Source organism: Pseudomonas sp. P867, from assembly GCF_019891455.1.
Classification (GTDB): domain Bacteria; phylum Pseudomonadota; class Gammaproteobacteria; order Pseudomonadales; family Pseudomonadaceae; genus Aquipseudomonas; species Aquipseudomonas synxantha_A.
This window is the reverse complement of record NZ_JAFLXB010000003.1, coordinates 399,071-453,986: the sequence shown is the minus strand read 5'-3', so window position 1 is coordinate 453,986 and position 54,916 is coordinate 399,071. Positions and strand designations below refer to the sequence as shown.

Annotated in this window: 61 protein-coding genes (2 of these 61 cut by a window edge); 30 read left to right on the top strand and 31 right to left on the bottom strand. The window is 58.9% G+C overall.

What is annotated here, in order from left to right; translation table 11 throughout:
• The 3 genes from J1G33_RS08510 to J1G33_RS08500 all read right to left on the bottom strand — a co-directional run.
• On the bottom strand, positions 1-1,211 hold the 5' portion of the coding sequence (locus J1G33_RS08510; protein WP_223017921.1) for a CocE/NonD family hydrolase. The gene continues 619 nt to the left of window position 1, outside the view; only the first 1,211 of its 1,830 coding nucleotides appear in the window; it begins with the start codon at positions 1,209-1,211; its stop codon lies beyond the left edge, outside the window.
• Positions 1,212-1,230: 19 nt separating this feature from the next.
• A complete protein-coding gene (locus J1G33_RS08505) occupies positions 1,231-2,658 on the bottom strand; it encodes an AbgT family transporter (protein WP_032879527.1) in 1,428 nt (475 codons plus the stop codon).
• 107 nt (positions 2,659-2,765) lie between these two features.
• Positions 2,766-3,662 (bottom strand): LysR family transcriptional regulator, encoded by an 897-nt coding sequence (locus J1G33_RS08500; protein ID WP_198845094.1) that lies wholly within the window; start codon positions 3,660-3,662, stop codon positions 2,766-2,768.
• A gap of 210 nt (positions 3,663-3,872) precedes the next feature.
• Here J1G33_RS08500 and J1G33_RS08495 point away from each other — a divergent pair, with 210 nt between their 5' ends.
• Entirely contained in the window at positions 3,873-5,069 is a 1,197-nt protein-coding gene (locus tag J1G33_RS08495) for an OprD family porin (protein ID WP_223017943.1), read from the top strand.
• Positions 5,070-5,173: 104 nt separating this feature from the next.
• Positions 5,174-5,791, top strand: a complete 618-nt coding sequence (locus J1G33_RS08490) for an FKBP-type peptidyl-prolyl cis-trans isomerase (protein ID WP_014719893.1) — start codon at positions 5,174-5,176, stop codon at positions 5,789-5,791.
• Positions 5,792-5,851: 60 nt separating this feature from the next.
• Here the strand turns inward: J1G33_RS08490 and J1G33_RS08485 are convergent, their stop codons facing one another.
• The 3 genes from J1G33_RS08485 to J1G33_RS08475 all read right to left on the bottom strand — a co-directional run bounded on the left by J1G33_RS08485 (position 5,852) and on the right by J1G33_RS08475 (position 7,760).
• The gene (locus J1G33_RS08485) at positions 5,852-6,109 is read right to left on the bottom strand and encodes a hypothetical protein (RefSeq protein ID WP_005791321.1); all 258 of its coding nucleotides are present in this window, start codon (positions 6,107-6,109) and stop codon (positions 5,852-5,854) included.
• A gap of 159 nt (positions 6,110-6,268) precedes the next feature.
• Positions 6,269-6,610 carry a zinc ribbon domain-containing protein YjdM gene (locus J1G33_RS08480; RefSeq protein WP_005791320.1) on the bottom strand — a complete coding sequence of 114 codons (342 nt, stop codon included), beginning with the start codon at positions 6,608-6,610 and terminating at the stop codon, positions 6,269-6,271.
• Positions 6,611-6,791: 181 nt separating this feature from the next.
• Entirely contained in the window at positions 6,792-7,760 is a 969-nt protein-coding gene (locus J1G33_RS08475) for a polyprenyl synthetase family protein (protein WP_005791318.1), read from the bottom strand.
• Between the two features lie 239 nt (positions 7,761-7,999).
• Between J1G33_RS08475 and rplU the strand changes: the two genes are divergently transcribed.
• The 7 genes from rplU (at position 8,000) to J1G33_RS08440 (ending at position 13,638) form a co-directional block, all read left to right on the top strand.
• Positions 8,000-8,314: a 50S ribosomal protein L21 gene (gene rplU / locus J1G33_RS08470; RefSeq protein WP_007950961.1), complete on the top strand. Its 315-nt coding sequence runs from the start codon at positions 8,000-8,002 to the stop codon at positions 8,312-8,314.
• Positions 8,315-8,348: 34 nt separating this feature from the next.
• Positions 8,349-8,606, top strand: coding sequence for a 50S ribosomal protein L27 (rpmA, locus tag J1G33_RS08465; RefSeq protein WP_003176049.1), 258 nt, complete (start codon positions 8,349-8,351; stop codon positions 8,604-8,606).
• Positions 8,607-8,798: 192 nt separating this feature from the next.
• On the top strand, positions 8,799-10,022 hold the full coding sequence (gene cgtA / locus J1G33_RS08460) for an Obg family GTPase CgtA (protein WP_032879532.1): 1,224 nt from the start codon (positions 8,799-8,801) through the stop codon (positions 10,020-10,022).
• A 109-nt stretch (positions 10,023-10,131) separates the two neighbouring features.
• Positions 10,132-11,250: a glutamate 5-kinase gene (gene proB / locus J1G33_RS08455; RefSeq protein ID WP_005791305.1), complete on the top strand. Its 1,119-nt coding sequence runs from the start codon at positions 10,132-10,134 to the stop codon at positions 11,248-11,250.
• Between the two features lie 16 nt (positions 11,251-11,266).
• A complete protein-coding gene (locus J1G33_RS08450; RefSeq protein ID WP_032879534.1) occupies positions 11,267-11,731 on the top strand; it encodes a CreA family protein in 465 nt (154 codons plus the stop codon).
• Between the two features lie 101 nt (positions 11,732-11,832).
• Complete coding sequence (locus J1G33_RS08445) at positions 11,833-12,315, top strand: glutathione peroxidase (RefSeq protein WP_032879536.1); 483 nt, start codon at positions 11,833-11,835, stop codon at positions 12,313-12,315.
• Between the two features lie 219 nt (positions 12,316-12,534).
• Positions 12,535-13,638, top strand: a complete 1,104-nt coding sequence (locus J1G33_RS08440) for an NADH:flavin oxidoreductase (protein ID WP_032879538.1) — start codon at positions 12,535-12,537, stop codon at positions 13,636-13,638.
• A gap of 49 nt (positions 13,639-13,687) precedes the next feature.
• Here the strand turns inward: J1G33_RS08440 and J1G33_RS08435 are convergent, their stop codons facing one another.
• The 3 genes from J1G33_RS08435 to cysZ all read right to left on the bottom strand — a co-directional run bounded on the left by J1G33_RS08435 (position 13,688) and on the right by cysZ (position 16,554).
• Positions 13,688-13,867: a hypothetical protein gene (locus tag J1G33_RS08435; RefSeq protein ID WP_032879540.1), complete on the bottom strand. Its 180-nt coding sequence runs from the start codon at positions 13,865-13,867 to the stop codon at positions 13,688-13,690.
• Positions 13,868-14,556: 689 nt separating this feature from the next.
• Positions 14,557-15,735: a glycosyltransferase family 1 protein gene (locus tag J1G33_RS08430; RefSeq protein WP_032879541.1), complete on the bottom strand. Its 1,179-nt coding sequence runs from the start codon at positions 15,733-15,735 to the stop codon at positions 14,557-14,559.
• Between the two features lie 54 nt (positions 15,736-15,789).
• On the bottom strand, positions 15,790-16,554 hold the full coding sequence (cysZ, locus tag J1G33_RS08425) for a sulfate transporter CysZ (RefSeq protein ID WP_078822280.1): 765 nt from the start codon (positions 16,552-16,554) through the stop codon (positions 15,790-15,792).
• 294 nt (positions 16,555-16,848) lie between these two features.
• Here cysZ and trxB point away from each other — a divergent pair, with 294 nt between their 5' ends.
• Entirely contained in the window at positions 16,849-17,811 is a 963-nt protein-coding gene (gene trxB, locus J1G33_RS08420; RefSeq protein WP_003194076.1) for a thioredoxin-disulfide reductase, read from the top strand.
• A 123-nt stretch (positions 17,812-17,934) separates the two neighbouring features.
• Here the strand turns inward: trxB and J1G33_RS08415 are convergent, their stop codons facing one another.
• Genes J1G33_RS08415 through J1G33_RS08390 form a run of 6 tightly spaced genes read right to left on the bottom strand, consistent with a single transcriptional unit; the run spans position 17,935 to position 20,859 of the window.
• A complete protein-coding gene (locus J1G33_RS08415) occupies positions 17,935-18,276 on the bottom strand; it encodes a HopJ type III effector protein (RefSeq protein WP_148852675.1) in 342 nt (113 codons plus the stop codon).
• Positions 18,269-18,565, bottom strand: a complete 297-nt coding sequence (locus tag J1G33_RS08410) for a DUF1244 domain-containing protein (RefSeq protein ID WP_032879544.1) — start codon at positions 18,563-18,565, stop codon at positions 18,269-18,271. Before J1G33_RS08410 ends, J1G33_RS08415 begins: the two co-directional genes overlap by 8 nt.
• 15 nt (positions 18,566-18,580) lie before the next feature.
• A complete protein-coding gene (gene folX / locus J1G33_RS08405) occupies positions 18,581-18,952 on the bottom strand; it encodes a dihydroneopterin triphosphate 2'-epimerase (RefSeq protein WP_032857710.1) in 372 nt (123 codons plus the stop codon).
• 2 nt (positions 18,953-18,954) lie between these two features.
• Positions 18,955-19,515 (bottom strand): GTP cyclohydrolase I FolE, encoded by a 561-nt coding sequence (gene folE / locus J1G33_RS08400; protein ID WP_005791285.1) that lies wholly within the window; start codon positions 19,513-19,515, stop codon positions 18,955-18,957.
• 20 nt (positions 19,516-19,535) lie between these two features.
• Entirely contained in the window at positions 19,536-20,243 is a 708-nt protein-coding gene (folM, locus tag J1G33_RS08395; RefSeq protein WP_223017942.1) for a dihydromonapterin reductase, read from the bottom strand.
• 58 nt (positions 20,244-20,301) lie between these two features.
• Positions 20,302-20,859, bottom strand: coding sequence for an antibiotic biosynthesis monooxygenase (locus tag J1G33_RS08390; protein WP_032879547.1), 558 nt, complete (start codon positions 20,857-20,859; stop codon positions 20,302-20,304).
• Positions 20,860-21,071: 212 nt separating this feature from the next.
• On the opposite strand from J1G33_RS08390, the gene J1G33_RS08385 reads away from it, so the two are divergent.
• On the top strand, positions 21,072-22,028 hold the full coding sequence (locus tag J1G33_RS08385; RefSeq protein ID WP_032879548.1) for a MerR family transcriptional regulator: 957 nt from the start codon (positions 21,072-21,074) through the stop codon (positions 22,026-22,028).
• 2 nt (positions 22,029-22,030) lie between these two features.
• Here J1G33_RS08385 and J1G33_RS08380 read toward each other — a convergent pair whose 3' ends face one another.
• Both J1G33_RS08380 and J1G33_RS08375 read right to left on the bottom strand, forming a co-directional pair.
• A complete protein-coding gene (locus J1G33_RS08380; protein ID WP_032879549.1) occupies positions 22,031-22,636 on the bottom strand; it encodes a hypothetical protein in 606 nt (201 codons plus the stop codon).
• A 58-nt stretch (positions 22,637-22,694) separates the two neighbouring features.
• Positions 22,695-23,162, bottom strand: a complete 468-nt coding sequence (locus tag J1G33_RS08375) for a PAS domain-containing protein (protein ID WP_032879550.1) — start codon at positions 23,160-23,162, stop codon at positions 22,695-22,697.
• Between the two features lie 129 nt (positions 23,163-23,291).
• Between J1G33_RS08375 and J1G33_RS08370 the strand changes: the two genes are divergently transcribed.
• The 4 genes from J1G33_RS08370 to J1G33_RS08355 all read left to right on the top strand — a co-directional run bounded on the left by J1G33_RS08370 (position 23,292) and on the right by J1G33_RS08355 (position 26,619).
• Positions 23,292-23,747, top strand: coding sequence for a flavodoxin (locus tag J1G33_RS08370; protein ID WP_032879551.1), 456 nt, complete (start codon positions 23,292-23,294; stop codon positions 23,745-23,747).
• A gap of 145 nt (positions 23,748-23,892) precedes the next feature.
• Positions 23,893-24,675: a class II aldolase/adducin family protein gene (locus J1G33_RS08365; RefSeq protein ID WP_005791271.1), complete on the top strand. Its 783-nt coding sequence runs from the start codon at positions 23,893-23,895 to the stop codon at positions 24,673-24,675.
• The gene (locus J1G33_RS08360; RefSeq protein WP_032879552.1) at positions 24,675-25,577 is read left to right on the top strand and encodes an alpha/beta hydrolase; all 903 of its coding nucleotides are present in this window, start codon (positions 24,675-24,677) and stop codon (positions 25,575-25,577) included. The genes J1G33_RS08365 and J1G33_RS08360 overlap by 1 nt, the downstream gene beginning before the upstream one ends.
• Before the next feature lie 130 nt (positions 25,578-25,707).
• The gene (locus tag J1G33_RS08355; RefSeq protein ID WP_032879553.1) at positions 25,708-26,619 is read left to right on the top strand and encodes an SDR family oxidoreductase; all 912 of its coding nucleotides are present in this window, start codon (positions 25,708-25,710) and stop codon (positions 26,617-26,619) included.
• Positions 26,620-27,022: 403 nt separating this feature from the next.
• On the opposite strand, the gene J1G33_RS08350 is transcribed toward J1G33_RS08355, so the two are convergent.
• Positions 27,023-27,898: an AraC family transcriptional regulator gene (locus tag J1G33_RS08350; RefSeq protein WP_223017920.1), complete on the bottom strand. Its 876-nt coding sequence runs from the start codon at positions 27,896-27,898 to the stop codon at positions 27,023-27,025.
• 136 nt (positions 27,899-28,034) lie between these two features.
• Between J1G33_RS08350 and J1G33_RS08345 the strand changes: the two genes are divergently transcribed.
• Positions 28,035-28,937, top strand: coding sequence for a DMT family transporter (locus J1G33_RS08345; RefSeq protein ID WP_032879555.1), 903 nt, complete (start codon positions 28,035-28,037; stop codon positions 28,935-28,937).
• A 14-nt stretch (positions 28,938-28,951) separates the two neighbouring features.
• Here the strand turns inward: J1G33_RS08345 and norR are convergent, their stop codons facing one another.
• Positions 28,952-30,496: a nitric oxide reductase transcriptional regulator NorR gene (gene norR, locus J1G33_RS08340; protein WP_148852672.1), complete on the bottom strand. Its 1,545-nt coding sequence runs from the start codon at positions 30,494-30,496 to the stop codon at positions 28,952-28,954.
• Positions 30,497-30,643: 147 nt separating this feature from the next.
• Here norR and hmpA point away from each other — a divergent pair, with 147 nt between their 5' ends.
• From hmpA to queC, 8 genes are all read left to right on the top strand, one after another.
• On the top strand, positions 30,644-31,825 hold the full coding sequence (gene hmpA, locus J1G33_RS08335) for an NO-inducible flavohemoprotein (RefSeq protein ID WP_223017919.1): 1,182 nt from the start codon (positions 30,644-30,646) through the stop codon (positions 31,823-31,825).
• Between the two features lie 221 nt (positions 31,826-32,046).
• The gene (locus tag J1G33_RS08330) at positions 32,047-32,553 is read left to right on the top strand and encodes a disulfide bond formation protein B (protein ID WP_032879561.1); all 507 of its coding nucleotides are present in this window, start codon (positions 32,047-32,049) and stop codon (positions 32,551-32,553) included.
• A 792-nt stretch (positions 32,554-33,345) separates the two neighbouring features.
• Positions 33,346-34,287, top strand: coding sequence for a ubiquinol oxidase subunit II (cyoA, locus tag J1G33_RS08325; RefSeq protein ID WP_005791256.1), 942 nt, complete (start codon positions 33,346-33,348; stop codon positions 34,285-34,287).
• Positions 34,288-34,290: 3 nt separating this feature from the next.
• On the top strand, positions 34,291-36,309 hold the full coding sequence (cyoB, locus tag J1G33_RS08320) for a cytochrome o ubiquinol oxidase subunit I (protein ID WP_005791254.1): 2,019 nt from the start codon (positions 34,291-34,293) through the stop codon (positions 36,307-36,309).
• A 3-nt stretch (positions 36,310-36,312) separates the two neighbouring features.
• Positions 36,313-36,939 (top strand): cytochrome o ubiquinol oxidase subunit III, encoded by a 627-nt coding sequence (locus tag J1G33_RS08315; RefSeq protein WP_005791252.1) that lies wholly within the window; start codon positions 36,313-36,315, stop codon positions 36,937-36,939.
• Positions 36,939-37,274 carry a cytochrome o ubiquinol oxidase subunit IV gene (gene cyoD, locus J1G33_RS08310; RefSeq protein ID WP_003194051.1) on the top strand — a complete coding sequence of 112 codons (336 nt, stop codon included), beginning with the start codon at positions 36,939-36,941 and terminating at the stop codon, positions 37,272-37,274. Before J1G33_RS08315 ends, cyoD begins: the two co-directional genes overlap by 1 nt.
• Positions 37,275-37,285: 11 nt before the next feature.
• Positions 37,286-38,173, top strand: coding sequence for a heme o synthase (cyoE, locus tag J1G33_RS08305; RefSeq protein WP_005791249.1), 888 nt, complete (start codon positions 37,286-37,288; stop codon positions 38,171-38,173).
• Between the two features lie 167 nt (positions 38,174-38,340).
• A complete protein-coding gene (gene queC, locus J1G33_RS08300; protein ID WP_032879562.1) occupies positions 38,341-39,039 on the top strand; it encodes a 7-cyano-7-deazaguanine synthase QueC in 699 nt (232 codons plus the stop codon).
• 141 nt (positions 39,040-39,180) lie between these two features.
• On the opposite strand, the gene J1G33_RS08295 is transcribed toward queC, so the two are convergent.
• On the bottom strand, positions 39,181-40,059 hold the full coding sequence (locus J1G33_RS08295) for a queuosine precursor transporter (protein ID WP_032879563.1): 879 nt from the start codon (positions 40,057-40,059) through the stop codon (positions 39,181-39,183).
• Positions 40,046-40,651: a helix-turn-helix transcriptional regulator gene (locus J1G33_RS08290; protein ID WP_005791243.1), complete on the bottom strand. Its 606-nt coding sequence runs from the start codon at positions 40,649-40,651 to the stop codon at positions 40,046-40,048. Before J1G33_RS08290 ends, J1G33_RS08295 begins: the two co-directional genes overlap by 14 nt.
• Before the next feature lie 211 nt (positions 40,652-40,862).
• Here J1G33_RS08290 and J1G33_RS08285 point away from each other — a divergent pair, with 211 nt between their 5' ends.
• Entirely contained in the window at positions 40,863-41,957 is a 1,095-nt protein-coding gene (locus J1G33_RS08285) for a pyridoxal phosphate-dependent aminotransferase (RefSeq protein WP_032879564.1), read from the top strand.
• A gap of 102 nt (positions 41,958-42,059) precedes the next feature.
• Here J1G33_RS08285 and J1G33_RS08280 read toward each other — a convergent pair whose 3' ends face one another.
• The 8 genes from J1G33_RS08280 to J1G33_RS08245 form a co-directional block, all read right to left on the bottom strand.
• Positions 42,060-42,776, bottom strand: coding sequence for a hypothetical protein (locus J1G33_RS08280; protein ID WP_032879566.1), 717 nt, complete (start codon positions 42,774-42,776; stop codon positions 42,060-42,062).
• A gap of 94 nt (positions 42,777-42,870) precedes the next feature.
• Complete coding sequence (locus tag J1G33_RS08275) at positions 42,871-44,124, bottom strand: aspartate aminotransferase family protein (protein WP_032879569.1); 1,254 nt, start codon at positions 44,122-44,124, stop codon at positions 42,871-42,873.
• A 114-nt stretch (positions 44,125-44,238) separates the two neighbouring features.
• Positions 44,239-45,252, bottom strand: coding sequence for a diguanylate cyclase (locus J1G33_RS08270; protein ID WP_032879571.1), 1,014 nt, complete (start codon positions 45,250-45,252; stop codon positions 44,239-44,241).
• 409 nt (positions 45,253-45,661) lie between these two features.
• Entirely contained in the window at positions 45,662-47,563 is a 1,902-nt protein-coding gene (locus tag J1G33_RS08265; RefSeq protein ID WP_032879572.1) for an alkaline phosphatase D family protein, read from the bottom strand.
• A gap of 126 nt (positions 47,564-47,689) precedes the next feature.
• Positions 47,690-47,875, bottom strand: a complete 186-nt coding sequence (locus J1G33_RS08260; protein ID WP_146097887.1) for a hypothetical protein — start codon at positions 47,873-47,875, stop codon at positions 47,690-47,692.
• Positions 47,876-48,016: 141 nt separating this feature from the next.
• On the bottom strand, positions 48,017-50,245 hold the full coding sequence (locus tag J1G33_RS08255; protein WP_032879573.1) for an ATP-binding protein: 2,229 nt from the start codon (positions 50,243-50,245) through the stop codon (positions 48,017-48,019).
• Positions 50,242-50,856 (bottom strand): biliverdin-producing heme oxygenase, encoded by a 615-nt coding sequence (locus J1G33_RS08250; protein WP_032879575.1) that lies wholly within the window; start codon positions 50,854-50,856, stop codon positions 50,242-50,244. Before J1G33_RS08250 ends, J1G33_RS08255 begins: the two co-directional genes overlap by 4 nt.
• Before the next feature lie 194 nt (positions 50,857-51,050).
• Positions 51,051-51,431, bottom strand: coding sequence for a response regulator (locus J1G33_RS08245; protein ID WP_032879577.1), 381 nt, complete (start codon positions 51,429-51,431; stop codon positions 51,051-51,053).
• A 180-nt stretch (positions 51,432-51,611) separates the two neighbouring features.
• Here J1G33_RS08245 and J1G33_RS08240 point away from each other — a divergent pair, with 180 nt between their 5' ends.
• Both J1G33_RS08240 and J1G33_RS08235 read left to right on the top strand, forming a co-directional pair.
• Positions 51,612-52,043 (top strand): VOC family protein, encoded by a 432-nt coding sequence (locus tag J1G33_RS08240; protein ID WP_032879580.1) that lies wholly within the window; start codon positions 51,612-51,614, stop codon positions 52,041-52,043.
• 30 nt (positions 52,044-52,073) lie between these two features.
• On the top strand, positions 52,074-52,448 hold the full coding sequence (locus tag J1G33_RS08235; protein ID WP_216092077.1) for a cytochrome c family protein: 375 nt from the start codon (positions 52,074-52,076) through the stop codon (positions 52,446-52,448).
• 146 nt (positions 52,449-52,594) lie between these two features.
• Here the strand turns inward: J1G33_RS08235 and J1G33_RS08230 are convergent, their stop codons facing one another.
• Complete coding sequence (locus J1G33_RS08230) at positions 52,595-52,879, bottom strand: barstar family protein (RefSeq protein ID WP_032879585.1); 285 nt, start codon at positions 52,877-52,879, stop codon at positions 52,595-52,597.
• 227 nt (positions 52,880-53,106) lie between these two features.
• On the opposite strand from J1G33_RS08230, the gene J1G33_RS08225 reads away from it, so the two are divergent.
• Together J1G33_RS08225 and J1G33_RS08220 are read left to right on the top strand one after the other, a co-directional pair.
• Entirely contained in the window at positions 53,107-53,619 is a 513-nt protein-coding gene (locus J1G33_RS08225) for a T6SS effector amidase Tae4 family protein (RefSeq protein ID WP_032879586.1), read from the top strand.
• Entirely contained in the window at positions 53,616-53,849 is a 234-nt protein-coding gene (locus J1G33_RS08220) for a hypothetical protein (protein ID WP_032879588.1), read from the top strand. Before J1G33_RS08225 ends, J1G33_RS08220 begins: the two co-directional genes overlap by 4 nt.
• A 145-nt stretch (positions 53,850-53,994) precedes the next feature.
• On the opposite strand, the gene J1G33_RS08215 is transcribed toward J1G33_RS08220, so the two are convergent.
• Positions 53,995-54,366, bottom strand: coding sequence for a PH domain-containing protein (locus J1G33_RS08215; RefSeq protein ID WP_032879590.1), 372 nt, complete (start codon positions 54,364-54,366; stop codon positions 53,995-53,997).
• Positions 54,367-54,522: 156 nt separating this feature from the next.
• Here J1G33_RS08215 and J1G33_RS08210 point away from each other — a divergent pair, with 156 nt between their 5' ends.
• A protein-coding gene (locus tag J1G33_RS08210; protein ID WP_032879592.1) for a LysE family translocator crosses the window boundary here: on the top strand, positions 54,523-54,916 show its 5' portion. The gene runs 242 nt beyond the window's last position; only the first 394 of its 636 coding nucleotides appear in the window; the start codon lies at positions 54,523-54,525; its stop codon lies beyond the right edge, outside the window.

Below are 54,916 nucleotides of genomic sequence, written 5' to 3'. Positions count from 1 at the left end.
CGGTAACTCAAGTGGGCGTCAGCCTCGACAGGTGCCGTGTGGCTCAACTGCCTGTGTGCATTCAGATAGAGGGTCAGTGTTTGGCTGCCGGGCAGCGGCCATTGCGTGGTGTGCAGCCAGCGGCCGCCATGGTGCAGGCGTCCGTTTTCGTCGCGGTTACCGCTGCCGCCCCCCATCAGAAACACCTGTACGCTGGTCGTTGTGGTTCGCGGCGACGGCTTGAGGGATTGCTCGAACCAGGCCAGTCGGCAACTGAGCCAATCCTGATCGACCTGGCCGTCAAAGGCGGCTTGCGGGCCGAATTCCACATCGCCGCTGTGGCTGATATTACGGTCGCCGTGCAGCCACGGGCCCATCACCAGTCGTTGGCTGGCCGTACCTTGGAGTGTGAAGGCGCGGTAATTGGCCAGGGTCGAACTGACGTAGGCGTCGTACCAACTGGACATGAACAGCACCGGGATATCGGGCAGTTGTGCGTAGTGACCTTCGGCATAGAGGCCAGACTTTTGCCAATACTCACCGAAGGTGCCCTGAGCCCATTGCTCCAACACATAGGCTTCGTATTCCGGCACATGGCGCAGGGGCGATTGCCCGGGTTGCCATGGCATACGCGTGAACCACTGATAAATATCTTCCTGTTCCAGCGCTTCACGAACCAACGGGTCGGCCAGGGCAGCAGGGCTTTCCTTGGCCTGGCGAAAGGCCCAGGTGGCCTGCTTGAGTTCGAAGGCGCCGCCCTGGCGAATCCCGCAATGGTAGGCGTTGGCGAAGCCGCCGCTGTCGAGCACCATGCTGCTCAGGCCCGGCGGGTGCAGGCAAGCCATCGCCAGTTGTGTGTGGGCAGCATAAGACAAGCCCATACTGCCGATCTTGCCGTTGCACCAGGGCTGTTGGATGATCCAGGCCAGGGTGTCGAAACCGTCTTCGCCCTCGGCGGTGTATTTGGTGAATGTGCCTTCGGAGGCGTAGCGTCCACGGCAGTCCTGGAAAATTGCGACAAAGCCTTGCTCGGTAAACCGTGCGGCCATTTGCTCACGGGAGATGTGTTGGCCGTCGAGCTGTTTTTCCGAGCGGGAGGGTTTGCTCTTGTCGTAGGGCGTGCGCTCGATCACCACCGGAAACGGCCCATTGCTGTCCTCCGGCACATAGATGTCAGTGGCCAGGTGGATGCCGTCACGCATCCGGATCATTTGGTTGTGCAGAATATGCATGGGGAGAACACTCATCGATTCAGTACCCGCTCGTTACCGCAATGGCCAGCAACACCATCGCCAGCACGGCGTAGATCAGGAACAGCGGCAGGATGTAGCGCGCCCATTGGCCCCAACCGACATTGGCGGTGGCCAACAGCACCAGCAGGCCGCTGGACGTGGGGGTGATCATGTTGGTCAGGCCATTGCCCATCAGAAATGCGAACACCGTGGTCTGCGGGCTGACGCCGGACAACTGACCCAAGGGCCCGAAGATCGGCATGGTTACCGCCGCCTGGCCGGAGGTGGATGGGATCAGCACATCCAGCCCCAGTTGTGCGAAGAACATGCCGTAGGCCGACACGATCGGACCATGGTCGCCCACCAGGTTGGCCAGGCTGTTGACGATGGTGTCCAGGACCTGGCCGGTACTGAGGATGATCTCCACGGCGGTAGCCAGACCGATCAGCACGCCGGCGATCAGCACCTTCTTCATTCCATCGACAAAGGCACTGGCGGCAACGCTGGCGCCGAGCCCGGCGATCACGCTGAAGGCCAGCGTCAGCAGCAGGTAGAACGCCGACAGCTCATGGTATTTCCAGCCCCAGCGGTTGGAGGCGTAGACCAGGAAAGCGATGCCCGTCAGCAGTACGATCAGGTTGATCAGATGGCGCAGGGGCAACGGCGTACTTTCGAAAGTGATCTGCGCCGTGGCATCGTAACCGTGCTTGCGAATACTCCACAGCACGAAGGCAATGCCCACCAGCAGGAAGCTGCAGTAGGCGAGCACACGCATGCTCAGGCCACTGAAGATCGGCAGCCCGACCATCGGCTGGGCCACGGACAGCGCCACTGGATTGGATATCGAGGCCAGGTAGCCGATCTTGACTGAGATCGTGACGATGGCCAGCCCGATCAGGTTCGACAGCCCCAGCCGATTAGCCATGGCAACCATCAACGGCACGATGAGAATAAATTCCTTGGCCAGCCCCATGAAGGTACTGCCGGCGGAAAACACCAGCATCAGGCACGGCACCAGCACATAGATATTGCCCCGTGTCAGACCCAGCATGCGCTCCAGCCCGGCGTCGATCACCCCGGCCTTGTTCAGCACGCCGAACATGCCACCGATGAACAGCACCATGAAAATCAGTGCCGCACGCTTCTCGATGCCCTGGGGAATCGCCATGAAGCCTTCCACCAGGGACACCGGGCGCGCCACGGTGTCGCCGGCTTTGCGTGGTTCCAGTGCGAACAGTTGGCTCAGGGAGTCGTGTTTTTCCAGCACCTGGTAAGAGCCCGGGATCACCAGGCCATTCTGGCGCTGGAACGTGCCCGAGTTCACGGCGTAGGTAAACGCCACTGCGAGCAGGACGATACTCAGCAGGATGATGGCGGGATTGATCTGCTTGCGTTGCGTGGTATTTCCCACCGCTGCTTGGGTGGGGATGCTCTGGGATTCGCTCATGCTAGTGGCCCCGGCTTGCGCCGTTATTGTTATAGGGGTGACACGTGTGGGGCGGACACTAGGGCAAAGTTTTCGCGGCGACAACGTTATGCGTGGGTTGGGTTGGGCTATGCGTTTTGTGCGGACAGACGCTGCTTGAGATGCTCGGCAAACGCGTTCACCAGCTGCGACCTGGGCTCGTTGGCGCGAAACGCCAGGCCGAATGCGTAGGGCAGCGCCGGGCGAAACGGGCGGGTGACGATGGGCAAGTGCCGGAAGTGGCTGGCCAGCAGACCATTGACGATCGACACCCCCAGCCCCTCGGCAACGAAGCTGCACGCAGCCCCGACCGAGTGCACCTCGACCCGCACCTGCGGCGTGAGGTTGGCGGCACGAAACACCTGGTTCAGCTCGGCCCGCAATGCCCGTTGCCGGCCGAGCATCACCAACGGCACATCGCGCAGATGCTGCACTTCGATGCAGGCGTGACGGGTCAGCGGATGGTCGGCGGGCATCACGCAGACGCCTTCGGTTTGCAGCACCGGCTCGACATCGAAGTCAGGTATTTCCGTGGGCAGGCGTACAAAGCCCAGGTCGGCGGAACGGTCCAGCACCGCACGCTCGATCGTGTCGTAAGAACCGGTCAGCAGTTCCACGACAATGTCGTCATGCTCCTTGAGAAACTGCGCCACGATGCGCGGCAACAGCTCCTGGGTCATGCTGGTGGGCACCCCGACCTTGAGCAGGCTCTTGCGTGAGCGGCCCACGCGCATTTCGTCGGCCAGGCGCTGGATTCGTTGCATGCCATCCACCAGTCCGGCGACTTCGGCGAGCAGTTCCTCGGCTTCGGGCGTCGCCATCAGGCGGCCCTTCTTGCGCAGGAACAAGGCAAAACCCAAGTGCTCTTCCAACTGGCTCAGCAGGCGGCTGACCGCCGATTGCGACAGGCCCATGCGCGTTGCTGCGCCGATGGTCGAGCCGGTGGCCATGATCGCTTTGAAGGCTTCGAGTTGCTTGAGGTTCACCGTGTTTTTCCTGTCGGTTGGGAAGGGCGGCCGGTACTTCACGCATAGCCTGATGCGCTTCTCGCATAACGTTGTGGGGCTGTCGACGAGCCGTTAGTGTCCGCTCCAACGCGACATGCCGTCCAGCCTGCCGCGCGGTGCAACTGCCCATAAAAAACACAACACGGCATTGAGGAATGGTTTATGCGTGAGTTTTTCACGAAAGGGGGAATGGTCTCGGCGGGGCTGCTGGCGAGCCTGTCACCGACATTGATGGCCCAGGGTTTCTGGGAGGATTCCCACGGCCGATTGACCTTGCGCAACTTCTACTTCAACGACGGTTACCGCGACGGTGGTGAAGACCGCAAGGAATGGGCTCAGGGTTTTCTGCTTAATCTTCAGTCTGGTTATACCGAGGGCACCGTGGGTTTTGGCCTGGATGCCCTGGGGCTGGCGGGCCTGCGTCTCGACTCCAGCCCGACGCACGCCGGGACGGGCTTGTTACCTGTGCACGACGATGGTCATGCGGCCAGTGAGTTTTCCAGCCTGGGCGTCACGGCCAAGATGCGCTGGGGCGATGCAGTGGTGAAAACCGGCACGTTGCTGCCGAAAATCCCGGTGCTGGTGCACAACGATGGCCGCTTGTTACCGCAGACCTTCCAGGGCACACAAGTGGAATACAGTGGTATTCGTGACCTGTACCTGCACGCTGGGCACCTGGACAAATTCAAGTTGCGTAACTCCACTGACAGTGTGGATATTTATCCCCAGGGCTACAGCGGAAAAAAGGGTAGTGATTTCGATTTTGCCGGCGCTAGCTACGCGTTTACGCCGAAGCTCAGCGGCACCTGGTACTACGGTGAAATGCGCCAATTCTATCGCCAGCAATTCTTTGGCCTGGTGCATAAGCAGCCGTTGGGCAGCGGCACACTGACCAGCGACTTGCGCTACTTCATTAGTAACGAAGCGGGTGAGGCGCGTAACGGCGAGGTCGACAGTGACATGTTCAGCGGTCTGTTCACTTACCGCCTGGGCCCGCAGGCGCTGGGTGTTGGTTATCAGAAAGTCAGCGGCGACACAGCGTTGCCGTATGCCAGCGTGTCGACGGTGTATTCCTTCAGTAACGCCGGTGTTGGCAAGTTCATCCAGGCTGGTGAGCAGACATGGATGCTGCGCTACGACTATGACTTGACGGCGGTACTGCCGGGCTTGAGTTTCATGACCCGCTACTACAAAGGGCAAAACGGCGAGTTCAAAGGGCGCGAGGCGCGTGAGTGGGAGTCCGACACGAATCTGCGCTATGTGGTCCAGGACAGCACGTTCAAAGGACTGGGCGTGGAGTTGCGCAAGGCCACTTACCGCTCGACTTATGCCAGTGATCGGGACAACTACCGGTTGTACCTGACCTACGACCTGGCGCTCTGGTAGCCGGGGAGGGGGCTGATCATGGGCTGCTCTTGTGTGCTAGTCTGCGGGCCCTTTTAGTTCTGGGCAGCGCGGGAAACCCTGTTGTCCTACAGCGGAGCCTCTTCATGTCCGAAGTTAATCTGTCCACCGACGAAACCCGCGTCAGCTACGGTATCGGCCGTCAGTTGGGCGACCAACTGCGCGACAACCCGCCGCCGGGCGTGAGCCTGGACGCAATCCTGGCCGGCCTGACCGACGCATTTGCAGGCCAGCCGAGCCGTGTTGACCAGGAGCAAATGGCTGCCAGCTTCAAAGTGATCCGCGAGATCATGCAAGCCGAAGCCGCTGCCAAGGCTGAAGCCGCCGCGGGTGCCGGCCTGGCTTTCCTGGCTGAAAACGCCAAGCGTGATGGCATCACCACCCTGGCTTCCGGCCTGCAATTTGAAGTGCTGACTGCCGGCACCGGCGCCAAGCCGACCCGTGAAGATCAAGTGCGTACCCACTACCACGGCACCTTGATCGACGGCACTGTGTTCGACAGCTCCTACGAGCGCGGCCAGCCTGCAGAATTCCCGGTTGGCGGCGTGATCGCCGGCTGGACCGAGGCCCTGCAACTGATGAATGCCGGCAGCAAATGGCGTCTGTACGTGCCGAGCGAACTGGCTTACGGCGCTCAAGGCGTTGGCAGCATCCCGCCGCACAGCGTTCTGGTATTCGACGTCGAGCTGCTCGACGTTCTGTAAGACCTGCTGGTTACCTGTTGGGACGAACGCGTTCGCCCCAACAGGCATTTGCCAGTTTCTTCATGGATGGAACTTGCCATTCAAGTCGGTCGCCGGGCGCAATGCTCGGGCATAGCAGAACAGAAACAAATTCCTCACCACTTCTTTCAGTACTCCAGGCTCACTGGAACTCAGGCCATTGACGTCCAGGTCACCCTGGTCCTGTAGTTCGTTCAGCGCTTCTTCCTCAAGCACCGCACAGACTTCGCCGGTTTCCCGATGCAGGATTCGCAGGTAAGGGTGGGGGCGATCCAGCCAGGCATCTATCAAATAAGTCATGGTCGTTCTCCTTGATGAGCTTCAATGAGAATAATTCTTATTCGTAGAATAGCAAGTATCTATTGGCGGTTTCCGGGTTTTTTTGTGTGGATATTGTTTTCGATCAATCAGGAGGGCGAAACGCCATCCCGCGGCGGGCGCGGGATGGATGCAGCAGCTTCAGACCTTGCGCACGAACTCGGACTTGAGTTTCATCGGGCCGATACCGTCGATCTTGCAGTCGATATCGTGGTCTCCGTCGCACAGGCGGATGTTCTTGACCTTGGTGCCGACCTTGACCACCAGTGAGGTGCCCTTGACCTTGAGGTCCTTGATCACGGTGATGGTGTCGCCGTCCTGCAGGACGTTGCCCACAGAGTCTTTCTTCACGGTCTCATCGCCGGCCACTTCGGCCTCGCCATTGGCGGACCACTCATGGGCGCATTCCGGGCAGACCAGTTGGGTGCCGTCTTCGTAGGTGTATTCGGAATTGCATTTCGGGCAGGGTGGCAACGTGCTCACTAAAGCTCCTTGAGATTCAGGGATGACTAAAAGTCGCACATTATATAGGGTTTTGCGGCGGGAGCGGGGAGGTCAGTGGTGAATGCGATCTAAATGTGGGAGCTGGCTTGCCTGCGATAGCGATGGTGAGTTCACTACCGTCATCGCAGGCAAGCCAGCTCCCACATTAATCAACGCGGAATCAGTGAGTACGGGCCACAGCGAACTCACTCAGTTCCACCAATGCATCCCGGTATTCACTGGCCGGCAAGGCTTCCAGGCACTGGATCGCCCGCGCCACGTAGTCACGCGCCAGTTGCGCGGTGTACTCCAGGGAACCGGAGGCTTCGACGGCGGCACGGATGGCCTCCAGGTCTTCGATCCCGCCTTTCTGGATGGCCTTGCGCACCAGGGCGGCCTGTTCCGGCGTGCCTTCGCGCATGGTGTAGATCAGCGGCAAGGTTGGCTTGCCCTCGGCCAGGTCGTCACCGACGTTCTTGCCCAGGGTTTCGGCGTCTCCCTTGTAGTCGAGCAGGTCATCCACCAGTTGGAACGCCACGCCCAGGTGATCGCCAAAGGTACGCAGGGCTTCGGCCTGTTCGGCGGTGGCGCCACACAGCGCGGCAGCGCTGTGGGTGGACGCTTCGAAGAGCATCGCGGTTTTGCCGCGAATCACTTCCATATAGGTTTCTTCGGTGGTGCTGGCGTCGCGGACCTTGGACAGCTGCAACACTTCGCCTTCGGCGATGATGCGCGTGGCCTGTGAAAGAATCTTCATCACCGGCATCGAGCCCAGTTCGACCATCATTTCGAACGAGCGCGAGTACAGGAAGTCGCCCACCAACACGCTGGGTGCGTTGCCCCACATGGCATTGGCGGTCTCGCGGCCACGCCGCATACCGGACATGTCGACCACGTCGTCATGCAGCAGGGTGGCGGTGTGCAGGAACTCGATGGTCGCGGCCAGCAAGCGCAGGTCATCGCCTTCGCGGCCCAGCGCCTTGCCACACAGCAGTACTAATAAAGGACGCAGGCGTTTACCGCCCGCCGACGTAATATAGTCGCCAATTTTGGAGACCAGCGGCACTTTAGACGTCAGCTGCTGCTTGATGATGCCGTCGACGGCGCTAAAATCGTCCGCGACCGCGCGGTAGAAAGCTTGGGGTTGCATCAGCGACAGTCGCTCCAGAAGGGTTGCGCGGCATGCTAGGACCCTGACCCCCGGGTGTCAAGGCGCGATAGACGGCCCCTTGCAACACCCATTTACCTTGCGTACAATCGCGCACCCTGAACTTCCTGGGCAGCACCTGCCTTACGCAATTGCATTCGGGACGTCCATCCCATGCAGCCATGCCAGCCAATACTTCTTCTTATAAAGCGCTGGGTGAGCAGGATTATCGGAGAAATACCATGTCGTACGCAGTAATTGTTACTGGTGGCAAGCAATACAAAGTCGCCCCAGGTGAATACCTGAAGATCGAGAAACTGGAAGTCGCTACTGGCGAATCCGTTACTTTTGATCGCGTTCTGTTGGTCGCCAATGGCGATGACGTGAACATCGGCGCTCCAGTTGTTGCTGGCGCTACCGTTGTGGCTGAAGTGATCTCCCAAGGTCGTCACGATAAAGTCCGCATCATCAAGTTCCGTCGTCGTAAGCACCACATGAAGCGTATGGGCCACCGCCAGTGGTACACCGAGATCAAAATCACCGGTATTCAGGCTTAATTTCAGCCTAATTCCTCACTAGGAGAATTGACTCATGGCACACAAAAAAGCTGGTGGTAGTACCCGTAACGGTCGCGACTCAGAAGCCAAACGCCTTGGCGTGAAGATGTATGGCGGCCAGAAAATCATTCCGGGCAACATCATCGTGCGTCAGCGCGGCACCCAATTCCACGCCGGTTACGGTGTTGGCATGGGTAAAGATCACACCCTCTTCGCTAAAATCGAAGGCGTGATCAAGTTCGAAGTAAAGGGCGCGTTCAACCGCCGTTACGTGAGCGTTGTCGCAGCTTAATTGCGAGATCGCTGGAAAAGCCCTGTCTTGCGACGGGGCTTTTTCGTTTGTGGAGTGAGTCTCTTGCAAAGCTGTTTGTGATGAGCTCAGGCGCAAGTTTGCGGTCGCTGATTGAGGTCGCTGCGCTCATTTTTGCAAGAGTCTTATGTCTTGGTTTCTTAAGCTCGTCCATGCGGCGAGAGGCGTTTTGTTATGAAGTTCGTTGATGAAGTTTCCATCCGAGTAAAAGCAGGCGACGGCGGTAACGGTTGCATGAGTTTCCGTCGCGAAAAATTCATCGAAAACGGTGGTCCGAACGGCGGTGACGGCGGTGACGGTGGCTCCATCTACATGATGGCCGACGAAAACCTCAACACCCTGGTCGACTACCGTTACACCCGGCACTTCGATGCCGAGCGTGGCTCCAACGGCGGCAGCACCGACTGCACCGGCAAAAAAGGTGAAGACCTGATACTGCGCGTACCGGTCGGCACCACGATCATCGATTCCGCGACACAGGAAGTGATTGGCGACCTGACCAAGGCCGGCCAGAAACTGATGGTTGTGCAGGGCGGCTGGCACGGCCTGGGTAACACCCGATTCAAGTCCAGTACCAACCGTGCGCCGCGCCAGACCACGCCGGGCAAGCCGGGCGAACAGCGTGACCTGAAGCTGGAAATGAAAGTACTCGCCGACGTGGGCCTGTTGGGCCTGCCGAACGCCGGCAAAAGTACCTTCATCCGCTCGGTATCGGCCGCCAAGCCGAAGGTCGCCGACTACCCGTTCACCACCCTGGTGCCAAACCTGGGCGTGGTCAGCGTCGACCGCTGGAAGAGCTTCGTGGTTGCCGACATTCCTGGCCTGATCGAAGGGGCTTCCGACGGTGCTGGTCTGGGCATTCGCTTCCTCAAGCACTTGTCCCGCACCCGTTTGCTGCTGCACCTCGTCGACATGGCGCCGCTGGATGACACCAGCGCTGCGGATGCCGCCGAAGTGATCGTCAGCGAGCTGACCAAGTTCAGCCCGGCCCTGGCCGAGCGTGATCGCTGGCTGGTCCTGAACAAGTGCGACCAGATCCTTGAGGAAGAGCACGAAGAGCGCGTCAAGGAAATCGTCGATCGCCTGGAATGGGAAGGCCCGGTCTATGTGATCTCGGCCATTGCCAAAGAAGGCACCGAACGCCTGACCCGCGACATCATGCGTTACCTGGAAGACCGAGCCGACCGCCTGGCGGCCGACCCGGTATTCAAGGCCGAGCTTGCCGAGCTTGACCAGCAGATCGAAGACGAAGCCCGTGCCCAGTTGCAGGCCCTGGACGACCAGCGTGCCCTGCGCCGCAGCGGCGTGAAGTCGGTCCATGACATCGGCGACGATGATTGGGACGAAGAAGACGTGGATGATGAAGACGGTCCGGAAATCATTTACGTGCGCGATTGATTCGTTGCGATAAACTTGAACGCCGCTCCCTGGAGCGGCGTTTTGGTATCCGGGTATAACGTTATGGGCGGCGCTGGGTCGCGCGGCCCTCACTCTAAGGTTGAAGATGATGCGGAGCAAAGTGACAGGTGCGCAGCGCTGGGTCGTGAAGATCGGCAGTGCGTTGCTGACGGCCGATGGCAAGGGGCTGGATCGCGCAGCCATGAGCGTCTGGGTCGAGCAGATGGTGGCCTTGCATGAGGCCGGTGTCGAGTTGGTGCTGGTGTCGTCCGGGGCGGTTGCCGCCGGGATGAGCCGCCTCGGCTGGACCGCGCGACCCAGCGCGATGCACGAACTGCAAGCCGCCGCGGCCATCGGCCAGATGGGCCTGGTGCAAGCCTGGGAGTCCAGCTTTGCCGAGCACGGCCGCCACACGGCGCAGATCCTGCTGACCCACGACGACCTGTCCGACCGCAAGCGCTACCTCAATGCCCGCAGCACCTTGCGCGCCTTGGTGGAGCTCAAGGTCATCCCGGTCATCAATGAAAACGACACCGTGGTCACAGACGAAATCCGTTTCGGCGACAACGACACCCTGGCTGCGCTGGTGGCCAACCTGGTGGAAGCCGACCTGTTGGTGATCCTCACCGACCGCGACGGCATGTTCGACGCTGACCCGCGCAACAACCCCGATGCCCAGTTGATCTACGAAGCCCGCGCCGATGACCCGGCACTGGATGCGGTCGCCGGCAGTGTCGGCGGTGCCCTGGGCCGTGGCGGTATGCAGACCAAACTGCGCGCCGCTCGCCTGGCTGCGCGTTCCGGTGCCCATACCATCATCGTTGGTGGGCGCCTGGAGCGTGTGCTGGATCGCCTCAAGGCCGGTGAGCGCATCGGTACGCTGCTATCACCGGAACGCGGCATGCTGGCAGCGCGCAAGCAGTGGTTGGCCGGGCATCTGCAAACCCGTGGCACCCTGGTGCTGGATGAGGGCGCGGTGTCGGCGTTGTCCCAAGGCAACAAGAGCTTGCTGCCGGTGGGCGTCAAGCTGGTGCAGGGCAGCTTCCGCCGTGGCGAAATGGTGGTGTGCGTCGCGCCGGACGGTCGTGAGATTGCCCGTGGCCTGGCCAACTACAGCGCCCTTGAAGCACAGAAGATAATTGGACAATCGTCTGACGCGATTGTCGGACTCTTGGGTTACATGGCGGAACCGGAACTGGTGCACCGCGATAACCTCATCCTGGTTTAAACGAAAGGAATACCCGATGCGTGTAATGAAGGGATTACTCGGCCTGTTATTGCTCATGCCACTGCTGGCCTCGGCGGAAGAAATCGCCCAGGTCTCGACGGTGTTCAAGTTTGTCGGCCCTAACGACCGGATTGTGGTCGAGGCGTTTGACGACCCCAAGGTTGACGGCGTGACCTGCTACCTGTCGCGTGCCAAGACCGGCGGCGTCAAAGGCGGCCTGGGCCTGGCCGAAGACCGCGCTGAGGCCTCGATTGCCTGCCGCCAGGTTGGCCCGATCCATTTCAAGGGCGAACTCAAGGACGGGGACGAAGTCTTCAAGGAACGCACCTCCCTGGTGTTCAAGACCATGCAGGTGGTGCGTTTCCTCGACAAGAAGCGCAATACCCTGGTGTATCTGGTCTACAGCGACCGCCTGATCGAAGGCAGCCCGCAGAACGCGGTGACGGCGATTCCGATTCTGCCCTGGCCGACCGCTCAGTAACCTGCAGGCGAGTTTTGTCACCGGCGTCTATGATTGAAGACTCGCCGGTTGTAAGCTCCGAGAGCTGCAATGCAAAGAATATGGGATATCTGGAGTTCGTCATGAGTGCTTTCCACGATCTGAAACTCAAAGCCCTGGACGGACAAGAGCTACCGCTGGCGCCCTTCAAGGGCCAGGTTGTGCTGGTGGTCAATGTGGCGTCCAAATGTGGTTTGACCCCGCAATACGCGGCGTTGGAAAACCTCTACCAGCAATACAGGGACCAGGGATTCACGGTGCTCGGCTTGCCGTGCAATCAGTTTGCAGGCCAGGAACCGGGGACCGAACAAGAGATCCGCGAGTTCTGCAGCCTGAACTACGGGGTGAGTTTTCCCCTGGGCAGCAAGCTCGAGGTCAACGGCCCGGATCGTCATCAGCTGTACCGCTTGCTGGCAGGTGAGGGCGCCGAGTTTCCAGGGGACATCACCTGGAACTTCGAGAAATTCCTGTTGGGTAAAGATGGCCGGGTACTCGCGCGCTTCTCGCCGCGTACGTCCCCGGACGACCCGACTATCATGCAGGCCATCGAAAAAGCCCTGAGCTGAAACACACCCACTGTAGGAGCGAGCTTGCTCGCGAAGATCGCCAACGATAACGCGTTGATCCTGACTTAACGCGTGTTCCCGGATTCTTCGCGAACAAGCTCGCTCCTACAGGTATTCGGCTACTTCTACCCCTTTAATCACCCAGATCAATAGTGCTACTAAGCGCTGCACACTCACCATATTATCCGCGTCATAAATCCCGTCCTGGTGGAGTGCTCCATGCCTGTCCAAGCCTTGTTCAAACCCTTCCAACTCGGTGGACTGCAACTGTCGACCCGCGTGGTCATGGCGCCCATGACCCGTTCGTTCTCTCCGGGTGGTGTACCCAACTCCAAGGTCATCGAGTACTACCGTCGTCGTGCGGCGGCCGGTGTGGGCCTGATCATCACTGAAGGCACCGTGGTCGATCACCGGGCGTCCAACGGCTACCCCAACGTCCCGCACTTCTACGGTGAGGCCGCGCTGGCCGGCTGGAAGAAAGTGGTCGACGCGGTACACGCCGAAGGCGGCAAGATTGTCCCGCAGTTGTGGCATGTGGGTAGCGTGCGCCGTATTGGCACCGAGCCTGATGCCAGCGTGCCTGCTTATGGCCCGATGGAAAAGCTCAAGGACGGCAACGTGGTTGTGCACGGTATGACGCAACAGGACATCAGGGACGTGATCAACGCCTTCGCCCAAGCTGCCAGTGACGCCCAGGCGATCGGCATGGACGGTGTAGAAATCCATGGCGCCCACGGTTACCTGGTGGATCAATTCTTCTGGGAGGGCAGCAACCAGCGCACCGACGAATACGGTGGCAGCCTGGCCAACCGTTCGCGCTTTGCCATTGAGCTGATCGAGGCCACCCGTGCTGCTGTAGGGCCGAATTTTCCGATCATCCTGCGTTTCTCGCAGTGGAAGCAGCAGGACTACACCGCACGCCTGGTGCAAACCCCTGAGGCGCTGGGTGAGTTCCTCAAGCCATTGGCTGAGGCCGGCGTAGATATTTTCCACTGCTCCACTCGCCGTTTCTGGGAGCCGGAGTTTGAAGGCTCCGACCTCAACCTGGCTGGCTGGACGCGTCAGCTCACGGGTAAGCCGACTATCACCGTGGGCAGTGTTGGCCTGGATGGCGAGTTCCTGCAATTTATGGTCAACACCGACAAGGTCGCGCAACCTGCCAGCCTCGAAAAGCTGCTGGAGCGCCTGAATAACGATGAGTTCGACCTGGTGGCCGTAGGGCGTGCGCTGCTGGTGGATCCTGATTGGGCCGTGAAGGTGCGCGAAGGGCGTGAAGGGGACATCTTGCCCTTCAGTCGCGACGCGTTGACCACTCTGGTGTAAAAGGCTGGACTCCCTGTGAGCGTCACAGGGAGTTTCTTCTCTTTAGCGATTAATACTCTGGTCGCTTATTCAACTCTTTACTGTGATCAGTCTTGAGCGTGTCTTTATGGCCAGGCTGGCCGTAGATTGGCGGTTCAGCACGGGCTTGATCCAGCCATTGTTGCTGCTGGGTCCATTGCGCGGTTGGCATGTTGACACCATTGCGTACACCCATTCCATAAATTGACATGTTCCGTATCTCCTGGGGTTGGCTGATCAATAGGGGCGTACTGGCTGCGTCAGGGTTTGGTCGTATGGATGTGTGGGTTGCTGTGGACGATGCGAGCCGTAGTCGGGGCGTGTGGGCTGATGTGGACGATGCCAGCCGTAATCGGGTTGTGAGGGTTGCTGCGGACGATGCCAGCCATAATCGGGTTGTGTGGGGTGCTGCGGACGATGCCAGCCATAATCGGGTTGTGAGGGTTGCTGCGGACGATGCCAGCCATAGTCGGGTTGTGTGGGTTGCTGCGGACGATGCCAGCCGTAATCGGGTTGTGAGGGTTGCTGCGGACGATGCCAGCCATAGTCGGGACGTGGGGGTTGCTGCGGGCGGTACCAGCCATTGTCGGGCCCCGTAGGCCTCTGGCTGAAGGTATCGGTAGTCGGGTACCGTGGAACCATGGATTCGTTTATCAGTGTCGACATAGTTATCTCTTAAGTTTCCATCATGAATGCCTGCCTCTTGGGTGCGATCTGTAAAAGACACCCCTGATAAGACAGGTGTCATGTGGGTGGTGATAAATCCTGCAGCGTTCCAGAAATATCCTGTGTGGGGGCGCTTATTCAGGCGCTCTGGCGCGAAAAAGCCTAACGCCTGGGCCATTACTCGGGGGCTCGTCTGTCAGGCAGGTGAAGTGACTTACAGTCATTGCTGAGTCTTCAGCCTGCGTGCGGCTGTGTTGGGACGATAAAATGTTCCCCACACACACCTCGTAACTGCTGCTCGAACTGTTCGACAATCGCTGGCCAGCCCTGGCGGCTCGCGTGTTGACGCGCGTTGAGGCGCATACGGCGTAGACTCTCTGCGTCCTCCAGCAGCCAATTGGCGGCATCGCAAAACGCATTTTCGTCACCCGGCATCGCCAGCACCCCGTTGTAGCCGTGACGAATATGCTGTGTGGCGGCAGCCTGGTCGTAGGCCACCACCCCCAACCCTGACGCCATGGCCTCCAGTACCACATTGCCAAAGGTTTCGGTCAGGCTGGGGAACAGGAACACATCGCCGGACGCGTAATGACGAGCCAGTTCTTCACCGCGCAAGGCACCGCAGAAAATTGCTTCGGGAAGGTCCTTTTCCAGCATTGCTCGTTGTGGTCCATCACCGACGATGATCAGTTTCATCTGACGCAAGGGGTATCTGTTCTGCAAGGTCTCGAAACAGCGCTTGAGCAGGCCCAGGTTCTTTTCCTGGGCCAGCCGCCCTACATGCAGCACTGCGATTTGCTCATTATTCAAGGCCCAGCTTTCCCGCAGAGCGCTGTCGCGTTTGGCGGGGTGGAACAATTGGCTGTCGACGCCTCTGGCCAACATCCCCAGGCGCTCAAAATGCCGACGCTCCAGTTCCAGGCGCTGACTGGCGCTTGGTACCAGGGTCAGGCTCGATCGGTTGTGAAACCAGCGCAGGTAATGGGTGACCATGCGACTGAGCAGGCTCAAGCCGTACTGGTTCGAATACTGCTGGAAGTTGGTATGAAAGCCGCTGACAACACTGATTCCCAAACGCCGCGCCGCACGCAGAGCGGATAAACCCAACGGCCCTTCGGTGGCGATATACAACACGTCCGGGCGCTGGCGGCTCCAGCGTCTGAGCAGTTTGCGCATCGACGATTGGCCCCATTGCAGCCCTGGGTAACCGGGTAATGGCCAGCCGCGGCACAGCAGCAGTTGATCGTCACTCGGTCGGCTCTGATCAGCGCCCTGGCGTGGACGCACCAGTTCGACCTGATGACCACGCGAGCGCAAACCCTCGCACAGGCGGCCAAGGGTATTGGCCACGCCGTTGATTTCCGGCGGGAAGGTTTCGGTAATGAGGGTGATGTGAAGCGAGGCTGTCGTCATGACCCACAGTGTCACCGCGGGCCATGTCGCCATTGTGTCTGAGTGATGATGGATTTATGACGGGGTCACGGCCTGCTGCGTCATCGCCTCGGCACCTTGCTCACGCACCCAGAACAACGTCGCCCCGGCGACTGCCGCCGGCATCATCAGCAGGTTGACCACCGGCACCAGCAGCACCAGATAGACAACACCGCCGAAGCTCATGCTCTGCCAGCGCTTCTGGCGCAGCCAGGCGAGCATCTCGTTCCAGCCCAGTTTGTGGTTGTCGGCCGGGTAGTCGATGTACTGGATTGCCATCATCCATACGCCAAAGAGCAACCACAGCGGCGCAGCGATCAGGTTGACCACTGGAATGAACGACAGGATAAACAGTCCGATAGCTCGTGGCAGGAAGTAGCCCAGCTTGCGCATTTCCCGGGCCAGGGTACGCGGCACCATGGCGATCAACTCACCCCAACTGAACGCCGGAAAGTCATCGGTGCCGCGCACCACCACTTCAACCTTCTCCGAGAGAAAGCCGTTGAACGGCGCTGCGATGATATTGGCGAGCATGGTGAAGGTGAAAAACACCATCAGCACCACCAACACCACAAACAATGGCCACAACAGGTAATTCAGAAAACTCAGCCAACTGGGCAGCGTCGGCATCAGATGGTCGACCCACAGGCTGAACTGATGGCCGGCGAAATAGATCAAGCCGACGAACAGCACCAGGTTGATCGCCAGCGGCAGCAGCACAAACAAGCGCAAGCCGGGGCTCAACACCAGTTTGAGGCCTTCACGCAGGTATTGCGGACCGGAAAGAGCGGGGGCGGGCATGGTGAACTCCGAGCAGGATGACGAACGCGCCGACCTTACCGGCTTTGTATCGTGGGCGAAAGCGGCGACATCATCAGTAACATTAGGGGGAGCAATGGCGTCGATTAATCGGGCCGACTGCATAGAGACCACCTATGAGCTGGATTGTTATTCCGTATTTCCTTAATCTTGCCCCCCTCGATACGCTGCACCCATTATTTTCAGGGCCTGCGAGTTCAAGCCTTCCCCAAGTGCTTCGTGGTCCCTTTTTTATTCCAGCCGCCTTGTAGTCCGGGCGGTCGATAGGAGCGAGTCATGTCTGATACCCGCCATTCGCGAGTGATTATTCTCGGTTCCGGCCCTGCCGGTTACAGCGCTGCCGTCTATGCTGCCCGGGCCAACCTCAAGCCGCTGCTGATCACCGGCATGCAGGCGGGCGGTCAGTTGACCACCACCACCGAAGTCGACAACTGGCCGGGCGATGTCCACGGACTGACCGGCCCGGTGCTGATGGAGCGTATGAAAGAGCACGCCGAGCGCTTTGAAACCGAGATCGTGTTTGATCACATCAACAAGGTCGACTTCTCCAAGAAGCCTTACAGCCTGACCGGCGACAGTGGCGTCTACACTTGTGACGCCCTGATCATCGCCACCGGTGCCAGTGCTCGTTACCTGGGCCTGCCATCGGAAGAAGCGTTCATGGGCAAGGGGGTTTCGGCCTGCGCTACCTGCGACGGTTTCTTCTACCGCAACAAGCCGGTCGCTGTGGTCGGTGGTGGTAACACCGCTGTGGAGGAGGCGCTGTACCTGGCCAACATCGCCAGCACTGTGACCCTGGTTCACCGTCGCGAGACCTTCCGCGCCGAGAAGATCCTGATCGACAAGCTGCATGCCCGTGTGGCAGAAGGCAAGATCATCCTGAAGCTCAACGCCACCCTGGATGAAGTCCTGGGCGACAACATGGGCGTGACCGGTGCGCGCCTGAAGAACAACGATGGCAGCTTCGACGAATTGAAAGTCGACGGTGTATTCATCGCCATCGGCCACACCCCGAACACCTCGCTGTTCGAAGGCGTGCTGGAAGCCAAAGATGGCTACCTGGTGGTGCAGGGCGGCCGCGAAGGCAATGCTACCGCGACCAACATCGAAGGCATTTTCGCTGCCGGCGACGTGGCTGACCACGTCTACCGCCAGGCCATCACCTCGGCCGGCGCCGGTTGCATGGCGGCCCTGGATGCCGAGCGCTACCTCGATGGTTTGAAGGACGCTTCGTTCTAAACAACGCTGCAAAAAAATGTGGGAGGGGGCTTGCTCCCGATAGCGGTGTGTCAGCCAACTAATACTTGGCTGAAACCTGCTATCGGGAGCAAGCCCCCTCCCACATTTGGATATGTATTTGACTCAGGATTTGCGAGCCAGGGGCTGCGCGGCAAATTTTACCCCATCCAACCCATGGGCAATCAACGCCCGAATATTGCCATGGTCACTGCCCTCAGGCGTCGCCACCACCGACCGGTAATGCTCGCCAAACGCCAGCAACGCTTCCTGATCGCTCAAGCCTTCCAGCAACGCCAAACCCAGGGTCTTGCACGAACCTTCGTTTTGTCCGGCTGCGTTTTCCACATCGCCATTGGTGAACGCTTGTGGCTGGTAGTCGTAACCGTCGGCGATAAAGGCCAGGGTGTCGGCAAAGACGTGTTCGCCACTGTTGAGGCTGGCGCGCAGGGTGTTCAGATCAGTCATGGGGTTTTCCTTTGGCGAACGCGGCCTGTTGGTCGGCGTTGGCTTCTTGCTGGTATTGGGCTTTCCACTCGGCGTACGGCATGCCGTACACCACTTCACGGGCGTCATCGAGGCTGACCTCGATCTGGCGCTCATCGGCCTCGGCCTTGTACCACTTGGACAGGCAGTTGCGGCAAAAGCCGGCCAGGTTCATCAGGTCGATATTCTGCACATCCTTGCGGCTGTCCAGATGGGCCACCAATCGGCGAAAGGCGGCGGCTTCAAGTTCGAGGCGTTGTTGGTCGTTCATAGGGCTCACTTAGTATCAGCGGCTGGCGGCTAGAGTGATCGAAACCGACTCGGCAAAGCGCAGCGCGTGGGGCTTGTCGACTTCCACCTCGGCGTACAACACCGATTCGTTGCTCATCACCAGGTCCAGCAATTCCTGGGTCAGGCGCTCCAGCAGGGCGAAGCGGTTGCCTTCCACATGGGCGATGATCGCCTTGGTGATGGTGCGGTAGTTCAAGGCGTGGTCGATATCGTTGTCGCGCACGGCGTCCTGGGCGGCATACAGGATGGTCAGGTTGATCAGCACATCCTGCTTGTTGAGGATTTCGTCCTCGTTGATGCCAATAAAAGTGCGCAGGCACAGGTCTTTGACCCGGATGCGCGCCATGCCTGGTTGAAGTTGTGGCATTGCTACTTGCTCCGTCCAATCAATTGCAGGAACTCCATGCGCGTGGTGTTCGATTCGCGGAAGGCGCCGAGCATCACTGAGGTGTTCATGGTTGAATTCTGTTTCTCCACGCCGCGCATCATCATGCACATGTGCTTGGCTTCGATCACCACCGCCACGCCGGCAGCCTGGGTCACGTCCTGGATGGCGTCGGCGATTTGCCGCGTAAGGTTTTCCTGGATCTGCAGGCGCCGGGCAAACATGTCGACGATGCGCGCCAGTTTAGACAGGCCCAGCACCTTGCCGGTCGGAATATAGGCCACGTGCGCCTTGCCGATAAAGGGCAGCAGGTGATGCTCGCACAACGAGTACAACTCGATGTCCTTGAGGATCACCATCTCGTCATTGTCGGAGGCGAACAGCGCGCCGTTGACGATTTCTTCCAGGTTCTGCGCGTAGCCATGACACAGGTACTGCATGGCCTTGGCGGCACGCTTGGGCGTGTCGAGCAGGCCCTCGCGCTCTGGGTCTTCGCCCAGGCCCTTGAGGATTTCGCGGTAGTGGTGGGGCAGGGAAAGGGTCATACAACATCCTCGCAAACGGCTTACTTGATATGCCGCCCGCCGTTGACGGTCAGGGTGGTACCGGTGACATAGGGGTTGTCCAGCAGGTAACGCACGCTCTGGTAGATCACCTCAGGCCCGGGCTCGATGCCCAGGGCCGACTTGGCCAGGACCTTGGCGCGATAGGCCGCGTCGTCGCCTTCGTTGAACATCACCATGGCCGGCGCGATACCGTTGACCTTGATCAGCGGCGCGAACTGCGCGGCAAACGATAGCGTGAGGCTGTCGAGGCCGGCCTTGGTGGCGCAATAGGCGATGTGCTGACGGCTGCCCTTGCGCACCACGTCATCGCTGATGTGCACGATATCGGCAGGTGTCGAGCGTTGCAGCAAGGGTGAACAATGCAGGTTGATCAGGTACGGCGCAAGCATGTGTACGCTGAACATATCGATAAACGCGCGGCTTTCGTCGCCCGGTGTTTCTGCGACCCAGGCCGAAGTATTGTGGATGATCGCACGCAGGCTTTGGGTATGGGTTTGCAGCTGCGCGATGAAGGCAAGAATCCCGGCTTCGCTGGAAAAGTCGGCAAATACGCCGATGGCCCCTCGTTCACGTAGCGCCTGCACACCTGGGCGTTCGCTGCGGTAACTGAAAATCACCGAGTAGCCATCATCCAACAGGCGCTCAGCACAATGCAGGCCGACGCGCTGGCCGGCACCGGTGATCAGGATCGGTGCGTGGGTTGCAATCATGGGAGGCTCAAGTCGCTGGCAGACGCAAACTATACCAGCGACCCGGCCCCTGTGCTCATACGGCGGCTTCGGTGACTTTGCGCGGTGGCGAGGGGTGCAGCCAGTTCGCCAACAGATGCGTCGAGAGCGGAATAAAGAGGTAAACCATCAGCGGCGTCAGGGCGGCGGTGCTGACCAGTACACGGCTGAACAGGTCCAACTCGCCAAGCAGCGGGCCGAGACCGAAGTTGAACAACAATGACACCGGGAAGAACGCCAGCCAAATCGCGACCGCCTGTTTCCAGCGCGGCGGGCGTGCCCCTACGGCACCAAACCAGCCATCGATACCGCTGACACGACGCTCGCAAGGGTTGGCAAACAGCTCGCTTCCGCGACTCAGCCAGGCGCTGCGCGAGGCGGAAAATTCCCAGGCGTGCAGGGTTTTCTCATCGGCGAAGCGGAAGATGATCTGGAACTCATCATCATGGGGTGGCGGGGCGAGTACGCCGGAACCCAGGTAACCCGGGAAGTCAGTGGCCAATTGCTCGCCTTCGCGCAGCCAAGCCATCAATTCTTCGTAGCGACCTTTGGCGACGCGGCGCGCAACCATCAACGTGACGGGTGAGGTAGACATGGTGTATCTCCAGGTATCGAGTGCGCTGGGCCGGGTAAGCGGCGCACGAACGAGGCTGCGGGGTGCTGCAGCGACGTAAAAAACAGGCAAGGATTATTCCTGTTTTGCCGAAATACGCCAGAAACTTCGGATGGATCGCCGTAGATCTTGAATCATGGGCATCAATGGGCGTTAAATAAGATACAAATCCATATGGATATTGCTGACAGCTGATGCCCCAAATCATTGCTCCGTCTCTTGAAGCATCACCTGATAGTCACGCTGACCCCGAAGTGCTGTTTCCAATTCGTGAAGTGGCAAGACTTACAGGCGTTAACCCGGTGACTTTACGTGCCTGGGAGCGTCGCTATGGCTTGATTCAGCCCGTTCGCACCGAAAGTGGGCATCGGCTGTACTCAAGCACCGATATCGACACGGTTCATCGCATTCTTGACTGGATCGAACGCGGCGTAGCGGTGAGCAAAGTGGGCAAGATCCTGGCGCGTGATCAACGGCCCGGCGAGCTGGCCACGGCGTCACGCAGCGATATCGAACTGGAATGGCAGCAGTGGCAGGCGCAACTGCGGGTGGCCATCAGCGCTTTTGATGATCGTGAACTGGGGCAGTTGTACGGACAAATCTTCAGCGCTTATTCAACCACCGTCGTATTTCAGGACATCATGATGCCCCTCTGGCAGCAACTGCTGCGTCACCAGGGGCGTTTTGGCCAAGCCAGCGAATGGCTGTTTTTCGACAACTTCCTGCGTTCGCGCACCGCTCAACGGCTGCAATTGGCGTGTGCTTCACCGGCACCGAGGGTGTTGCTGGCCGCCATTGCCGGCGAGTGTCGTGAGCTGGAACTATTGGTCGCGGGTTTATTGATATCCAGCGACAAGCTCGCGGTAAAAGTCCTGGGTGTTGGCCAACCGCTCGATGAGTTGACGCTGGTCTGCGAGAGAACTCGGCCACAAGCCCTGGTGCTGTTTTCCAACCATTCTCCCGGTGCAGAACTGCCTTCGCGGCTCAGTCGCCTGGCATTGACGCTCAATTGCCCGTTGCTGTTGGCTGGCGATGCCTCGGACCTCGCCGAGCACAGCCTGGCAGGCTCATCGATAGGTTGCCTGGGCAATGACGGACGTTTGATGCAGCGCCGCTTGCAGCAGTTTCTCAGTGGTCACCTGGATACCTGAACTCAGGCGTGCACGTGGGGATGAACCAGGCGGTGCTGGTGCAGAATGAACTGGCGCAGGCGCTCGGTCTCATCTGCATCACTCTGGCTCAGGCGGTAAGCGAACAGGCCTCGGGCAGTTTCCCGCTCCAGCGTGCCGCGAAGCGCGATACGTTCGTAGCCGGAAGGGCTGAACCACAGGGAAAAGGTCTTGGGCGGTTTCGCCCGGCCGCGCACTTCTACCAGTACACCCTTGAATGATACTTCGTGCACCCACAATGCACTGGGGTAGCCCTTGACGTTTTCCAACGCCACGGGCGCTTCAAGGGCCAGGCGCCACGGGCGGATCATCGGCCCGTCTTCGAAAATGCTCGGCACGCCCAGGCGCAGATGCACCGCATGAAACTCATCTTCCACCAAGCGCAGGGGGAAGGTGAGCTGCTGGTTGTCGAACTGGGCCTGGATGGTGACTTGGTCGTGAGCGGCCAGCCGCGTGAGCAAATCACGAATCTGCGCGCCGCCATTAACCGTCAGGCTCGACCACGCATCCCGCAGATTGAGCTGCGGGTTGTGCTGCATGTCCTGGATAAAGTCCAGTTCGTCCTGCGTCAAAAGCGTGTCGCGGTGCATTGATCTAGCTCAAGGCTGAGGCATTAAAAAGCCATTATCGCTCTAAAGACTGGGTTTTTTACAGTTTGTTAATTCCACTCGTCGCCTTGAGCGCCGCGAGCTCGTTTTTAAGCTCGGCCAACTGCGTTTCCAACTGGGCGACGCGTTGCTGCGCCTTGACTTGAGTGGTGACGTCTTTTTGCACACCGACGAAATACGTTTGCCTGTCCGCCTCGTTGTACACCGTCGAAAGTGACAGCTCATTCCAGAAGTGAGTGCCGTCCTTGCGGTAGTTACGCAGGATCTCGCGACATGCGCCGCCGTTGTCGAGGGCTTCACGAATGGCCATCAGTGCCGGCTGGTCACGGTCACCGGACTGGAGGAAGCGGCAGTCCTGATAAAGGATCTCGTCCAGGGTGTAGCCGGTCAGGCGTTCGAACGCAGGGTTGACGTAGATCAGCGGTTTGTCCTTGCCCTCACGCTCGGCAACGACGATCCCATCGTTTGAGGCATTGACGACCATTTGCAGCAGCTTGGCGTTAATCATTGAGCGGTCCATGGCTTGTGTTTGACGGTGCAAGTTTAAGGCAAGTCTTGATTCTTGCACGCTGCGCGCTGAATTATCGGCACAGACTGCTAATATCCCAGGCTTTGACTCAACTACAGGATCAGATTGATGAAAGTCGCCATCCTTTCCGGCTCGGTCTACGGTACGGCTGAAGAAGTCGCTCGCCATGCGGAAAAAATCCTCAAGGACGCCGGTTTTGAAGCCTGGCACAACCCTCGCGCCAGCCTGGGCGAGGTGCAGGCGTTTGCTCCCGATGCGTTCCTTGCGGTGACCTCGACCACCGGCATGGGCGAGTTGCCCGATAATCTGCAACTGCTGTACTCAAGCATTCGCGACCAACTCCCCGCCGCCTGGCGCGGGCTGCCGGGCGCGGTCATCGGCCTGGGTGACGCCAGCTATGGCGATACGTTCTGCGGTGGCGGCGAGCAAATGCGCGAACTGTTCGGCGAGTTGGGCGTGCGTGAAGTGCTGCCGATGCTGCGCCTGGACGCCAGCGAAAGCGTGACCCCGGAAGCCGACGCCGAGCCTTGGCTGGCTGAACTGGTCGTCGCGCTGCGCGGTTGAGCGAAGGGGCGGCCGTTGTACTATTCTCTTGGCTGACTCGCTCAGTCATCAAGCTGGCTGCGAAGGCAACTCCTTGTGCCACGGCGTCTGACTAGACTGGCTCTCACTTAGACACAATAACAAGTGCGCCAAGGAGGACGTTGCCGTGAGCCTAGCCCCTGCATCATCGCCAGAAAACATCAAAGCCCAGGTCAGTGCTGCCGAATGGCAAACCCGCGTTGACCTGGCGGCCTGTTATCGCCTGGTGGCGATGCATGGTTGGGATGATCTGATCTTCACGCATATTTCGGCCAAGGTGCCGGGCACGGAAGATTTCCTGATCAACCCTTATGGGCTGATGTTCCACGAAATCACGGCCTCAAGCCTGGTCAAGGTTGACCAGGCCGGCAACAAGCAAATGGACAGCCCCTACGAGATCAACCCCGCGGGCTATACCATCCACAGCGCCATCCACGAAGTGCGTCATGACGTGACCTGCGTGTTGCATACCCACACCGCTGCCGGTGTGGCGGTTTGCGCACAAAAGCAAGGCGTATTGCCCATCAGTCAGCAGTCGCTGTTTGTGCTGTCCAGCCTCGGCTATCACGCCTACGAAGGCGTAGCGCTGAACCATGAGGAAAAAGCCCGTTTGCAGGCGGACCTTGGGCAAAACAATTTCCTCATGCTGCATAACCACGGCTTGCTGACCTGTGCTGGCACCATCGCCGATACCTTCCTGATGATGTTCACCTTCCAGCGCGCCTGCGAGATCCAGGTGCTGGCGCAAAACGGCGCAGCGCAGCTGATTGCCATCGAGCCGCAAATCCTGGCTGGCGCCAAGGCGATGGTGGCGGCTGTCACAAAAAGCGCCCAAGGTATGGGAGGTGCGCTGGCCTGGCCGGCGCTGCTGCGCAAATTGGACCACCAGAACCCCGGGTATAAAAGCTGATGCCACTCGCCGAGATACCGCTCAGAGCCTGGCGCAAACGCGGCCAGGACTTCGTCTTTCGTGGCCGTACCCTGCGTTACTGGGTGGCCGGGCAGGGCACGCCTCTGCTGCTTATTCATGGCTTCCCCACCGCCAGTTGGGATTGGCATTACCTGTGGCAGCCCCTGGCCCAGCGCAATCTGGTGATTGCCTGCGACATGCTCGGTTTTGGTGACTCGGCCAAGCCCCTGAACCACGACTATTGCCTGTTGGAGCAAGCCGACTTGCAACAGGCGTTGCTTGAACACCTGGGAGTGGAGCAGCCGGTGCATGTGTTGGCCCATGACTATGGCGACAGTGTCGCCCAGGAGTTACTTGCCCGGCATTACGAAGGCCGCTTCCAGATGGCCAGTTGCGTATTTCTCAACGGCGGGCTGTTCCCGGAAACCCACCGTCCCACCCTGGTGCAAAAGTTATTGCTCAGCCCGTTGGGCTGGATGATCGGCCGGGCTTATGGGCGCAATGCCCTGGCCAGCAGTTTCAGCCAGATATTCGGCCCGCGAACGCGGCCCAGTGAAAGCGCTCTGGATGATTTCTGGAGTCTGATCAGTTGCAACGACGGGCCGCGTATCCTGCACAAACTGATCGCCTACATTCCCCAGCGTCGACGCCTGCGTGATCGCTGGGTGGCCGCCATGCAGCACGGCAGCGTGCCGATGCGGGTGATCGACGGCGAGGTGGACCCGATTTCCGGCGGCCATATGGTCGAGCGCTTTGAGCAACTGGTGCCCCACGCCGACACGGTATTGCTGGCCGATATCGGCCATTACCCGCAGATCGAGGCGCCGGTGCAGGTGCTCAGGCATTACCAGGCCTTTCGTGATCGCATCGGCCAGCCTTCGCCGCAAGCGGTCTATTCCTGAGCCTGGCTTCTCCAGCGGGTATCATCCTGCTGCCTTATCGAGCACCATTCAGCCTCGGCCGTCTTTATTGTGACCAAAGGCGCTGTGCGTGACACTCTGCCTATTCCCATTGTCGCCAGCGGAGTTCGGTATGAGTGAATCAGTGCAGTTCCAGGATAAGGTCGTGATCGTCACCGGTGCCGGCGGTGGCCTGGGCCGTGCTCATGCACTGCTGTTCGCCAGGCACGGAGCCAAAGTGCTGGTCAATGACCTGGGTGGCTCCACCCAGGGCGAGGGCGCCAACGCCTCGGCGGCCGACCGGGTGGTAGCAGAGATTCGCGCGGCAGGCGGCATTGCCGAGGCCAACCATGATTCGGTCACCGACGGTGACAAGATCGTACAGAACGCTCTGGATGTCTTCGGCCGGATCGACGTGGTAGTCAACAACGCCGGGATCCTGCGCGACAAGACTTTCCACAAGATGGACGACAGCGACTGGGATCTGGTTTACCGGGTGCATGTCGAAGGCGCCTACAAGGTTACGCGTGCCGCCTGGCCCCATCTGCGCGAGCAAGGTTATGGCCGGGTGATCTTCACCGCCTCCACGTCAGGCATCTACGGCAACTTCGGCCAGTCCAATTACGGCATGGCCAAGCTGGGCCTGTATGGGTTGACCCGCACCCTGGCGCTGGAAGGGCGCAAGAACAATATCCTGGTCAACGCCATCGCCCCTACCGGCGGTACGCGCATGACCGAAGGGCTGATCCCGCCCCAGGTATTCGAGCGGCTCAAGCCGGAACTGGTCAGCCCGTTGGTGGTGTATTTGGGCAGTGAAGCCTGCCAGGAAACTTCAGGGTTGTTCGAAGTGGGTGGCGGCTGGATCGGCAAGACCCGTTGGGAGCGCAGCCTGGGGGTGGGGTTTGATCCCGAAGCGGGCTTCTCGCCGGACGAAGTGGCGGCGCATTGGCAGCAGATCTGTGATTTCGAAGGGGCTGCACATCCCAAGGACAACATTGAGGCATTGAAGGAGATGATGGCCAACTTGCAGAAGTTCAGCCTCTGATCATTGCCGGAACATCACTGAATCTCGCGGGGCGTCGATGACGCCCCTTTTTATTTCAGGCATAAAAAAGGCCGCTGCATAAGCAGCGGCCGAAGTAAGACGTTGGATCAAGGAGCGACAAATCAACGTCAGTGAACACCGGTAACAGACTGAATACGGGATCAATCCGTTGTAAATCTGCTGTTCTCCCCCAGCAGGGAGCGGGCCATTTGCCCTGAAAGCGAGGTAAGAATAGTCGCTTGTAACAAAATGAGTAATAGCAGTTCAGGACAAGGACTGTTACCAATTACGCAACAGTTGTGCGGCGTTCATCGACTCTTCTGATAACGCCCTATCCACCCCATTCATGCGCAATCTTCACGCCACAGGCGGTGGCCAAGGCGACGACGCTGGGCTTGATGGCCTAGGCGCGTAATGCCTGGCGGTATTCGCCCGGGGTGGCCCCCAAGGCCTGGCGAAAGCGCTGGTTGAAATGGCTGGCGCTGGAAAAACCGCACCTCAAAGCCACTTCACCCAGGGGCAGCGTGCTGCTGCGCAGCAGGGTCTTCGCCCGCGCCAGACGGCGTGCCAGCAGGTATTGATGGGGCGGCACGCCGAAACTCTGACGGAACATCCGGGCGAAATGGTATTCCGACAGCGCGCACATCGATGCCAACTGGCCGAGGCTGATGGGGTCTTCGACATGGTGGTCGATGTACTCCACCAGACGCCGCCGTTGGTGCGCCGCCAGCCCGCCTTTGAGGCGCAGGCCCTCGCGTACGCCGACCTGGTTGAGCAGGGTGTGGCTGAGCAACTCATGGGCCAGGCTGCTGGTCAGCAAGCGCTCTGCGGGTTCGAGCCAGTTGAGGCTAATCAGCTGGTGAAAGCGCCGGGCCTGGCGGGCGTCTTCAAGGAAGGTCGTCTCACGCAACTGCAATTCCCGCGGCTCGCGGTCCAGCAGGGTGACGCAGCCGAGGGCAAATTGCTCCGGGCTGAAATACACGTGGGCCAGGCGAATCTCGCCATTGATCACCCACGCCGACTGGTGCTCGGCCGGCAGAATGCACAATTTGTCGGGGCCGCCCTTGGTACCCGGCCGGTCGCGACGAAAGGTGCCAGTGCCGCCGCCGATATAGCAGGACAAGGTGTGATGGCTGGGCGCCTGATAGTCCTGGGCATCGTGGTGGTTGCTCCACACGGCCGCAGACAAACCGTCACCGAGCTCGGCGCAGGCTTCCAGGCGTGCGTGGGGCGAGCGGTTGAGGGATTGAAAGACGTGCAGCGATTCCAGCTCTGGCATGGTGTGTTCTCCGACGCCTTGCATCCTACTCCCGGCGGCGAGCGCTGTGAGCCCGTCACCCGACAAAAGCGCAAGAATGTGCAAGAACCTCAGGGCGATTAACCGCAACACTGTGGCTCAATCGTCGGAGCCTGCTATGAACCTCTTCTTGTACTTACTCACGGTGCTGATTTGGGGTACCACCTGGATCGCGCTCAAATGGCAACTGGGCGTGGTGGCGATTCCCGTGTCGATTGTCTATCGCTTCGGCCTGGCGGCGCTGGTGCTGTTCGCGCTGTTGCTGCTCAGCCGCAAATTGCAGGTGATGAACCGCCGCGGGCACCTGATTTGCCTGGCCCAAGGGCTGTGCCTTTTCTGCGTCAACTTCATGTGCTTTCTCACCGCCAGCCAGTGGATCCCCAGTGGCCTGGTCGCCGTGGTGTTTTCCACGGCGACCTTGTGGAATGCCCTGAATGCCCGGGTGTTTTTCGGCCAGCGGGTTGCACGTAACGTATTGACGGGCGGCGCGCTGGGGCTGCTGGGCCTGGGCTTTCTGTTCTGGCCGGAACTGGCCGGGCATACCGCCAGCCCGCAGACCTTACTCGGGCTGGGCCTGGCGCTGCTGGGAACGCTGTGTTTTTCGGCGGGCAATATGCTGTCGAGCCTGCAACAGAAGGCCGGGCTCAAACCGTTGACCACCAATGCCTGGGGCATGGCCTATGGGGCAGCCATGTTGGCGACCTATTGCGCAGTGCGTGGCATTCCCTTCGAGATGGACTGGAGCGCACGGTATATCGGTGCGCTGTGGTACCTGGTGATCCCGGGCTCGGTGATTGGGTTTACCGCCTACCTCACCCTGGTCGGCCGCATGGGGCCGGAAAAAGCGGCATATTGCACCGTGCTGTTTCCGGTGGTGGCGTTGAATGTGTCTGCATTCGCCGAGGGCTACCAGTGGACGGCGCCGGCGTTGGTGGGGCTGGTGCTGGTGATGTTGGGGAATGTATTGGTGTTTCGTAAACCCAAACCGGTAAACCCGGTTTTCCAAGCGAAACACATTTAACCGAGTTGCCTGGTCTATTTCAGGCCCAGGCGCTTGGCCATGCGCCCAAGGTTGGCGCGGTCCAGGCCCAGTTCGCGGGCGGCGCCGGCCCAGTTGTGCTGATGACGTTCCAGACAGGCGCTGATGATCTGGCGCTGATAGTGCTCGGTGGCCTGGCGCAGGTCGCCAGTGGCGATGGGCGCGGCTTGCACTGGTACATCAATCACCGCTGCACTGATGTCAGGCAAGTCCAGGTCCTGGGCGCTCAGGCTGAGAATCTTCGGGCGTTCGCGACAGTTGCCCAAGGCTTTGAGCGCGCTACGTCCGATCAGGTGTTCCAGTTCGCGCACATTGCCCGGCCAGTTGTAAGCCAGCAGCGCCGCCTGGGCGTCACTGGTCAGGCGCAAGCTACCCAGGCCCATGCGCGACCGGTTCTGTTCGAGGAAAAAGCCTGCCAATAGCAGCACATCCCGTCCGCGCTCACGCAGCGCCGGCACTTGCAGCGGGTACACGCTCAGGCGATGGTAGAAATCGGCGCGGTAGCGGCCATTGCGCACCTCTTCGGCAAGGTCGCGGTTGGTGGCGGCAATCAGGCGCACGTCCACCTGGTGTTCCTTGTCCGAGCCCAGGCGCTGCAACTGGCCGCTTTGCAGTACGCGCAGCAGCTTGGCCTGCACGCTCAATGACAGTTCACCCACTTCGTCCAGGAACAACGTGCCGCCGTTGGCCAGTTCGAATTTGCCCCGTCGCTCATTCAACGCGCCGGTGAAAGCACCGCGCACATGGCCGAACAGCTCGCTCTCTACCAGGGTTTCCGGTAGCGCGGCGCAATTGAGGCTGATCATCGGCTTGTCGGCACGCGATGACGCGGCATGGATCGCCTGGGCCACCAGTTCCTTGCCGACCCCGGTTTCGCCGGTGATCAGCACGGTCAGGTCGCTGCCGCCCACCAGCTTGATTTCCTCGACCAGCCGTTTGTGCGCTTTGCTCTGGCCGATCATTTCCTTGTGCTGCTGACCGCTGGCCTGGCGATAGATTTCGGCGCGCTGGTGCTCGTCCTCGGCCCGTAGCGCCAGGCGCTCAATGCGTTCAGCCACATTGACCGTGGCCGCGGCCAGGCTGGCGAAGGCTTGCAGCGCGTCCAGTTCGACCCGTTCAAAGCGTTCGTTGTCGAGGGCGTCAAGGGTCAGCAGGCCCCAGGGCTGGTCGTCGATAAACAGCGGGCAGCCCATGCAGTCGTGGACTTCAAGGTGGCCGTGCAAACCGGCGACCAAGCCGTCATAGGGGTCGGGCAATTGGCTGTCGCTGTCGAAGCGGGTAGGGCCGGGGCTGCTGAGCAATATTTCAAAGCGCGGGTGTTCGCTGATCTTGAAACGGCGGCCCAGGGTATCGGCGCTCAAGCCATCCACCGCCAGCGGCACCAGCCATTCGCCATCCAGGCGCAGCAGCGCGGCGGCATCACACGGCAGCAGGGCGCGCATGGCTTGCAGCAGGCGGCGGTAGCGCTCGCCTTCGGGCAATTCGCGGGACAGGTCGGCGACCAGCGGCAGCAGGGCGGTGAGCAGCGATTTTGCAGTCATAATGACTCCTTGTAGTCGATATGACTATAAAGCGTAAGAAGTCATATTGACTACAAAATATCTAAGCTGTTGAAAATTAGGAATTTATTAGTTGGCACGAATACTGACTACCTAAAGGTAATGAGTAAAAAGACCCAGGAGTCTGCCATGCTAAGTGCCCAAGACCGTGCCATCGTCAAATCCACTGTGCCCCTGCTGGAAAGCGGCGGCGAAGCACTGATTACCCACTTCTACCGCATGATGCTGTCCGAGTATCCCGAAGTCCGCCCGCTGTTCAACCAGGCCCACCAGGCCAGCGGCGACCAGCCCCGGGCCTTGGCCAATGGCGTGCTGATGTATGCGCGGCATATCGACCAGTTGGACCAGTTGGGTGACCTGGTGGCCAAGATCATCAACAAGCACGTGGCCTTGCAGATCCTGCCGGAGCATTACCCGATTGTGGGTGCCTGCTTGCTGCGGGCTATTTCCGAAGTGCTGGGCAGCGAGATTGCCACCCCTGAGGTGATGAGTGCCTGGGGCGCGGCCTACGGCCAGTTGGCGGACATTTTGATCGGTGCCGAAGCGGCCATCTACGACGAAAAAGCCCAGGCGCCCGGCGGCTGGCGGGGGGCGCGACCATTCCTGTTGGTCAAGCGCGTGGAGGAGAGTGACGAGATCATCTCCTTCTATTTTGCCCCAGTGGACAATGGCCCGATCCTGGCTGCCGAGCCCGGCCAGTACATCGGCCTGAAGTTGGTCCTCGACGGCGAAGAGGTGCGTCGCAACTATTCCCTGTCGGCCCTCACCGATACCGGCATGTACCGCATCAGCGTCAAGCGCGAAGCCGGCGGGCGAGTGTCCAACTACCTGCATGACCAGATGCACGTTGGCGCAACGGTTGACCTGTTTCCACCGTCGGGCGAGTTCACCCTGGCTGCCAGCGATAAGCCGCTGGTGCTGATCAGCGGCGGGGTGGGCATTACGCCAACCCTGCCGATGCTCGAAGCAGCCCTGGCGAGCGAGCGGCCGGTGCACTTTATTCACTGTGCGCGTAATGGCGGGGTGCATGCGTTCCGTGACTGGGTGGACACCCTGGCGGCCAAGCACCCGCAGCTCAAGCGCTTCTACTGCTACGCCGAGGATGACGGTATCAGCCCGGCGGCGGACAAGGTCGGGATGCTCAATCAGGAGCAATTGGCGGCCTGGTTGCCCGAAGACCGTGATATCGATGCGTACTTCCTGGGGCCCAAGGGCTTCATGGCGGCGATCAAGCGTCACCTCAAGGCCCTGGGTGTGCCGGATAAGCAGGCTCGCTATGAGTTCTTCGGCCCGGCGGCGGCGCTTGAATAGATTTTAGCCCATTGACCGTATCGGCATCATCGCGGGCAAGCCCGGCTCCCACATTGGAATGCGTTCTCTGTGGGAGCCGGGCTTGCCCGCGGTGGCGTCCGCATAATCACTACATTTACCATGATTAATCCGCTGTTAACCCCTCTCTGTTTTAACCACTGCCTGTGTGTAAACTTGTTGCCATCAGGCACAACCATAATCAGAGAAAGGGAAAGACGGGGATGATTGACGACATGCGTTTGGGCAGGGAGCGGCGCTTTCTGGTGTTGCTGGGCATTATCTGCCTGGCGCTGATTGGCGGCGCGCTGTACATGCAAGTGGTGCTGGGCGAAGCGCCGTGCCCGCTGTGTATCCTGCAACGCTATGCCTTGCTGCTGATTGCGGTCTTCGCGTTTATCGGTGCCGCCATGCGCACCAAAGGCGCGGTGACCTTCTTTGAAGGGTTGGTGGTGCTCAGCGCCTTGGGCGGCGTGGCCGCCGCCGGCCACCATGTGTACACCCAGTTCTTTCCTCAGGTCAGCTGCGGCATCGATGTGTTGCAACCGATCGTCGATGATCTGCCCCTGGCCAAAGTGTTTCCCCTGGGGTTCCAGGTCGATGGTTTCTGCAGCACCCCTTACCCGCCGATCCTCGGCCTGTCCCTGGCCCAATGGGCGCTGGTGGCGTTCGTGCTGACAGTGGTCCTGGTACCCCTGTGTATCTACCGCAACCGTCATCCCAAAGCCTGACCCCTCGCAGCGACAAAACGCTCCGGCCTTCTTGAGTAGGCCGGAGCGTTTTGGTTTGTAGGGATTTGTGAAAGCGCTGTGACGAGGGGCAACTTAAGGTGCGCGCAGCGTGCGACATGTTGTCACACGGACGCTGTCGCAGGACGTTTCTGACCCGCCGAATCGACCCTTAAATTTGCACCCGGCGCACAAATTGTGCTGTCAGTTCGTGGGCCTGGCCGTGCCGTGACGGGCGCGAGTCTGGAGAGCTTGATGGATCTGCGAATCCCTTGGTTTATGGGCACTTGCATCCATTGGTCATGCCCTTACAGGCTGTAAGGGAAGTGGCAATCTGCCCAATAACACGGCAATTTTTGTGGTTTTTGTTGAGAATCGAACGCGATAAGATCGCGAATCTTTGCAACTTTGGTGAAGGATTGTTGCTGGAATCGATAAAAATTATTTCTTTATAAGACATGGTTTATACATCGCTAGCTAACTACAATCGCCCGCACTGAATGTCCGGTGCTGTTCAATATTTGAGCATTGGAGCGGTCGAGGAGCAGATGGAAGGCTCTGTGCGACCCCAGGTTCCGGCAGCCTTTCAACTATCCGCACCAAATGGAATTGGTCTGTAACAAGGCCTTTAGCCACGAAATCGAATAAGAACTCACTGCAGGTCCGTGAAACGTACAGTTATGACGTGTCGGGCAGGCTCTTATTCAATCGAAGAGAAATGCCAACCCTTGGCAGGGTGAAGTGTTGGCGATCAAAACCCAACTGCATTGCGCAAGCTGCTTTAGAGGTCGTGAGATGAGTAAAAACAGGTACCCCCGATTACTAGGCTTTTTGCCGCTGCTTGGCATGTTTTTAATGCTGGGAGGCTGCAAGTGGACCTTGCTCGACCCAAAAGGACAGGTCGGTCTGGATGAACGAAACCTGATCATCACCGCTACCCTGCTGATGTTGCTGGTTGTGGTTCCTGTGATCGTGATGACCTTCGCCTTCGCCTGGAAATACCGCGCGTCCAACACCAGCGCCACCTACGCGCCGAAGTGGTCGCACTCCACCAAGATCGAAATCGCGGTGTGGCTGGTCCCGATCCTCATCATTATCGCCCTGGGTTACATCACCTATAAGTCGACCCACGCTCTGGACCCGTACCGTCCACTGGAATCCGACGTGAAGCCTGTGAACATCCAAGTGGTCGCGCTGGATTGGAAGTGGCTGTTCATCTACCCGGACCTGGGTATCGCCACCGTCAACGAGATCCGCTTCCCGGAGCACACCCCGCTTAACTTCCGGATCACCTCCGACGCCGTGATGAACTCGTTCTTCATCCCTGCACTGGGTGGCCAGATTTACGCGATGGCAGGCATGCAGACCCGCCTGCACCTGATCGCCAACCAGAAAGCTGAAATGGAAGGCATCTCCGCCAACTACAGCGGCGCTGGCTTCACCGGCATGAAATTCAAAGCGATCTCGACAAGCCAGGAAGATTTCGACGCCTGGGTAGCTGCAGTCAAGGCCGCACCTAAACAGCTTGATCAAGCTGAATACGACGCCCTGACCAAACCAAGCCAGAACAACCCTGTCGCCTTGTACTCCGCGTATGAGCCGGACCTGTTTCAGAAAATCGTCGACAAGTACGAAGGTATGAAGCCAGGCAAGCCGGTCAAGCACGAGAAGAAAGAAGTGGCCGCGGTTGAAGGTTCTGATACAGGCGCGCATTCAACTGCTGGGGCAGAGGAGTAAACGATGTTTGGTAAATTAAGTTGGGACGCGGTCCCATTCCACGAGCCGATCGTGATGGTGACCATCGCCATGATCGCGCTGGGTGGTCTGGCACTGGTTGCGGGTATTACGTACTTCAAGAAGTGGTCCTACCTGTGGACCGAGTGGCTGACCTCGGTCGACCACAAGAAAATCGGCGTCATGTACGTCATCGTTGCCATGGTCATGCTGTTGCGTGGTTTTGCCGACGCCATCATGATGCGTACCCAGTTGGCCATGGCCACCGAGGGTTCGCCTGGCTACCTGCCACCTGAACACTATGACCAGATCTTCACCGCCCACGGTGTGATCATGATCATCTTCATGGCGATGCCATTCTTCACCGGCTTGATGAACCTTGCCTTGCCGCTGCAGATTGGTGCGCGTGACGTTGCCTACCCGTTCCTGAACTCCCTGAGCTTCTGGCTGCTGGTTTCCGGCGTGGTGCTGATCAACGTTTCCCTGGGCGTCGGCGAATTTGCCAAGACCGGTTGGGTTGCGTATCCGCCATTGTCGGGCTTGCAATACAGTCCGGGCGTGGGTGTGGACTACTACATCTGGGCCCTGCAGTTATCAGGACTCGGGACGACATTGACGGGGGTCAACTTCCTGGCCACCGTCCTGAAAATGCGCGCCCCTGGCATGAAACTGATGGACATGCCGATCTTCACCTGGACCTGCACCTGGGCAAACGTGCTGATCGTGGCTTCGTTCCCGATCCTTGCCGCTACCATGGCGCTGCTGTCGCTTGACCGTTACCTGGATTTCCACATTTTCACCAATGAACTTGGTGGCAATCCAATGATGTACGTGAACCTGTTCTGGGCATGGGGTCACCCTGAGGTGTACATCCTGATCCTGCCAGCGTTCGGTATCTTCTCCGAAGTGATCTCGACCTTTACCGGCAAGCGCCTGTTCGGTCACCACTCGATGGTCTACGCATCGGGCGCGATCTCCGTACTGGGCTTCATGGTGTGGCTGCACCACTTCTTCACCATGGGCTCGGGGGCCAGCGTCAACGCCTTCTTCGGCCTGGCGACGATGCTGATTTCCATCCCGACGGGGGTGAAGCTATTCAACTGGCTGTTCACCATCTACCACGGTCGTCTGCGCATGACCAGCCAGGTCCTGTGGACCCTGGGCTTCATGGTGACCTTCGCCATTGGCGGCATGACCGGCGTACTGCTGGCCATCCCGGGTGCTGACTTCGTGTTGCACAACAGCCTGTTCGTGATCGCGCACTTCCACAACGTGATCATCGGTGGTGCGGTATTCGGCTACATCGCTGGTTTCAGCTTCTACTTCCCGAAAGCGTTCGGCTTCAAGCTGCACGAAGGCTGGGGCAAGGCTGCATTCTGGTTCTGGATCTCGGGCTTCTTCGTCGCGTTCATGCCGCTCTATGCACTGGGCTTCATGGGCATGACCCGTCGTCTGAACGCCACCACCAACCCTGAGTGGGTACCGTACCTGTACGTTGCCATGTTCGGTGCGGTGATGATCGCTGTGGGCATCGCCTGCCAGTTGATCCAGCTGTACGTCAGTGTGCGTGATCGCAAGAAGAACATGTGCGAGTCCGGCGACCCATGGAACGGCCACACCCTGGAATGGTCGACCTCGTCGCCACCACCGTTCTACAACTTCGCTGTGATCCCGACTGCGAACACCATTGATGCCTTCACCGAAGCCAAGGAAGACGGTACTGCGTACCAGAAGCCCAAGCACTACGAGCCGATCCACATGCCAAACAACACCGCCACTGGCGTGGTGATGGGTGCGCTGTTGACCGTGTTCGGTTTCGCGATGATCTGGCACATCTGGTGGCTGGCAATCGCGAGCCTGGTGGGCACTATCGGTTACTTCATCATTCACGCTGCCCGTGATGATCAAGGCTACATGGTGCCGGTCGAAACGATCGAACGCATCGAAGCCGAGCAGCACGCTCGCCTGGTAGCCGAGAAGAAGATTCCGGCCAACCGTGTAGAAACCTCGTTGGAACAGGCTTAAACCATGTCGAACTTAGTGACCAATGCTGGACACGCCCATGTCGATGACCATGGGCACGATGACCATCACCACGACTCGGGGCCAATAACCGTCTACGGTTTCTGGCTCTACCTGATGACCGACTGCATCTTGTTTGCGTCGATCTTCGCGGTGTACGCGGTACTGGTAAACAACGTAGCGGGTGGCCCGTCGGGCCACGACATCTTCGAACTGCCTTACGTGCTCGGCGAAACCGCCTTGCTGTTGTTCAGTTCGATCACCTACGGCTTCGCCATGTTGGCCTTCTACAAAGGCAACAAGAAGGGCGTGCTGACCTGGCTGGGCCTGACCTTCCTGTTCGGCCTGGGCTTTATCGGCATGGAGATCAACGAGTTCCACCTGCTGATCTCCGAAGGCTACGGTCCTAGCCGTTCCGGTTTCCTGTCGGCGTTCTTCACGCTGGTCGGCACCCACGGTCTGCACGTAACCGCAGGTTTGCTGTGGATGGCGGTGATGATCTATCAGGTCAACAAGCACGGCCTGACCAACACCAACAAGACCCGCCTGAGCTGCCTGAGCCTGTTCTGGCACTTCCTGGACGTGGTCTGGATCTGCGTATTCACCGTCGTTTACTTGATGGGGACTCTGTAATGGCTAATGCACACTCCCATGACAGCCACGATTCGAGCCACGGCAGCGTAAAGTCTTACGCCATCGGCTTCATCCTGTCGGTCATCCTGACCCTGATCCCGTTCGGCCTGGTGATGTACCCAACCTTGCCGAAGTCGATCACCTTGATGATCGTCCTGGCGTTCGCGGTGATTCAGGTCCTGGTGCACCTGGTGTACTTCCTGCACCTGGATCGCTCCAAAGAGCAGCGCGAGAATGTGATCGCGTTTGTGTTCGCAGGCCTGGTGATCGTTCTGCTGGTTGGTCTGTCGCTGTGGATCATGTTCAGCATCCACACCTACATGATGGCGAAGTGAGGTAAGACCCGATGTCGCTTAAGCACTTTATCCAAATCACCAAACCGGGGATCATTTTCGGTAACGTGCTTTCTGTGGCGGGCGGTTTCTTCCTGGCCTCCAAGGGACATGTCGATCTGGCCATCTTCCTGGCTGCGATGATCGGTACGTCCCTGGTGGTTGCTTCCGGATGCGTGTTCAACAACTGCATCGACCGTGACATCGACATCAAGATGGAACGCACCAAGAATCGAGTGCTGGTCCAGGGGCTTATTTCCCTGAAGCTGGCGCTGATCTTCGCGACCATCCTGGGTGTTGCGGGCGTAGTGTTGTTGTACAAGGTGGCCAACCCGTTGGCGGCGCTGTTTGCCGTGATCGGTTTTGTCATCTATGTCGGCCTCTACAGCCTGTACCTCAAGCGCAAGTCGGTTCACGGCACGCTGGTGGGCAGCCTGTCGGGGGCGATGCCGCCGGTGATTGGTTATGTGGCTGTAACCAATAGCTTCGACATGGCCGCGCTGGTGCTGCTGGTGATGTTCAGCCTGTGGCAGATGCCGCATTCCTACGCCATCGCGATTTTCCGCTTCAATGACTACCTGGCTGCGTCGATTCCGGTATTGCCGGTCAAGCGTGGTATCCAGGTGGCCAAGAAACACATCCTGCTCTACATCCTGGCCTTCCTCGTGGCGACCTTGATGTTGACCTTCAGTGGCTACGCCGGCATGAGCTACCTCGCCGTAGCCGCCGCCATGGGCATGTACTGGTTGTACATGGCCTGGACCGGTTACAAGGCGGTGGACGACACCGTCTGGGCGCGCAAGCTCTTCGTGTTCTCGATCTTCACCATCACCGCGCTCAGCGTGATGATGTCCCTGGATTTCCAGGTACCGAAAGAGCTGTTGCTGACCTACGCGCACTGAGTGGTCTTGCAGTAAAAAAGCCCCGCCTTCGAAAGACGCGCGGGGTTTTTTATTGAGCGCTGCGCTAAACCGGATACGCTGCGTTATCGTTGACGTTTTTCGTGAGCAAGGGCTAGCCGCCCGCCTCGCTCCTACACCCCAATTCTACAAATGCAGGAAGCAATGCAATGAGTAAAAAAGCCGTGATGGTCTTCAGTGGCGGGCAGGACTCGACCACCTGCCTGATCCAGGCATTGAAGCAGTATGACGAAGTGCACTGCATCACCTTCGATTATGGTCAGCGCCATGTGGCGGAAATCGAAGTGGCCCGCAAGTTGGCCAAGCAATTGGGCGCCACCGTGCACAAAGTGATGGATGTGTCGCTGCTCAATGAGCTGGCGATCAGCAGCCTCACCCGTGACAACATTCCGGTACCGACCGTTAACAGCTCAGGCGAAAGCCTGCCGAGCACTTTCGTGCCGGGCCGCAATATCCTGTTCTTGACCCTGGCTGCGATCTACGCCTACCAGGTCAAGGCCGAGGCCGTGATTACCGGTGTGTGCGAAACCGACTTCTCGGGCTACCCCGATTGCCGTGACGAGTTCGTCAAGGCATTGAACCAGGCCCTCAAGCTGGGCATGGAATACGACGTGAGCCTCGACACCCCGTTGATGTGGCTGAACAAGGCCGAAACCTGGGCCCTGGCCGATTACCACAACCAACTGGAACTGGTGCGCGAGCAGACGCTGACCTGCTACAACGGCGTCATTGGCTCCGGCTGCGGCAACTGCGATGCGTGCAACCTGCGTGCCCGGGGCTTGAATGACTACCTGCAAAACAAGGCGGATGTCATGCAGAGCCTGAAGCACAAGTTGCAACTGAAGTAACCGCATCCAAGGCCCGCCAGGCTCTACCTGATGTATGAAGTCCAAATGTGGGAGGGGGCTTGCTCCCGATAGCGGTGTCGAGGCAAATACATTCTTAGCTGACCCACCACCATCGGGAGCAAGCCCCCTCCCACATAGGTTTCATGTGTTGGCAGTGGTCAGGTAGCGCTTGAACAACGAGCGCGCCCCATAGGCAGGCAGGATGTTGAAGAACGCAAAACCGACTTTGATCGCAATCTGCACATAGATCATGCTCAGGATATCGCTGGTCTGCATGGCGCCGTAGAAGGCAATAAAGCAGAACAGAAAACTGTCGATGATCACCGCAAAGAAGGTGCTGAAGAAAATCCGCAGGTACAGGTACCTGGAGTTGGTCAGTTCTTTGATCTTGCACAGCAGGTAGGAGTTTATATTCTCCGAGACCAGGAACGACACCGAAGAGGCCACCAGCACCGACGACACTTGCAGGATCACGTCGTTATACGGCCCATCGAGTTTCCAGCCCGGCAGCCCCGGCAGGAACGTTGAGCCATACAACAGGATGATGATCATCGCATTGCTGGCAAACGCAAACATAATGGCTCGCCGGGCCAGGCGCAGGCCGAAGTTCTCGTTCAGCAGATCCACAATCAAGAAGGTCAGCGGGTACAAAAAAGTGCCCGGCGTCACAATGATGCCCATGGATTCCAGGTAGATCGGTTTGGTCGCGGCGATGCTGGTGAAGATGTAAAACGTGAACAGCAACAGGTTCAGGATGATGTAGATCATCCACGAGTTTTCATTGCGGTCGTTAATGTCGTAGGCGGTGAGTGCTCCTGCTTGTGAATAGAACTTCTTGTAGAGGTTCTTGATTTCCAGCTTGTTGAAGTTGTCCATCATTTCGCTGTTGAGCACCTCACTGAGCTTGATTTTGACGACCTTGCCCGTGGCGATCACCATGATCACTGCCAGGCGCTTGTCATTTTCAAAGCCCAGCAACTTGTATTTGCTGTTTTCCACGGCGCCTTCAAAGGTTGTCATTGAAGCGCTCCTCAAGAATATCGCCGATGACGCACAAGCGGTCTGAGTTGCCGCAGGGTTCAAGGGTGATGAACAGCTTCTTGGTGGCGCGGTCGTACACCAGCTTTTCTTTATCGTCGCTCGATGCGCCTTTCTGCACGATCAGCAAGTCCCCCGGCTCATTGATGCCGGGAATCGCATGCTCCAGGCGAACGCCGATCAAGTTGCAGGAGTTGCCGAAGTAGTAAGTCAGTGGGTAAAGCGTGGCCAGTTCGCCGATGCGCTTGCCCAGGTTCTGCATCAGCAGGCTTTCCTTGAGCACAGGCACTGCCGCCGGGTTCTTGTTGCCCAGGGGGGAAACATTGCTTTCGATGACTTCCTTGGCTTCAAAGTTGACGGTCTCGATTTCTTCGTACGAAACGCCGAAGAAATCAGAGATCTTGCGAATGGTCGACTGTTGCACTTTGACGACCTTGCCTTCCAGGATGTTGTAGATGGTCGTCCTGGTCACGCCGGCGGCATTGCTTAACGAAAGCTGGGTTTCGCCACGACTTTTGATCAAGTACTTGATATTGCTCTTCAAGTGCTCGGTTTTTTCTCGTCTGTGTATCAAGTGCTCACCACTTCCATTTAGTCATCAGTCCATACCCGGCAGAACGTCTAGTTCCAGGCCCGCGGCAGCGCAGTGTTGCATGGGCTCGCGTTGACAATAAAGTACTGAGTGCAGGGATACGTCCCGACGCTAAATCAGGCAACTGCTTTCTCGTCATACCGTTATATCCGACCTGTGCGAATCCCTCGCACTTCGACAAGGAGTAGTCACCATGGTCAGCTTCAGCCGTAGGTCCCTTCTCGCGCTTGGGGCGGCGTTACCTGTACTTGGCCAGCTGGATTGGGCGGTTGCCAGCCCGGTGCCGGCTCAATCCGACAAGGTACGGCTCAACTACAACGAAAGCCCCTACGGCCCTTCAGACGCCGCCCGTGAGGCGATGCAGCGAGCGATTGCAGCGTCTGGGCGCTATCCCTACCCGGACATGTACGCCTTGGCCGCGCAGTTTGCCCACCAGCAGGGGGTTGCCGAAGAAAACGTCGCGGTGTTTGCCGGCTCGATGGCGGCCCTGCGTTTTGCGGTGCTGGCGTTTACCAGCCAAACCCGTGGCCTGGTCATGGCGACACCGTCCTATGAACTTGTGCGTCAGGCGGCCGAGTCGATCAAGGCACCGGTGCATGAAGTGAACCTCGACGCCGGTCATGCCCATGATGTACCGGCCATGCTCGCGGCAGACCCACAGGCCGGCATGTTGTACCTGTGCAACCCCAACAACCCCACCGGCACCCTGACCCCTACCGAGGCCATCCGCCAAGCCTTGGCGAACAAACCCCAAGGGAGCGTGCTGGTGGTGGACGAGGCGTATATCGACTTCTGCGATGCACCCAGCTGTGTGAGTTGGGTCAACGACCACGACGATCTGTTGGTGCTGCGTACGTTCTCGAAAATCTACGGCATGGCCGGAGCGCGTCTGGGGCTGGCAATCGGTCATCCGGCGCTGCTGGAGCGGCTGGCGGTGTTCGGCGGTGACAACGTCCCGGCCGCTGCCAGCCTATTGGGCGCACGTGCCAGCCTGGAGGACACCACGTTGGTGGGCCAACGCAAAGCGCTCAATGCCAGGTTGCGTGATGAGACAGTCGCCTGGCTCAAAGGCCGGGGCTTTAGCTGCACGGCTTCCCAGAGCAATTGCTTCATGATCGATGTAAAGCAACCAGCTGAGCAGGTGGTTGAGCGGCTGGCCGCACAGAATGTGCTGGTGGGGCGCGTATGGCAGAACTGGCCGCAATGGGTGCGGGTGACAGTGGGCAACCAGCAGGAGATGGAACGCTTTCGCGAGGTGTTTGCCGCGCAGATCGCGCCTGTTGGCTGAAACATTACCTGCAGCCAGCCATGACTGTGGCGAGGGAGCAAGCTCCCTCGCCACAGTGTGCTATCTCTTGAAAGTGATGTTTAGTCCAGCGGTGTTGCCGCGTTACTGCTGGGCAATGCTGTAGCCGGCAAACGCTGTCTGCTGCTGCAGCGCAGTAATCACACTTTTGCGGCTCAACGGCTGTTCATTACCGGCGTTATCCACAAAGCTTTCCACTTCCAGTTCGGCCTCGTCGCCTTCACCTACGAAGTTGAACCCCAGGAACTCGAATGCTTCGCGGTCCACGCTGAGCCTGGAGCGCGGTGTGCGCAGCGGCAGGGTGACGCTGATGCCATCCTTGCTGATCACGAACACCTCGGCTTCTTTCTTGGCACGTGCTGCCTTGCCCTTGCCGGCACTTGGGTTGCTGATGGCCTGGTGCGACTGGTTCAGCACCTTGAGGGCCAGGCCATAGACCAGTTCCTGAAACTGGGGATCGTCCTTGAAGCTGGACAGGATGCGGCTGATCGAGAACTTGCTGCTCAGGTCTTCGAGGGCGGCGTTATCGGCGGCTTCGGCGTCCTTCAATTGTTTGAGCTGGCCCATCAGGTCGTAGGCTTTGTCATCGTCGAAGGCGTCATGGGCCTGGCGGATGGCGATGCGCAGCTCGCGGATCTGGTCGCTTTCTTTGGAGGTATGAAACGCGTCCAGCACCATCTCGCTGATGATCTTGGCCGCTGGCACATGCTGTGAAAGATTGATGGCGTTTTCGTATTCGGCTTTGGCATGCAAGGCGGTTACGGATTCTTCGGCGGATTCTGCGGTGTAGGAATCAGGCATTAAAATTTCACTGCGTAGTAAACGGGGAGACAAAAACGTCGGGCATTTTCGGCGGGGTGGGGGATCAGGTCAAGACAGGTTCGGGCAGGTGACGTTATTGGTCCAGTTGCGCGAAGCACGCCTGGAGAATATCCAGGCCCTCCTCCAGCACCCAAGGCTCGATGGTCAACGGTGCCAGCAAGCGCACAATGTGCCGCGACTTGCCGCTGGGCATCAACAGCAAGCCGGCGTCTCGCGCCAGGCCCAGCAACTGAGTGAGTTGCCTGGAGGCCGGAGTGCCATCGACATTCACCAGTTCAATACCACGCATGGCGCCGACGCCGGTGAGGCGGCCCAGGTAGGGCGACAGTTGTTGTGAGCGCCAGCTTTCATGGCGGCTGACAATGGCCGCCTCCTGCTGTGCCCCCCAAGCTTGCAGATGTTCATCGGTCATCGCCTCAAGGGTAGCCAGTGCCGCCGCGCAGGCGATGGGGTTGCCGGAGTAGGTGCCGCCGAGGCCGCCCTTGGGCAGGTTGTCCATCAGCGCCTTGCGCCCCACCACAGCACCCAACGGCACGCCGCCAGCGATGCTTTTGCCGAGCAGCAACAGATCCGGTTCGATGCCCAGGCGCGAAAAGGCAAAGCGCTGCCCCGTGCGACCAAAGCCGGACTGGATCTCATCGACAATCAGCAGAATGTTGTGCTCGTCGCAAAAGCACCGCAGGGCTTGGGCAAACTCGATATCGAGAGCGAGGAAACCGGCTTCGCCCTGCACCGGCTCGATGATGAAACAGGCCACATCGTTTACGTCGATTTCCACGCTGAACAGACGGTCCATCGCCTTCAGCGCTTCGGCGCAGGTCACGCCGTTATCGACACTGGGGTACGGCAGGTGATACACCGGGCCAGGCAGTACGCCGACCTTCTGCTTGTAAGGCACCACCTTGCCATTGAGGTTGAGGGTCGCCAGGGTTCGGCCGTGGAAGGCTCCATCAAAGGCGATCACCGCCGTTCGCCCGGTGGCGCCGCGGACGATCTTCAACGCATTTTCCGCCGCTTCCGCGCCACTGTTGGTGAGCATGCCACTGACCGGGTAGTGCACCGGGATAAACGCCGTCAGGCGTTGCATCAACTCGATGTAGGGCGTATGCGGTGCGGCGTTGAATGCGTAGTGGGTAAGCCTGGTTGCTTGCTCGCGAATCGCCGCCACTACGCCCGGATGGCAATGGCCCAGGTTGAGCACGCCGATACCGCCGACAAAATCGATGTAGCGTTTGCCCGCGGTGTCCCACACCTCAGCGTTTTTACCGTGGCTGAGGCTGATGGGATGGACGATGGAAATCGATTGGCTGATGCTGGCGTGGCTCATGAATCGCGTACTCGACAAGGCTGGGCGTGTTTTATCTAAGCCGCGCACCGGGCCTTGCCGCAAACGAAATAAAGTCGCCGGGTCATTCCAAATCGGAAGGAGCGCTTGTCTGCATTAATCCGACACCCCATCTTTGCCAGCCGCCTTGGACCGATATAGCGCTCGGTCAGCCCTTGCCACCAGCGCGGCGGGAGACTCACCCATGCGCCGCTCTACAATCCCCAGGCTCAGGGTGACGTTGAGGTCGTTGACGATAGGCGACTGTTTGATTGCACGGCGAATCCTTTCGGCCAATTCCTTCGCCGTGTCCAGGTTGCTTGCAGGCAGCACCACCATGAACTCATCGCCGCCCCAGCGAGCCAGCAGGTCAGTTGTGCGTACGCAGCTTTCCAGACGTTCCGCCACCCCTATCAGCGTCTGATCACCGACGCCGTGACCGTATCGGTCATTGACCGGCTTGAAGTCATCGATGTCCATCGCCACCAGCGCCAGGGGCACACGAAAGCGTTCGGCGCGGTCGCATTCTTCCAGCAGGCATTTTTCCAGGCGATAACGGTTGGCGATGCGTGTCAGCGCGTCGCGCTCGGCCAGGGAGCGGTTTTCGTCCAGCTGTATCTGCAATTGTTGATTGACCCGCGATAGCTCAAGGGTACGTTCTGCCACCAGTGCTTCAAGGGATTGGTTGCGCTTTTGCAAGCGTTCAATGGAGCATTTACGCGTATGAATGTCGCGGTGCGCGCCCACCATGCGCGCCACTGAGCCGTCGGGGTTGCGTGCAATGATGTAGCCACGATCCTCGATCCACAGGTAAGTGCCGTCTTCTTTCCGGCAGCGGTATTCGGCGCGGTAAAGGGGCGAACGTTGACTGATGTAGTCATCAAACAACGCCATCACGCGCGGGTAATCCTCGCTATGGATCACGCTTTCCCAGGTGAACACGTTGTTTTCCAGCGAGTCTCGGGAGTAACCGAGCATTTCGTACCAGCCGGGGTTGCGGTAGACGTAGCCAGTCGTGGCGTTCCAGTCCCAGATCCCGTCACTGACCAGTTCCATGATGGCGTGCAGCAGGTCGGCGTTGAGTTCGGAAAAGTCATTGCGTAGTGGCTCGTTGCCGGGTGTATCGTCCATCAGCGCGCTCCCTGCAAGGGCTGGCTTCTAGGGGGCGTTCTCAATTAGTTTCCCCGTCGCGCCGGGTCTGCTGTTGTGCAGGGCAAGGCGCGAGAAGCGTGGTTTGGTCATTCCAAATAAGCTTCGAGCAACGCAGCCCTGCACAACAGCAGGCCCGGCCCTTCGGGTTGTGCCTTAAAGCGGGCCAGCCTGCGTTGCAGGCCTTGGAAAGGGAACAACCATTCCCTGCGGCCTGCGCCTTGCCTGGCCCGCTTTAAGGCGACAACGCGGCGGGGAAACTAATTGAGAACGCCCCCTAGGGGCCAGTTATTATTGGTGACGCCGATACTCCGTGGCTGGCGCTACTCTACCTCGCTGCTTGCACGGTTTGAATAGGGCGGATGTGCTGCTTTCGGATAGTGGCGTTTGGCTATGGTTCGGGCGCCAGCATCTTTGTTCGAGGCTTTCCATCCGCGTTGTGTTGGTAAATCTCATCCGGCTGGCCCTGTTCATTGAAAAACACCTGGCCAATTCCCGCGCTATTCCACAGCCGCTCACCCGCCTCGGCATGGTCCGGAATATACGGGACTACCTGCATGGTACGGCGGCGGGTAAACCAGTTGAGCGGCGAGCGTGGGGAATACAGCCAGCGGTTGAGACGGTCGAACCATTCCAGCAGGCGCGGCGGGAACTCATTCTTGATGCCGCTGCTGGTGATTTGCCAGATCCTCGGGCCGCCGTTGCGGTGACGGATCAGCACCTGGTAGACGAACGAGTAATGCACATCGCCGGAGAGGATCACGTAGTTACCGGGCGTGCGCGAGTGGCGGAAGATGTTCAGGATCACTTGGGCGGCGCCGCGATGAGCCATCCAGTTTTCGGCGTCCACCAGCAGTGGGAAGCCGCACCAACTGAAGACCTTTTGCACCGTTTCGATCAGCTTGACGCCAAAGATCGGCGCAGGCGAGACGATAATGGCCGACGGATGGTCGAGCAGCTCCTGTTGCAGTTCGCTCAAGGCTTCCCAGTCCAGCAGGCCGGAAGGTTGCTTGAGGGTAAATTCGCTGCGCCAGCGCCGAGTACGGGTATCGAGTACCACCAGGGCAGGGGTGGTGGGCAAAACGTAATGCCATTGCTGGAATTTCAGCAGCGCCTCCAGCAGATCATCCTGGGCAGCAGCGTCCAGATGATTGCCCTGCGCCTGGCCAGTCAGTGCCTGGGTCTGGGTCAGCAGTTCGCCGAACACCTGGGGTTGGTTGCCCCAGCCCTGGCATAACAGGTACGCCAGCAAGGCATTGCCGATGATGCGTTTGGAGAAGGGATGGCCGTAGGCGGTTTGCTCCCACTGAGCGCTGAGGTTCCAATCGTCGGTGATGTCGTGATCATCGAAGATCATCAGCGTCGACAAGTGGGCGAACACCCGGGCTACCCCCGGCAAGCCGGTGCGCAATTGATCGATCTGCACTTGTTCGCGGGCATAACGCAGTTGTTCTTGCGCGCTCAGTTGCGGCGGTCGTGGTGTGATCAGCGTCCACGGGGTGGGCGACCAGACCAGCAGGTACATCGCGATGACTTCGGCGAAGGTCACCAGGTGATTGTCAGCGGTGCTGCTGGTGAAGATCGGCTTCTTCACGCCGCCGAAAAAGCGTTCGCGCAGGGTCTCGTTACTGTCCAGCGCCGGAAGCAGGTCGGCGCGGTGGTAATAGCTGGCGCGATGCCCATAGAGGCTGACGCTGTCGTCTACCACGGCGCCCTCCAGGAACTCGTCGAACAGGCCCAGGTGCGCGATCAGCGCATGGATGGCCCGCAGCATGGGCCCGGCGACATCGTCGGCGTAGACCTGGTCGCCGCTCATCATCAGCAAGGCGGGGCGTTCGAGCGGGGTGCGGGCCTGCGCCAACAGGCGGTCGACGCACAACAAACCTTCATCTGCACGGTGATGGGGTTTACGGCAGGAGCCATGTACCAAGTGGTTGATGCGGCTATGCAGCACGAAGCTCGGCGTTGTGGCGTCGGCATACAGCAAGTGCGGCGCCCATTGTGCGATGCCGATGCCGTCGACGATCAGGTCGTAACCGATGACCTCGTCCTGGGGCAGAGCGTCGCTCAGCGCTACGTCGATCAAGTGGATAACGGCATGGCGCCCGACGGGCACGACTTGGCAGTGCGTTGCATCGAGCGGGATATTCAGCGTCTCGCCCTGGGGTAATTGCAGCCTCAAGCACAGTGGCAGGGCGCGACTGCCCACCAACCAGATAACCAGGCGCTGCGGTTCAAGGCGCCTTAGCAGGGGACCTGCGATGACGGCAGGCAGGATGTCGGGTTGATGCATGAAAAATGCAGCTCATACCAAGTGGGACTGGAGAGGATAACGCAGAGGATGTCAGTGTTTTGTTAACGCAAGTGCAGCGCGGTGCGCTGCACTGCACTGCACTTGTTGCCGGTGACCCGTAACGGTTTAAGTCAGTTTGCCTCCTCCGAGAGAGGTCATACCCGAACCTTTGGGTTTTGGTTGCGTGTCCTGCCCCTGTGGGGGGCCGTCAAGCGGCGAAGAAGTTGGTGCGGGATTGGCTGGAGGCTGGTTATCTTTTAAGCCTTGCTGGATGTTATAGCTGAAGCTGTGAAACGAATTGCCGATGAACATGGTAAAACCCCTTACTCAATTGGAGGACTGTTGTCGCATCAATACTCCCTTTGAGTGCGCACTGATTGAGTGAGGCTGGCCGGGTTTTTCGTTCCCGGCCATAGGTAACCATATGTTTGGCTAGTAGGAATTTGGTGTGTCTCAAGCAGGCTTAGGCACCGTAAACCTGAATTCACTGCCGCGCCCCAATTCACTGTCGGCTTCGATCCGACCACCATGGGCCTGGACAATCCCCTGGGTGATATACAGCCCCAGCCCGCTGCCGGTGGGATTGTTCTCGGACTGGGTCCAATAGCGGTCGAACACATGGGGCAAATGATCCGGCGCAATGCCTTCACCGGAATCGCGTACCGAAAACACGATCTCTTCGCCGTTGCTCATGGCGCTGATACCGATGTTGCCCTGGCGGGGAGTGAATTTGATGGCGTTGCCGATCAGGTTCGACAGCACTTGGAACAAGCGCTCCGGGTCGGCGCTGATCTGCAGGCCAGGCTCGGCGTTGAACGACAGGTCGATACCTTTTTCCGAGGCCAGTGGCGACAGCAGCGAATATGCCTCTTCAAATATCTGGCTGACGTCCAGCGCAACCGGCTTGACCACATAGCGTCCGGCTTCGATTTTCGAGGTGTCGAGCAAGTCCTCCAGCAGCACATTCATGCGCCCGGCGGCCTGTTGCATGGTGTCGATGGCCGAGGAAATCCGCCGTGAGGTGTGTGGGCCGTCGGAGCTGAAGGCTTTCTGCATCATGCCGCAGAGCATGGAAATAACTGTCATCGGGTTGCGCAGGTCGTGGGAAACCACTGCGACCAGCTCGTCACGGGCACGCACCGCTTGTTGTTCGCGCAGCACCTGGCGGGCCAAGTCATTTTCCAGGGCCGAGCGGCGCAGGTCATTGGCGGCAAACAGGTCGCCGTGGCTCCACTTGGTGGAAATGCCGGCCATTTCCACTTTCCAGATTTCAAACGACGTGCGTGGGCGAAGGCGTAGGCCAGTGTCAGAAGTTTCCAGATTTAGCGGCTTGCTCGGGTCACCGCTCCAATTGATGTTCTCTTTGACTTCCGGGCGAAACCACAACACACCGTTATCCACAGGCTTGGGCAGGCTCATGGCGAGCACACCACTGGCCACCGCCTGATACTCGGCGGCCGGTGGGTACACCGAAGCCAGGTTGTGGTTGGAAAATACCGGCTGGCCCAGCGTTTGCAGCCACTTGTGCAGCGCCCGGATTTGCGCTGGTTCCGGGCAGTTGCCGTAACGGTGCAACTGCTTGTCTTCGATGATCGCCACACCGCCCGACAAGGTCAGGTCCATCAGTTTTTTACCGTGGTGGGCCAGGCTGTCGAACACATTGTCGTCGCTGGCTTTCATCGCCCGATCAAGCAACGCCAGGGTTTCGACTTTCTCCTCTCGCTGGCGGCTTAACTCCAAGGCTTCCATGGCACTGATCTGCAACGACAGCACCTGACCGATGGTCTGGCAGGTCATACGCAGATCGTTCGGCACCAGCAGCGGCTCGCGGTTGCCGCAGCTGATCAGGCCCCAGAGTTTGTCGCCCTTCATCAGCGAAATACTCATGGACGACAACACGCCCATGTTCTGCATGTATTGGCAGTGAATCGGCGACACGCTGCGCAGGGTAGCGAAGCTCAGGTCCAGCGGTTGGCCGGTGTCCGGGCGCAATTTTGGCAATAGCGGTACGGGTTCGTAGGACGCATTCGGGATGATCCGAAGCCAGTTGGTGCGATACAGCTCACGGGCTTGTTCGGGGATGTCGGACGCGGGGAAGAACAGGCCGTTGAATAATTCCATGGCCGGCGCCGAGGCTTCAGCGATTACCTGACCATGGCCTTCGTCTTCGAAGCGATAGATCAGCACTCGGTCATAACCGGTCATGGCCTGGATTTCATCCACGCTGATGGCGTACAGCGCTTGCAGTGTCTTGGCCGATTGCAGGCGTTGCAGCATTTTGCTCAGGTTGCTGGTGAGACCATTGCGTACCTGGGGTTTGAAATCCGCGAGCAAGGGTTCGAATTCCAACACCAGCACGTTCTGATGACGATGCAGCAAACCTTCGAACTGAGCACCGTTGAGCGTGACATGCAGGGGTGGGGCGTCGATAAAGGTATTGTGCTCGGCCATCGACTGCACCACCTGAGCGTGTTCACTGCCAATCAACGTGTGCAACGGTTGATTCAACAAGGCCTCGGGCGTGTGGCCGAACAAGGTGCCGACGTTGGCACTGACCTGAATGATGTTCAGCTCAGGCTCCGACAGCGTCAGCAACACGCCATGAGGCTGGATTGCCCCGGGGAAGCGGATGGGCTCGTCGGCACAGTTGGCAAGCAGCTCTTCAAAATCTTCGGGTTTCATAGCAGTACCTCCTGGCGTTCGAGCCATTGCTCAAAGCCGCTGAAAGTGGACCGGGCAGCCATCACTGCGCGCGCTCGAGCGCTCGCATCCAGTGGCTGATGAGCCAGGTAGTCGAGAAAGTCTTTCCAGCGCCGGCCGGTCTCGGCACCGTAGACATCGAGAAACGCACCGCCGTTGTCGGCTTCGATCGCCAGGCGTGACGCCATCTCCCGGCGTAATACCTGGCCGCCGAGCGTTGCACCTTCCAGTACATACAGGGCGCCGAGGCAAGCGGCAGGAGTGTCCAGCGCGGGGAGTTGGGTGCAGCGGGGAAGGGCATCTAGGGTGGGACTATCCAGGCCCAGAGCGCGCAGATCGTTAACCAGCGTCGGCGTTTTCACACGTGACGCAATATCAATTCCATCCGGAATCAGGCCACCGTCGTACAGCGCCGCCTCCATGGGTTGATAAAAACCGTAGTACGCCTGCAGCAATCGCCGATACCACTGGGCATCCAGGCGTTCGGAAAAAAACGGCAAACGCTTTTCCAACGCGACATGCAACAGGCCGGTACCCGTGCGCAACGTTTCCAGCAAGGATGGCGCACCAACGTCATGGGCCTGTGAGTGCATTCAATGAGCTCGAACTGTGGGCCTGTCGGCCAGGAATGACGCATGAAAATGGGCGACAATTCTACACAACTCGTTGTCGTCAGCTGAGCGCAAGAAGCGAAAAGGCTGACCAGTGGATCAGAAAAGTCGCTCCCTGTATTCCAAATGACCCCACGGCACGCCACGAGTTCGGTCCGGATGATATCGCGACGCTATCAATGCATGGGCGGTCCCTGCTGGGTCAACGCCGTTTGCACGCACTCAAGCAAGTGATCGGTGCTCCATGGTTTAGGCAGAAACCGCACCGAGCTGCCCAATTGAGTGGCGATCTTCGTATTGCCGGAAGTCAGCACCACCTGCACCTCAGGCCAGCGATGAGCCACTACGCGGCTCAAGTCGTAGCCATTGAGCAGGCCGGGCATTTGAATATCACTGACAATCAAGTCCACAGGGTCGTCGCCCCGCTCCAGATAAATCATCCCTTCATCCGCCGAAGGGAATGAAGTCACCACCGCACCGAAATCCTCCAGCACATCCACCATTAACGCCCGAATGATCTCGTCGTCTTCCAATACTAAAATCGATGGCTGAGCCATGATCCTTACTCCACCATCAGGGGTTCAGTAAGGTGGAGTGGGGGTTGGGTATATAGGTTCGATTGGATGTTTTTTAAACGATGGGTGGTCATTCGGCTGGTTCCAGCATGTGGTCTTGCCCCACGCCGTCAGCACGATAATCCGTTAAGGTAAGCGCCACTGCGACGTCCAAGGAATGCCATGTTTAAGCGTAATCCCCTCGTGCCAGAACTCATCGTTACCCACCTCGGTGCCAGCCTGGCATTCTGGGTTGACCAGTTGGGTTTCGGCATCGCCTATCAGCGCGCTGAAGAAGGCTTTGCCTACCTCGACCTGCACGGTGCGCAAATCATGCTGGAACAATACGAGCCGCACGCCGGGCAGTGGTTGACCGCGCCCTTGCAGCAGCCTTTCGGGCGTGGCGTCAACTTGCAAATCGACGTGCCTGCCGTAGCGCCTATCTTGCGGCGCCTGTCGGAGATCGGCCGCCCGTTGTTCCGTAACGTCGAGGATGCCTGGTACCGCGCGGGCGACGTAGAGGCCGGGCAGCGCCAGTTCATCGTGCAAGACCCGGACGGTTATCTGGTGCGCCTGGTGGAACGGCTGGGGGAGCGGCCGTTCAAGCAGGCATAATTGACGGCAATAACCCATAGGGAGACCCTGATGAAGTACGTGTTATTGACTCTCGCCCTCACCGTTGTCGCTGCACCCGCGTTTGCAGCTGGCGACGCCGAAGCGGGCGGCAAACTCTTCACCAAGACCTGCGGCGGCTGCCACAGCATCGGTGAAGGTGCGCGCGGCGGTTTTGGGCCGCAGCTGAACGGCATTATCGGCCGACCTGCCGGTACGACCCCGGACTATCAGTATTCGGATGCGATGAAGAATTCGGGAGTGGTTTGGACGCGGGACAAACTAACGGCCTACATCGAAGACCCGAAATCGGTGGTAAGTGGGACGCGGATGATTTTCTGGGGAATCAGTGATCCGCAGAAGATTGAAAATATCTTGGCGTACTTAGATACATTCCAGCTCAAGTGAGCTGCCCAGGCTGACGGCTACCACCGGGCACAACGCGATCAGAAGGTGGCGGGGCTTGCCGTCATGCCAGTCAGTTAAGCGCAGGCTCCCACATTGAACTGGGTTCGGCTTAAGGTATCGCCGTCGGTTGTCATTAGGCTCAAGCATCAATAGCGAACCCGCGACGCAAGCTCCGGGTAATGGGTCGCAAGCTCAGCCAAGCACTGCCGCAGCATCTTGGCATCGTGGGGTAGGTGCTCTGAAAAAATATCCCAACCAGAAAACTCAAGCGTCTCCGGCATTTCTACCAAGCCGCTGATGGCGTCCCAAAAGGCATCCCAGTTTCGGCCATACCAGTTGGGGAAGTTGAGTGAAGTGCACAGTGTGGCGTGAAGTTCTTTGGGGTTTTGGATGCGGCTCAGGTTTATTTTGATGATGGATGATCGGGTCACTTGTGCACCATTTGCTGATTTACAGGCGCCTTGAATATAACCAGGACAAATGCACCCGTCCTCATGTTTCACAGCACGTGATTTTAGGCCTTTCATTAACATTATGAGCCTTGGCCTGCATCCAAAGCCTACACCCAAGTAGGACCGTTCTGATTTGCGCCTGACCTCAGTATTAGCGGCAAAGCGTTTGCTACGTTCGTGTGAAAAATACGCGATGGAAGCGCTTAATGCTGACGTTCAACTCCCTATGGAAAAACCATCCGGAAATCTTCGGAGACGCCGCCCCTTGTAGAACCAACGGCGCCAAAAATTTCAGTGACCAATGCGCCATTAACCTGGGCGTAGCACTGCGCAGGTCAGGCGCCGACCTGAGCAGGTTGAGAGGTGTGCGCTATTGTTGGCAGCATGCCAAGAGTGAGGGCCATGTGTTGGCAGCTGAGGAGATGGCCAAAGCTCTAAGTGACGCGAATATCCCCGGTTTGCAGCGCCCGAAGAAGATAAAACCTGAGGATTTCGAAGAGGTGTTGGCGGGGCAGCAAGGCATTATCTTTTTCAAAGACTTTTGGCGCCGAGGGAATGAGACGTCTGGCAATCGCAGTGGTGACCACATTGACCTTTGGAATGGGCGGCGGTTGACGAATTGGCTGAGTTATCCGCGTATTCAGTTGGGGTTTTCGATTGAGGGGACGTTCTCGGACTATTACGAGTCCAGGGAGATAGGGTTTTGGAAAGTCATATGAAGGTGGTTAAGGGCGTGCTCTTTGTGATCGGGATGGTTGTGGTGGCGCTGACGGTGTTTAACGGATTGGTTGTGGCAGTGTCGGCTTATTTCGGGCCGTTTTATGAGGGGGATGCGCAACAGAATCGAAATTTTGGATTTTGGTTGGTGGGTAATGGGGTTGTGATGCTGGCTACGGTGTTGCTGGGAGTGGGTTGGTATCGCAGATATTTGCGCAGGCGTGGGGTGTGAGTTCTCAAGTGTTCGGCGGATCATGTATTCATGGGAGGGCGCCATCGGGAGCAAGCCCCCTCCCACATTATGATCTGGTACATCTGTTGAATCGTGTAGGCAAAAAAAAGGCCTTGGTGCGCCAAGGTCTTTTTTTGCCCAAGGTTCAGGTCAGCAGATGCTTTGAAATCAGCCGCGAGATCTCCACAATCGAGGTTTTCCCAGTGAACTCGAACTTCACCTTCCCCAGCGACGAAAAGTAAATCTCCAGCTCCGAATCCAGATCAAACGTCCCTGACGTTTCCACCGAATACGCCACGATGTTTTTGTAAGGCAGCGAAGTGAAGTCCTTCTTGCTGCCGGTAATCCCCTGCACGTTCACTGCGATGATGCGCTTGGTGGTGAAGACCACGCCGTCGCGCATGGCCTTGTACGCGTCGACCACTTCTTCGCCGTCCATCAGCAGGGCCGAAACGCGTTCGGCGTATTCGTTGTTTTGTTTGAGCTTGAAGAAGCCTTTGTTGTTGAAGTCGATCATGTGCCTGTCCTGGTTGAAGGGTGCCGCTGGTGTATGGCGTTTTGCTCGCGGATCTGTATCTAACGGCTGAGCCTGCAAGGCTCTAGCATGGCGCGTAACACTACAGTGCTGGCGAAGGATTTTACGCCGGCAGCATAAAAATCCAGGAGCTAAACAATGCCCGATATATCCAGCTTGCTTGCCTACGGCCTGATTTCACTCGGCATGGTGCTCACGCCCGGGCCGAATATGATTTACCTGATTTCCCGCTCGATCTGCCAGGGGCGCACCGCAGGGCTGATCTCACTTGGCGGGGTGGCGCTGGGCTTTTTGATCTATATGGTGTGCGCGGCGCTGGGTATCACCGCGCTGGTGATGGCGGTGCCGCTTGCCTACGACGTGCTGCGGTTCGGCGGTGCGCTGTATCTGGTGTACCTGGCGTGGCAGGCGGTCAAGCCGGGCGGGCGTTCACCGTTTCAGGTGCGGGACTTGCCCAAGGACAGCCCGCGCAAGTTGTTCACCATGGGCGTGGTGACCAACCTGCTCAATCCCAAGGTGGCGGTGATGTATC

Excerpts from the sequence above, each read along its gene's own strand:
- J1G33_RS08505 (WP_032879527.1), bottom strand. The coding sequence starts at position 2,658 with ATGAGCGAATCCCAGAGCATCCCCACCCAAGCAGCGGTGGGAAATACC.
- J1G33_RS08495 (WP_223017943.1), top strand. The coding sequence starts at position 3,873 with ATGGTCTCGGCGGGGCTGCTGGCGAGCCTGTCACCGACATTGATGGCC.
- J1G33_RS08490 (WP_014719893.1), top strand. The coding sequence starts at position 5,174 with ATGTCCGAAGTTAATCTGTCCACCGACGAAACCCGCGTCAGCTACGGT.
- J1G33_RS08485 (WP_005791321.1), bottom strand. The coding sequence starts at position 6,109 with ATGACTTATTTGATAGATGCCTGGCTGGATCGCCCCCACCCTTACCTG.
- J1G33_RS08475 (WP_005791318.1), bottom strand. The coding sequence starts at position 7,760 with ATGCAACCCCAAGCTTTCTACCGCGCGGTCGCGGACGATTTTAGCGCC.
- rplU (WP_007950961.1), top strand. The coding sequence starts at position 8,000 with ATGTCGTACGCAGTAATTGTTACTGGTGGCAAGCAATACAAAGTCGCC.
- rpmA (WP_003176049.1), top strand. The coding sequence starts at position 8,349 with ATGGCACACAAAAAAGCTGGTGGTAGTACCCGTAACGGTCGCGACTCA.
- cgtA (WP_032879532.1), top strand. The coding sequence starts at position 8,799 with ATGAAGTTCGTTGATGAAGTTTCCATCCGAGTAAAAGCAGGCGACGGC.
- proB (WP_005791305.1), top strand. The coding sequence starts at position 10,132 with ATGCGGAGCAAAGTGACAGGTGCGCAGCGCTGGGTCGTGAAGATCGGC.
- J1G33_RS08450 (WP_032879534.1), top strand. The coding sequence starts at position 11,267 with ATGCGTGTAATGAAGGGATTACTCGGCCTGTTATTGCTCATGCCACTG.
- J1G33_RS08445 (WP_032879536.1), top strand. The coding sequence starts at position 11,833 with ATGAGTGCTTTCCACGATCTGAAACTCAAAGCCCTGGACGGACAAGAG.
- J1G33_RS08440 (WP_032879538.1), top strand. The coding sequence starts at position 12,535 with ATGCCTGTCCAAGCCTTGTTCAAACCCTTCCAACTCGGTGGACTGCAA.
- J1G33_RS08435 (WP_032879540.1), bottom strand. The coding sequence starts at position 13,867 with ATGTCAATTTATGGAATGGGTGTACGCAATGGTGTCAACATGCCAACC.
- J1G33_RS08430 (WP_032879541.1), bottom strand. The coding sequence starts at position 15,735 with ATGACGACAGCCTCGCTTCACATCACCCTCATTACCGAAACCTTCCCG.
- cysZ (WP_078822280.1), bottom strand. The coding sequence starts at position 16,554 with ATGCCCGCCCCCGCTCTTTCCGGTCCGCAATACCTGCGTGAAGGCCTC.
- trxB (WP_003194076.1), top strand. The coding sequence starts at position 16,849 with ATGTCTGATACCCGCCATTCGCGAGTGATTATTCTCGGTTCCGGCCCT.
- J1G33_RS08415 (WP_148852675.1), bottom strand. The coding sequence starts at position 18,276 with ATGACTGATCTGAACACCCTGCGCGCCAGCCTCAACAGTGGCGAACAC.
- J1G33_RS08410 (WP_032879544.1), bottom strand. The coding sequence starts at position 18,565 with ATGAACGACCAACAACGCCTCGAACTTGAAGCCGCCGCCTTTCGCCGA.
- folX (WP_032857710.1), bottom strand. The coding sequence starts at position 18,952 with ATGCCACAACTTCAACCAGGCATGGCGCGCATCCGGGTCAAAGACCTG.
- folE (WP_005791285.1), bottom strand. The coding sequence starts at position 19,515 with ATGACCCTTTCCCTGCCCCACCACTACCGCGAAATCCTCAAGGGCCTG.
- J1G33_RS08390 (WP_032879547.1), bottom strand. The coding sequence starts at position 20,859 with ATGTCTACCTCACCCGTCACGTTGATGGTTGCGCGCCGCGTCGCCAAA.
- J1G33_RS08385 (WP_032879548.1), top strand. The coding sequence starts at position 21,072 with ATGCCCCAAATCATTGCTCCGTCTCTTGAAGCATCACCTGATAGTCAC.
- J1G33_RS08380 (WP_032879549.1), bottom strand. The coding sequence starts at position 22,636 with ATGCACCGCGACACGCTTTTGACGCAGGACGAACTGGACTTTATCCAG.
- J1G33_RS08375 (WP_032879550.1), bottom strand. The coding sequence starts at position 23,162 with ATGATTAACGCCAAGCTGCTGCAAATGGTCGTCAATGCCTCAAACGAT.
- J1G33_RS08370 (WP_032879551.1), top strand. The coding sequence starts at position 23,292 with ATGAAAGTCGCCATCCTTTCCGGCTCGGTCTACGGTACGGCTGAAGAA.
- J1G33_RS08360 (WP_032879552.1), top strand. The coding sequence starts at position 24,675 with ATGCCACTCGCCGAGATACCGCTCAGAGCCTGGCGCAAACGCGGCCAG.
- J1G33_RS08355 (WP_032879553.1), top strand. The coding sequence starts at position 25,708 with ATGAGTGAATCAGTGCAGTTCCAGGATAAGGTCGTGATCGTCACCGGT.
- J1G33_RS08350 (WP_223017920.1), bottom strand. The coding sequence starts at position 27,898 with ATGCCAGAGCTGGAATCGCTGCACGTCTTTCAATCCCTCAACCGCTCG.
- J1G33_RS08345 (WP_032879555.1), top strand. The coding sequence starts at position 28,035 with ATGAACCTCTTCTTGTACTTACTCACGGTGCTGATTTGGGGTACCACC.
- norR (WP_148852672.1), bottom strand. The coding sequence starts at position 30,496 with ATGACTGCAAAATCGCTGCTCACCGCCCTGCTGCCGCTGGTCGCCGAC.
- hmpA (WP_223017919.1), top strand. The coding sequence starts at position 30,644 with ATGCTAAGTGCCCAAGACCGTGCCATCGTCAAATCCACTGTGCCCCTG.
- J1G33_RS08330 (WP_032879561.1), top strand. The coding sequence starts at position 32,047 with ATGATTGACGACATGCGTTTGGGCAGGGAGCGGCGCTTTCTGGTGTTG.
- cyoA (WP_005791256.1), top strand. The coding sequence starts at position 33,346 with ATGAGTAAAAACAGGTACCCCCGATTACTAGGCTTTTTGCCGCTGCTT.
- cyoB (WP_005791254.1), top strand. The coding sequence starts at position 34,291 with ATGTTTGGTAAATTAAGTTGGGACGCGGTCCCATTCCACGAGCCGATC.
- J1G33_RS08315 (WP_005791252.1), top strand. The coding sequence starts at position 36,313 with ATGTCGAACTTAGTGACCAATGCTGGACACGCCCATGTCGATGACCAT.
- cyoD (WP_003194051.1), top strand. The coding sequence starts at position 36,939 with ATGGCTAATGCACACTCCCATGACAGCCACGATTCGAGCCACGGCAGC.
- cyoE (WP_005791249.1), top strand. The coding sequence starts at position 37,286 with ATGTCGCTTAAGCACTTTATCCAAATCACCAAACCGGGGATCATTTTC.
- queC (WP_032879562.1), top strand. The coding sequence starts at position 38,341 with ATGAGTAAAAAAGCCGTGATGGTCTTCAGTGGCGGGCAGGACTCGACC.
- J1G33_RS08295 (WP_032879563.1), bottom strand. The coding sequence starts at position 40,059 with ATGACAACCTTTGAAGGCGCCGTGGAAAACAGCAAATACAAGTTGCTG.
- J1G33_RS08285 (WP_032879564.1), top strand. The coding sequence starts at position 40,863 with ATGGTCAGCTTCAGCCGTAGGTCCCTTCTCGCGCTTGGGGCGGCGTTA.
- J1G33_RS08280 (WP_032879566.1), bottom strand. The coding sequence starts at position 42,776 with ATGCCTGATTCCTACACCGCAGAATCCGCCGAAGAATCCGTAACCGCC.
- J1G33_RS08275 (WP_032879569.1), bottom strand. The coding sequence starts at position 44,124 with ATGAGCCACGCCAGCATCAGCCAATCGATTTCCATCGTCCATCCCATC.
- J1G33_RS08270 (WP_032879571.1), bottom strand. The coding sequence starts at position 45,252 with ATGGACGATACACCCGGCAACGAGCCACTACGCAATGACTTTTCCGAA.
- J1G33_RS08265 (WP_032879572.1), bottom strand. The coding sequence starts at position 47,563 with ATGCATCAACCCGACATCCTGCCTGCCGTCATCGCAGGTCCCCTGCTA.
- J1G33_RS08260 (WP_146097887.1), bottom strand. The coding sequence starts at position 47,875 with ATGTTCATCGGCAATTCGTTTCACAGCTTCAGCTATAACATCCAGCAA.
- J1G33_RS08255 (WP_032879573.1), bottom strand. The coding sequence starts at position 50,245 with ATGAAACCCGAAGATTTTGAAGAGCTGCTTGCCAACTGTGCCGACGAG.
- J1G33_RS08250 (WP_032879575.1), bottom strand. The coding sequence starts at position 50,856 with ATGCACTCACAGGCCCATGACGTTGGTGCGCCATCCTTGCTGGAAACG.
- J1G33_RS08245 (WP_032879577.1), bottom strand. The coding sequence starts at position 51,431 with ATGGCTCAGCCATCGATTTTAGTATTGGAAGACGACGAGATCATTCGG.
- J1G33_RS08240 (WP_032879580.1), top strand. The coding sequence starts at position 51,612 with ATGTTTAAGCGTAATCCCCTCGTGCCAGAACTCATCGTTACCCACCTC.
- J1G33_RS08235 (WP_216092077.1), top strand. The coding sequence starts at position 52,074 with ATGAAGTACGTGTTATTGACTCTCGCCCTCACCGTTGTCGCTGCACCC.
- J1G33_RS08225 (WP_032879586.1), top strand. The coding sequence starts at position 53,107 with ATGCTGACGTTCAACTCCCTATGGAAAAACCATCCGGAAATCTTCGGA.
- J1G33_RS08220 (WP_032879588.1), top strand. The coding sequence starts at position 53,616 with ATGAAGGTGGTTAAGGGCGTGCTCTTTGTGATCGGGATGGTTGTGGTG.
- J1G33_RS08215 (WP_032879590.1), bottom strand. The coding sequence starts at position 54,366 with ATGATCGACTTCAACAACAAAGGCTTCTTCAAGCTCAAACAAAACAAC.